Below are 57,671 nucleotides of genomic sequence, written 5' to 3' on the forward strand. Positions count from 1 at the left end.
CCCGACGAGGAGGCGAAGGTGAAGCGGCGGTTGAGCAGGTAGGCCGTCGTGGTGCCGAGGATGAACGACACCGCCTTGGCCAGCGGCGCCCACACCCCGAGCGCGAGGAGACCCGCGTAGACGCCGAGGTCGACGCCCGCCGCGACGGCGCCGATGGCCACGAAGCGCACGATCTGCGCCTTGAGGCCCAGGGGCGCGGGTCGCTCGCCGGTGTCGGGGCCGGTCACGGTCATCCGTCGAGGGTACGAGGCGACGGGGGCCGACCACGTCGGGGCCCGCCGTCGGCCCGTCGATATCGTCGCCACCCATGGCCGTGGTGGCAGCGCAGGAGGACCGGGCCGACCCGGCCCCGGGCGCGGGCCCCCGCGACGAGACGGACACGCCGCGGCGGGGCCGCTCGCGGGCCGCCGGGTGGTGGCTCGCGGCGCTGGCCGCGCTCACCGTGATCCTCGGCCTGGCGATCCCGCTGGCCCCGGTGGTCGCCGACGACCCGGTGGTCACCTGGCCCCGGGCGGGCGCGCCGGCGACGTCGACGAGCCTGCCGCTCACCCCGTACCGCCCCCTGTCGCTGACCGCCGACGTGCCGTGCGCGGCCCTGCGCCCCGGCGGCGACGCGCTGCGCACCCAGCCCGACTCCGCCGGGACCCCCGGTCGCGGCCTGGCCGTGGTCAACAGCGGCGGGCGGGTCGTCGTCACGAGCTCCGGCGACACGCTGCTCGACGAGCTGCTGCCCCTCGGCGACTGCACCTACCGCATCGTCGCCGACCAGGCCGGCACGCGGGTGGAGCGCGACGGGGAGGTGCTCGTCGACCGTCCCGGCGCGCTCGTGCCCCAGGTCGCCCAGCTCGCGACGGACGCGCCGGGCACGCCGGGTCTCCGCGCGACCGTGCACGCCGACGACCGCTACTCCTCGGTGCCGAGCACGCTCAAGCTCATGCTTCTCGTGCTCCACGCGCTCGCCCTGGCCGCGACCCTCGTGCTCGCGACCCGGCGCTGGCGCGGCCGGGGCCCGGCCGTCGAGCGGCCCCGGTTCCATCCCGCGGACGCCGTGGTGCTGCTCGTGTCCGCGGCCTGGGTCGTGCTCGGGCCGCTGCAGAACGACGACTCCTGGTACCTGCTGATGGCGCGCGGCGCGACGCCGACGGGCTACATCGGCAACCAGATCTACATGTTCAACACGACGGAGAACCCGTTCGTGTTCTCGCAGTACCTCATGGCGCTGTGGGGTCACCTCGGCGAGGCCCTCGGCCTGCCCGGCTGGGGTCTGCTGTGGATGCGCCTGCTGCCCCTCGTCCTCGGGCTCGTCACGTGGTGGCTGCTGCGGACCCTGCTCGTGACCGTGCTCGGACGGGCCGGACGCCTGCCCGCGGTGGCGTGGGCGCTGCTGCTCGCCCACCTCGCGTGGTGGCTGCCGTACGGGATGGCGCTGCGCCCCGAGGTGGTCATCGTCCCACTGTCGGCCGCGGTGCTCGTGCTCGCCGAGGTCGCGCGGCGGCGGGAGGCGGTCGGCCCGCTGATCCCGGCGACGGCCCTCGCCGCGCTGGCGGTCAGCGTGTCCCCGTCGGGGCTGGTGGCCGCCGCGCCCGTCGTCGTGGCCCTGCCCTGGCTGTGGCGCTGGCTCGTCGCGCACGGGTGGCGCTCGCGGCTCGGGGCGGCCGGCGCGGTCGTCGCCGCCGGCACCATCGCGATCCCGATCGGCTTCGGCGACGCCACGCTCGGCGACGTCGTCGAGGCCACCGCCGTGCACAGCTACTACTACCTGACCTTCCCCTGGTACGAGGAGTGGGCCCACTACCGGACGCTCATCGAGACCGGCACCTGGGGACGGCGCCTGCCGGTGCTGCTCACGGTGGTCCTGCTGGTCGTGGTGTCGATCGGCAGCGGACGTCGGGGCCCGGCCGGCGGGCGGCTGCGCGACGCCACCCTGGGCGCCGCGGTGACCACCGCCGTCGCGCTCGGCCTGCTCGCCCTGACCCCCACCAAGTGGGTCAACCACTTCGGGGCCGTCGCCGCGCCGGCCACCGTGCTGCTCGCGCTCACGCTCCTGCGCTCGCCCCTGCCGCGGCGGGCGGGCGCGCTGGTGACCGGGGCGTCCGTCGCCCTGCTCACCGGGGCGACGGTGTTCGGCTTCGCCGGGCCCAACGTGTGGAAGCCCTACAGCGACCGCGGGCAGCCCTTCGGCGACCACCTCGACCCCGAGATCTCGATGCTGGATCTCGAGCGGCTCGCGCCGCACTGGGGCGAGTTCTACCTGCGCGACGTGTGGTGGTGGCTGCTCGTCGCCGCGCTCGCCGGGGGGTGGCTGGCGTGGCGCCGGCGCGCCCGGCGGCGGACGTTCGGGGTGACGCCGGAGCGGGCCGTGCTCGTCACGGCGACCGGCATGCTGGTCGGGCTCATGGTCGCGGTGATGGTGGTCGCGCCGCTGCGGCAGTCGCCGGGCTGGACCGTGGCCGGCAGCCAGCTGCAGGCCCTGACCGGGCGCGGATGCGGGCTCGGCGAGGCCGTGTCGGTGATGGCGCGGACCGAGCGCGACGTCGGCGCGCCCACGACACCCGAGGTGCGCACCGGCGACTTCGCCCTGGCCGCGGACGACCCGGCGCCGGTGCCGCCGCCGGCGTCGGGGGCGGTGTGGCACGACCAGGTCGAGCTCGTCGCCGGCGCCGACCCCAGCACGGCGCCCGGCGTGACCGGCCTCGGGACGCTGACCACCGGCTGGTACCCGCTGCCCGCCGTCGACCCCGCCGACGACCCGGAGGCGCCCACGCACCTCGTCGTCCCGGTCGCCGGCAACGACCCCGACCGCCAGCGGATCGTCGTCCAGTTCGGCTCGGGTGACCCGCGCGCCCCGGTCGAGGCCGAGTCGATCGCCGTGACGCCGGTGTCCGGTTTCACCGCACGGCAGTGGCAGGAGATCCCGGTGCAGCTGCCGGGGAGCCGGCCGAGCGCGGTGCGCCTGCAGGTCGAGGACCGGGTCGCCGGGCCCGAGAGCGCGCTCGCCGTCGCCGCGCCACAGCTCGCGCGGATGCAGCCGGTGTCGGCGCTGACGGAGCCGGCCGCCCGCGCCACGCCGGGGGTGACCGGCGGGGTGTTCGCCGACCAGCTCTCGGCGGTGCTGTGGCCGTGCGTGGACCAGGTCGCGGTGCGCCACGGCATCGCGCCCACACCGACGCTGCGCCTCATCGCCGCCGAGAACACCCCGGAGTGGATCCTCGCCAACCCGACATTCGAGTCGTGGGGCGGCACCATGGTCCAGTCGGAGCGGACGTGGGCCACCGTGCGCCCGTTCTCGGCGATCACCCCGGGCGGGGTGCCGGCGCTGCTCTGGGGCAACGTCGACCGGATCGTCTACGACCACCCCACCGACGGCTACGACCTCACCGTCGGCCAGGTCACGCGCGGCGGTCTCGACCGGTTCGCGACCCTGGCCTCGGAGGCCTACTCGGGCCGTGAGTACATCGGCTGAGCAGGCCCGGGACGCGGAGCGCAGGGGAGCCGGACCCACGAGGACGGACGCGGAGCGCGGCGCTGCCGGACCCTCGGCGGGCGGTCCCGGGCTGCTCCTCGCGTCCGCCGCGCTCACGCTGCTGTGCGCGATCGCGTTCCCGCTCGCGCCGGTGGCCCAGCCCGTCGTCACCTTCACCTGGCCGGAGGCGCCCGGGCAGACGGCGGTCGCGCTGCCGCTGATGCCGTACCAGCCGGTCGCGCTGGACGCGTCGGTGAGCTGCGCCGCGCTGGCCGCGACACCGCCCGGGGCCGCGACGCTGGCGACGACGCCGCCGGGCACCCCGCCGTCGCCGGTCGGCGGCCTCGCGGTCCGGCCGCTGCCCGGCGGCGCGCTCGTCACCAGCAACGGTGAGGCCCTCGCGGCGGTCCCGGTCCCGCGCGGCCCCTGCACGCTGCGCGTCGCGTCGGACCCCGAACGCACGCAGGTCGCGGTGGACGGCGGGGTGGTCGCGACCCGGGAGGGCGACGTGCGGCCCGTCGTCGCCGCGGTGCTGACCGGGGCGCCGAGTACCGAGGGCCTCTCGCTGGCGCTGCGCACCGACACGCGCTTCCAGACCACGCCCGGCGTGCTGAAGGTCCTGCTCGGGCTCGGGGTGCTGGTGGGGCTGGCCGGGATGGTGGGGGCGGCGGTCCGCGGCGCGTCGTGGCGCGCACCCCGGTGGCCGCGGCCGCGTCCCGTCGACGGCGTCGTCGCCCTGGGGCTCGTGGGCTGGGCCCTCGTCGGACCCGCGACGGTCGACGACGGCTACATCGCCGGCATCCTGCGCTCGCGCGGCGAGAACGGGTTCACGGGCAACGTCTACCGCTGGCTCAACGCGCCCGAGGCGCCGTTCAGCTGGTTCTACGAGGTGATGCGGGCCTGGGCGGCACTCGCGCCCGGCGAGGCCTCGGTGCTGTGGCTGCGGGTGCCGGCGACCGTGATCGGCCTGCTGCTCTGGGCGCTGCTGCGCCGCCACGCCCTGCCCCGCCTCGGCCCGGCGCTGCGCCGGCCGGGGCCGACGTGGGTGGCCGCGGCCGCGTTCGCGGCCTGGTGGGCACCGTTCGGCCTCTCGCTGCGGCCCGAGCCGTGGCTGGCGCTGGGGGTGCTGGCGGTCTGGGTGTGCGCGGAGAGGGCCGTCGCCACGCGGGCGCTGCTGCCGTTGCTCGCCGCGGCGGTGCTGGCGGGGATCACGGTCGCGCTGACGCCCGGGGCGCTGCTCGGGCTCGCGCCGCTGCTCGTCGCCCTGCCGGCGCTGGCGCGCGCGGGGCTCGGGCGCCGGGAGGGGTGGACGCGGGCGCTGGTGGTCGTCGCGGGGCTCGCGGTGGCGGTGCTGCCGATGGCCGCCGACCAGTCGCTGGCGGGGCTGCTCGAGGCGACCCGCGTCCGCCAGCTCATCGGCGGCGGGCAGCCCTGGTGGCAGGAGCTCGCGCGCTACGTCGAGCTGGTCACCCCGGGCTCCGTGCAGGGCGGGCTGGCGGCGCGGCTGCCCGTGCTGCTCACCCTGCTCGCCCTGCCCGCGGTGGCGTGGGCCCTGCTCGCGGCGCGCCTGCGCGTCGGCGTGGCGGTCGGCCCGGCGCGGCGCCTGCTCGCGGTCGCGGCGCTCGGCCCGGTCCTGCTGATCGTCAGCCCGACGAAGTGGACGCTGCACTTCGGGGAGCTCATCGGCGTCGGCACGGTGGTGCTGACCCTGTTCGTCGTGCTCTGGTCGCCGCGGGTCGTCGCCGCCGTCGCCCGCCTGCGCGGCCCGGCGCTCGTCGTCGTGCTCGGCGGGCTCGGGCTGGTGACGACGCTCGTGCTCCTCGGCCACAACCAGTGGGCCTACGCCTCGACCTGGGGCGTGTTCTGGAACGACATCCCGCCGCAGGTCGCGCGCGTGCCGCTGGCGGACGTCACGCTGCCGGTGACCATCGCCGGCACGGTCGTCCTCGCCCTCGTCGTGGGGGCGCGCGGGCGGCTGCCGCGCCGTGCCGCTCGCGTGCTGGCGCCGGGCGGGCTCGCGCTGGTGCTCGTCGTCGCCGTGGTCGCGCTCGTGGGCGGCTCGTTCGTCAAGGTCACCCTCGACCGCGCCGGGACGTACAGCTACGGCGCCGACGCCCTGGCCGCCCTGCGCGGCGACCCCTGCGGGCTCGCGCCGCACCTCGCGGTCGAGACGGATCCCCGCGCCGGCCTCCTGCCCCCGGGCCCCCGTTCGGCGGAACCGATCGATGTCAGCGGTGGGCCATCGCAGACGCCCAGTGTCCGTGGTGCCACACCGCTGACAACATCGTTCGTCCGGACGGAGCAGGCGCCCGCGGCGGTGCCGTTGCGGGTCGGGGGGCGGGAGCTCCCGGGCTGGGTGGCGCCGCCGACGCCGGCGGGGGCCGCGCCGGCCGAGCTCCGCTCGGACTGGTTCGTGCTGCCCCCGCGGGCCCTCGAGCGCGAGGCGCCGGTGGTGGTCACCGCCAGCGGCGGCCTCGCGCGCGGGTCGGTGACCCTGGAGTTCGCGGCGTCGCCGACGGACGACCCCGTCGCCGCGGAGCCGGGCGGGCCGACCGACGGCACCGCCCCGCGCGACCTGCGCGCGGTCGCGCCCGAGGGCACGACGTTGGTGCGCGTGCGGGCCACGAGCACGGCGCGGGACCCGGGGACGGCGCAGGGCGCGAGCCCGGCGGGCCAGGCCCCGGAGCTGCCGCTGGCGGTCAGCGAGCCGCGGGTGCCGCGCACCGTGCCGTTCGACGAGGTCGTGCCACCCGGCAGCACCGCGCTCGTCGACTGGCCCGTGGCCTTCGTCTTCCCGTGCCTGCGCCTGCCCGCCCTGACCGGCGGCACGGCCGAGGTACCGCCCTGGCGCGTCACCCCGCCGGGCCTGTCCGACGCGGGCGAGATCGCGGTCGCGCCCACCACCGGCGGACCGTTCCTCACCGCCCGGCTGCTCGTCGAGGAGGTCCGCCTCCCGGTCTACCTCGACGGCGAGCCGACCCGCGACGCCGTCGGACTGGCGCGCTGGGTGCCGCGCCTACCTCTCGGGTCGCTGACGCCGCAGGTGGGCGAGGAGACGGTCCCGGGCTGGGCCCGGACGGGACGCGCGAGCGTTCCCGTCCTGGACACCCCCTAGACTCGCCCGGGATGCCACGCTCCGTGAAGACGCTCGCCGGGTGGGCCCGCACGGCCCCGAGTCGGGCCACCGTGCTCACCGGCGACGACGTCGCCTCCACCGAGGCGCTGGCCGAGGCCGTCGCGGGGGCGGGCTCGCGCGGGGTCATCGCGCGGGGGCTCGGGCGCTCCTACGGCGACACCGCCCAGAACGCGGGCGGGCTCGTGCTCGACATGACGGCGCGCGACAAGATCCACAACGTGGACGCCGGGACCGGCCTGGTCGACCTCGACGCGGGTGTCTCGCTCGACCGCCTCATGCGCGTCGCCCTCCCGTTCGGGCTGTGGGTGCCGGTGCTGCCGGGGACGCGCCAGGTGACGATCGGCGGGGCGATCGCCAACGACATCCACGGCAAGAACCACCACACGGCGGGCAGCTTCGGCGACCACGTCGTGTCGATGGACCTGCTGCTGGCCTCGGGCGAGGTCCGCCGCCTCGAGCCCGACGGCCCGGAGTCCGAGCTGTTCTGGGCGACGGTCGGCGGCATCGGGCTGACCGGGGTCATCCTGCGCGCCACGATCCGCATGACGAAGACCGAGACCGCGTACTTCGTCGCCGACACCGAGCGCACGGCGAACCTCGACGAGACCATCGAGCGCTTCTCCGACGGCTCCGACGAGGCCTACGACTACTCGTCGGCGTGGTTCGACTCGATCTCGACGGGGTCGAAGCTCGGTCGGGCCGCCCTGGGTCGCGGCTCACTGGCCCGCCTCGACGAGCTGCCCGCGAGGCTGCGACGCGACCCGCTGAAGTTCGACGCCCCACAGCTGGCAACGCTCCCCGACGTCTTCCCGAACGGGCTGGCCAACAAGGCGACGTTCTCGTTGATCGGCGAGCTGTACTACCGCAAGACGAAGAACAAGCGGGGCCAGATCCAGAACCTGACCGCCTTCTACCACCCGCTGGACCTGTTCGGGGACTGGAACCGGGCCTACGGCTCGAAGGGCTTCCTGCAGTACCAGTTCATCGTCCCGCTCGCCGCCGAGGACGAGTTCCGGGCGATCGTGCGCGACATCGCCGAGTCCGGGCACGTCTCGTTCCTCAACGTCTTCAAGAAGTTCGGCGAGGGCAACCGCGCGCCGCTGTCGTTCCCGATGCCCGGCTGGAACATCTGCGTGGACTTCCCGATCGTCGAGGGGCTCGGCGCGTTCTGCCGGTCCCTCGACGAGCGCGTGCTCGCGATGGGCGGGCGCCTCTACACCGCGAAGGACTCGCGCACCGACCCCGACACCTTCGCCGCCATGTACCCCCGGCTGGACGAGTGGCGCAAGGTCCGCGACGCCGCCGACCCCGACGGCGTGTTCGCCTCGGACATGTCGCGCCGCCTCCGGCTCACCCGCTGAGGAGAACCATGATCGACGCCGTCGGCCACCCGTCGTCCCTGCTGCTGCTGGGCGGCACCTCGGAGATCGGCCTCGCGGTCGCCGAGCGCTACCTCCAGGGCGGCCCGGTCCGTGTCGTCCTCGCCGGACGCCAGTCCCCGCGTCTCGCCGACGCCGCCGCCCGGCTCACGCGCGCCGGCGCGAGCGTCGAGACCGTCGAGTTCGACGCCCGCGACGCCGCCGTGCACACCGAGGCCGTCCGCAAGGCCTTCGCCGGCGGCGACATCGACGTCGCACTCGTCGCGTTCGGGCTCCTCGGCGACCAGGAGAAGGCCTGGCAGGACATCGACGTCGCCGTCGAGCTCGCCGAGGTCAACTACGTGGCCGCGGTGTCGGTGGGCGTCGCGCTCGCCGCGGAGTTCCGCCGCCAGGGCCACGGGCACCTCGTGGCGCTCTCGTCGGTGGCGGCCGAGCGGCCCCGCCGCTCGAACTTCGTCTACGGCTCCTCGAAGGCCGGGCTCGACGCGTTCTACACCGGGCTGACCGAGGCCCTGCGCGGCGAGGGCATCGGCGTCACCGTGGTCCGCCCCGGCTTCGTTCACACGAAGATGACCGAGGGGATGTCGCCCGCGCCGCTGTCGACCACGCCGGAGGCGGTCGCCGAGGTCGTCGTGGCGGCGGTGCGGAACCGCAAGGAGCAGGTCTGGGCGCCCGCGCCGCTGCGCGCGCTGATGTCGGTGCTGCGCCACATCCCCCGCCCGATCTTCCGCCGGCTGCCCGTCTAGGGGTGCGCTGAGGCTCTCGTCAGCAGAACGGCGTGCTGGAGCACGCCGTTCTGCTCTCCTGCGCGAAGCGCACCTCACGCAACTGCCGCCGCCGGCCGGGCGGCGTGGCTGCCCCCACGCCGCCCGCTCGCCCGGTGCCCGGAGGCCGTGGTGGCCTCCGCTCCCCGGGCCTGGCGCACGTCGCGGCGCGCGCTGCCCCGGCGCCGCGACGGGTCCCGGTCCCGCATCCAGGCCTGCGCGGGCTCCTCCACGAAGCGGTACGCCAGGTGCGCGAGCACCAGGGACGCCACCACGAGGTGGGGCACGAGCAGGGTGGCCGCCGCCGTGTCCGGGGCGAGCGCGGGGATACGGGTCATGACGACGAGCGCCACCTCGATCAGCGGGAAGTGCACGAGGTAGAGCGCGTAGGAGATGCGCCCGCCGTGGCGCAGGCGGGGGGTGCCGAGCGCGCGGGCCACCGGCCCGTCGGTGAGCGCCAGGGCGCCCAGCAGCGCCGGCATCAGCGGTGCGGCGAGGAAGACGCGGGCGTCGGCGGCGAACGCGGCGGTCGGCGGCGCCGTCGCGGCCCAGTACACGACCAGCACGACCTCGGCGATGACGAGCAGCAGCACCCGGTGGGCCCACCGCGAGACCGTGGCGGTGCGCGGCACCCGCCGCACCACCAGCCAGGCCAGCACGCCGGCGGTGAAGCCGGCGGCGAGCCGCACCGCCCAGAACCCGGCGAACGAGCCGCCGAGGGAGCCCTGCACCGCCACCACCGCGGTCGGCGTCGCGGCGAGCACCGCGAGCACGGCCAGCACCGGGCGCGGCCAGCCGCGCAGCAGCCAGGCGGCGCCGGCCAGCACCGGGAAGGCCAGGTAGGCGGCCCACTCGGCGCTGATCGACCACGCCGGCAGGACGAACGAGACGCCGTCGATGCCGCCCGAGTCCCACATCTGCGTCATCGTCAGCTGCCGCAGCCAGCTCACGGGGTCCAGGCCGGGCTGGGCGCCCTGCCACGTGATCACACCGTCGCTCCCCAGGACGGCGCGCGCGGCGCACCACAGCCCGACCAGGACCACCACGACCGCGTAGAGCGGCCAGACGCGGGCCAGGCGGGCCCACACGAAGCCCAGCGCCTGCCGCGGACCGGGAGCACCCCGCCACCGGTCGAGGTAGGAGCGGGCGAGCAGGAAACCGGAGAGGGCGAAGAAGAGGTCGACGCCCAGCGTCCCGGCGGCGAGGACCGGCGCGACGGGCGCGAACCACCCCGCGTAGCCGGTGACGGGCAGGAAGCTCAGGTGGTGCAGCAGGACCCAGACCGCGGCGATCGCCCGCAGGCCGGTCAGGGCGGGGATCTCCACGGTGACGGCCCGGGACCGGGTGGACGTCGGGTGGGGCGCGGCCGCACCCCGCGGCGTCGGGATCCCGTGGTCCTGCCCCACCACCGACCGCACCGCGCCTCCCCGACGTCCACCGCTGGGCCGGCGTGTACCGACCCTCGACCCGGTCAACGGCGCCGAGTGGCCGTCTCCTGATACTCCGATCGGTGGATTGGGTCGATTGGCCGTTCGATCCGGGAGCGCGTGTGCTCCGCGCGATCGCTCTGGGTCACCGACGCCCGAACGGAGCAGTCACCGGCGGGTGGTCGTGACACCGGGTCGAGGGTCGTGCGAACGGGTACCGGCGGCGCCGGCCGGCCACCTGCCAGACCCTGCCCGTTCGGAGAACCCGGCCGTTGGCCCTGTTTCCCCGTTGCCACTGCCCTGCAATAGTGGGAGCCATGACCCTCGCCGTCGCACCGCCCGTGGTCCGCGCCGCGCGCCCGGACGACCTGCCGGCGGTCGCGGTGCACATGCGGGGCATGCTCGAGCGGGAGCTCGGGGGCTACGACCCGCGGCTGCACGCCGACGTCGACGACCTCGCGCGTGCCTACCTCGCGAGCCCGGGGACGCGGCTGTTCGTGTGCCTCGCCGAGGGGCGGGACGGCCCCGTGGTGGCCGGCACGGCGTCGGTGCGCCCGGGCGGCCCGAAGCCCGCGTACGTCCCGGAATGGCTCGCCGCGCGCTACGCGGGACGGCGGGTGGGCCAGATCTGCCGGGTCTGGGTCGACCCCGCCCACCGTCGGCTCGGCGTGGGCCGCATGCTGGCGACCGAGGCCGCGCGCTGGGCGTCCGCGGCGGGGTACGACCCGGTCTGCCTGCACACCAACGCGGCCGTGCCCGGTGCGCTGGCCTTCTGGACCGGCTTTCCGGGCGCGGTGCTGGTGCACGACGCGCGGCCCGACCCGTGGTCGACCGTGCACTTCGAGATCGACCCCGCGGTGTCGGGGGCCTGAACCGTCAGCGGTCCTGGTAGGGGATGCGCCCGCCGGCGCCGCCCGCGGTGTCGCGCCCGTCGCCGGTGGAGGAGCGGGCGGCCTGCTCGCGCAGCAGGTCACGGATCTCGGTGAGCAGCTCGACGTCGGTGGGCTCGGACGGGCCGGACTCCTCGCCGCGCCGGCGTCGCTCCTCGACGATGCGCAGCGGCACCACGACGAGGAAGTAGATGACCGCGGCGGTGATGAGGAACGTGATGATCGCGTTGATGAAGCTCGCGTAGTCGAACACGACGCCACGCACGACGAACGAACCGGCGAATTCGCCGCCACCGGAGAAGACCTGGATCAGCGGCTTGAGGAAGGCGTTCGTGAACGCGCTGACGACGGCGGTGAACGCCGCGCCGACGACGACGGCGACCGCCAGGTCGACGACGTTCCCGCGGAGCAGGAAATCCTTGAATCCCTTGAGCACGGGTGGCGGCCTCCGGGTCGGGCGAGGGATCGCGCCCGAGGGTATCGGGCACGGCCGGCGGGCCGGGGCCCGGTGCGAGGTCCTCCCCCGACGGCTGACCTCGCACCGGGGGTCCGTGGCCGACCCGGGGCCTCCCGGGGGCACAGACGGCGCGAGCACCCTGCCTCGGGCCGGTCGCCGACCGGTGGTGAGGCGGGGTGCTCGCGCAGTGGGGGGGCGGACGCCGTCGATTCGGGGTCGACGGCTCCGCGCGTCGGGGCCTAGTTGTCGGCCGCGACCTCGTTCTCGCAGCTCTTGCTGATGCCGGCGCCCTGCTCGCTGCCGTGCTCGACCGAGCTGAGGATCGGGACGTTCCCGGCGACGTCCTGCACCGGGACCTGGACCCCGAGCACGTTGACCGGCACGTTGTTGCCGCAGACGTTCACCGGGACGATCGTCTGGGTGTCGCTGACGTTGACCAGGCCGGTCTGCTCGGTACGGCCGTCGTCGTGGTGGCCGTCACCGGCGAAGGCGGCACCGGTGGTGGCGGCCAGGCCGGCACCGATGAGCGCGGTGGCGGTCAGGGAGCGACGCAGAAGGTTCACAGCAGGTACTCCTCGCTGGTGGGGTGCGACCCCGGGGTTCGGCGGGGTCGTGGGGAGCGGGTCGTGCAGAGCGGGACGGCCGGCGGCGAGGGAGCGGGTCGTCCCGCTCACACCCGCGGCCGATGCTCGGGAGCCCCGAGGCCTCCGGACGCGGCGGCCTCGTGCGGCGCCGCCGGGTCCGGGCGCTCGCGTCGTCAGCCGTTCTCGGCCGCGACGTCGTTGTCGCAGTTCTTGGCGACACCCGCAGCCTGCTCGCTGCCCTTCTCGGCCGGGCTGAGGACCGGGATGGTGCCCGCGACGTCCTGGATCGGGACCTGGACCCCGAGCACGTTGACCGGCACGTTGTTGTTGCAGGCGTTCACCGGGACGATGGTCTGGGTGTCGTCGGCGTTGAACAGGCCGGTCTGCTCGTCACCGCCGCGCTCGTGCGCCATGGCCGCTCCCGGCACCAGGGCGCTCATGCCCGCGCCCAGCATCGCGGTGGCCAGGACCGTCTTGGCGAATCGCGCCATCTCACTGCTCCATTCATCGGGTTGGCTCGCCACACGGAGTAACCGCATGGTCACGCGAGGTGAACGAGGGCTGAGGAACCTCGGTTGCGCCCGAAGATCTATGTACGCCTGAACGGGTGAAGCGACCGTCCGCACGCCGGTCATGCACGACGCCGATTGCGGCCCTGGCGGAACCGCACGGGCGCCGCGCCGCACTCGCTACCGTTCGGGCGTGTCGTCACCGACCGCCCCGACCCCGCCGACGACCTCCGTGCGGCGCCCCCTCCTCGCCTGGGCCTCCTGGGACTGGGGCGTCGCGTCCTTCCAGGCCGTGATCACGACGTTCGTCTTCACCGTCTACCTGACCGGGACGGTCGCGGTGGACGAGGCCAGCGGCTCGTCGGCGCTCGCGACCACCATCGCGCTCTCGGGCGTCCTCGTCGCGCTGGTGGCGCCCGTGTGGGGTCAGCGCAGCGACGCCGCCGGGAAGGAGTACGGGCGTCAGCGGCGCCTCGGCGTCCTGACCGCGATCACGGTGGTGGCGACGGCCCTGATGGCGCTCGTCACGCCGGTGCCGTCGTCGCTGCTGCTCGGCCTCGTGCTGCTGGCCGTCGGGACGTTCGCCTACGAGCTCGCCCAGGTCGAGTACAACGCGCTGATCTACCGCCTGGCGCCGCCCGGACGCACCGGATGGGTCTCCGGCTTCGGCTGGGCCGCGGGCTACGTGGGCGGGATCGTCCTGCTCGTCGTCTGCTTCGTGCTCTTCCTCTCCGACGCGCCGGTGTTCACGTTCGCCGAACCCGGCATGTCGGTGCGCGTGATCGCGGTGATCTGCGCGGCGTGGCTCGCGGTGTTCGGGCTCCCGGTCCTGTTCATGCGGTTCCCCTACCCGCCGCCGCCCGGCGACGAGGACGCCGCTCGGGTGAGCGTGCTCGGGTCCTACCGCCTGCTGGTCCAGCGGCTGGTGCGCCTGTACCGCGACGACCGCCACCTGCTCGGGTTCCTGGTCTCCAGCGCGATCTACCGCGACGGCCTCACCGCCGTGTTCACCTTCGGCGGGGTGCTCGCCGCGGGCACGTTCGGGCTCAGCCCCGGCGACGTGATCATCTTCGCGATCGTGGCCAACGTCGTGTCGGCGCTGGGCGCGGTGGTCGGCGGCCGGCTGGACGACCACCTCGGCCCGAAGACCGTGATCGTCGTGTGCCTCGCCGCGCTCGTGGTGACCGCGGCCTTCATGCTCTTCGCGTCCGGGACCACCGCCTTCTGGATCGGCGGCACGTTCCTGTCGCTGTTCGTCGGCCCGGCGCAGGCGTGCTCGCGCAGCTACCTCGCCCGCGTCGTGCCCCCGGGGCGCGAGGGCGAGCTCTTCGGGCTCTACGCCACCACCGGGCGCGCGGTCAGCTTCCTCGCGCCCGCCATGTTCGCGCTGTCCATCGCCGTCTTCGGCGCCCAGCGCTGGGGGATCCTGGGCATCGGGCTCGTGCTCCTGCTCGGGCTGGTGACGTTCCTGCCCGTGCGGTCCGTGGCCGGCCACGCCGCCGCGGGCGAGGCGGCCGCCCGCGTCTGACGCGCGGTCAGGACAGGCGTGCGCCCAGCCAGCGCACCAGCCGCGAGCCGAACTCGGCGACGAGCACCCAGAAGATCGCCGCGAGCCCGTAGTTCACGACGACGGCGAACGTGGGGTCGCCGAGGAGGAAGAGGTCGCGGAACGCCAGGACGGCAGTGTCGGCGACGCCGCCGATCAGCTGCGCGACGCCGTTGGCCGGGTTGACGCCGATGAACGTCAGCACGAGGAAGGCGACGAGGACCGCGGCGAGCAGGTAGGCGACGATCCGCACCACCATCGCGAGCACGTTGGCGGTCTTCCACAAGAGCTCGCCGACGTTGACCGGCGTGCGGCGCGCCCGGCCCCGTGGCCCCGCCCCGTCCTCGCCGTGGTCGTGCTGCGGCCGGCTCTCCGGCCGCTCCTGGGTCGCGGTCGCGGTCGCCGTGCCCGAGTCCGCCTGCGCCTGCGACGAACCGGTCCCCTGTGGTTCCCGCGCGCGGCTCGACCCGGAGTCCTCGGCGCCGCCCCCGGAGGAGCGCGCGTCGTCCGAGTCCTGGGTCCCGGCGTCCTGGGCCCCGGCGTCCTGGGCCCCGGCGTCCTGGGCCCCGGCGTCCTGAGCGTCCGAGTTCCGGGCGCCCGGGTTCTGGGCGCCCGAGGAACCGGACGACCCCGACCCGTCACTCAACGAGCCGGAGCCGCCCTCGTGCCCGCCCTGCTCGTTCGGCCCGGCCATCTCGTCGGCCTCGTCCTGGCTGGTCTCGGCATGCGAGTCGTCCGCGCTGCTCGCCCCGGTCTCGACCTCGCCACGCTGCCCGGTCTGCTCCGTCACGCGGGCAGTGTTGCACTACCCGGCGGTAGCGAGCAGGCCGACCGGCCGTCACATCGAGGTGGCACCGTCGATGTGCTCGCGCAGCATGTCCGCGTGCCCGGCGTGCTGGGTGGTCTCCGCGATGATGTGGATCAGGACCCGGCGCACCGACCACGTGGTGCCCGGCTCGTGCCACGGCGCCTTGGGCAGCGCGTGGCGGACGTTGAGGTCGGGGAGCGACGCCAGCGTCCGCTCGGTCCGCGCCGCCGTCTCGTGGTAGGCGGCGACGACGCCCGCGAGCGTCTCGCCCGGGAGGAGCCTGAACTCGTTCTCGCGCTCGACCAGCCAGTCCGGCTTCTCGTCGAGGCTCGCGATCCAGCCCTCGAAGTCGTCGAGGGACATGCCCTCGGGCAGCTCGAAGTCCTCCTCCGGCGAGGAGCCGTGGACCGCGAAGCGCATCCAGTTCTCCTCGACCTTGGTCACGTGCTTGATCAGGCCGCCGAGCGACAGCTGCGACACGGTCGGGCGGGACGCGGCCTGCTCGTCGGTGAGGTCGCGGGTGGGGAAGACGAGCCAGTGGCGGGCCTGGGCCAGCTCGGCGAGGAGGTCGGCCCGCTCGTCGGCGTCGGTGCTGGTGGTCGTGCTGGTCATCGGGGTCTCCTGCGCGCTGGTGACGGTCATCGGCGGCCTGCCTTCCTGTCGTCCTCGATGACCACGACGCTAGGGGGACAGGCGGACAGGTCCGGTCCTCGACTCGGAAGGAAGTCGCGCGTACGAGGATGCGGCGTTGCTGGCGTCTGACGCCAGCAACGCCGCATTGCTCGCACACCCCGTGTGCGCCGCGGCCGGGGCCCTGTGGGGCTTCAGCGGAAGCGGTCGAAGACCTGCTCGCGCCAGGCGGAGCGGCTGACGAGCTCGCCCATGTGCTCCTGGTACCGGCGGCGCATCGACGGCCAGGCGCGGGCCACCTCGGCATGCAGCGCCATCGACTCGCGCAGCATCGACCAGAACATCTCCCGATCGCGCTTGCGGAACGTCACCCCGGACCCGTCGGACGTCGTCACCGTCGCCCCGTCGAGGCGCGAGAGCAGGAACCACTGCCCGTGCTCGGCGGGGACGTCGCGCTGGGGGCGCTCGTGGGCGTGGGGGTCGACGGGACGCAGCTGGTGCGCCAGCCCCCGCGCCAGCGCGGCGACCTGCGACAGCCGGCCCGCCGGCGGCTTCGGCCACAGCTGGGCGTCTCGCGCGCCCACGTTCGGACGGGGGAGCTCGCCGGCGTCGCGGTGCACCGTGCCGTCCGGGAACTCCGCCCGCGTCGCCCGGACCGCACCCAGCGCCGTCGGCAGGGCCCCGAACAGCGCCCTCGGCCCGGACAGGAAGTCGCGCATCGCCATGTGGTGCAGCGCGATCGTCGAGTACTCGAGCAGGAACAGGTGGCGCAGGGTGCGCTTGAGCGAGTCGGCGAGCATCGCCCGCGGGTTGTCGGGCCCGTGCAGGGCCGCGGCCACGAGGCGGTTGCGGACGTGGAAGTACGCCTGCCAGTCGGAGCTGTCGTCCTTCTCGACGAAGCTCATGTGCCAGATCGCGACGCCGGGCACGGTGGCGGTGGGGAACCCGTGGCTGCCGGCGCGCAGGCCGTACTCGCAGTCGTCCCACTTGATGAACAGCGGCAGCGGCAGCCCGATCCGCTCGGCCACGACGCGCGGGATCAGGCACATCCACCAGGCGTTGTAGTCCACGTCGACGCGGCGGTGCATCCACAGCGTCTCGCGCAGCGAGTCGACCGCGAAGTCGTGGTCGTCCTCGGTGTGCGGGGCGATCTGCCAGAAGAACGTGCCGCGGTCGACGACCTCGCCCATCGCGTGCAGGTGCGAGCGGGCCTGCAGGGAGAGCATCTGCCCGCCGACGAGCATCGGCTCGCGCGCGAACCGGGAGAACGCCAGCGCCCGCAGGACCGAGTCGGGCTCGAGGACGACGTCGTCGTCCATGAACAGGATCTGCTCGCAGTCGGTGGTCTCCAGGGCCTCGTACATGATCCGCGCGTAGCCGCCGGAGCCGCCGAGGTTGGGCTGGTCGACGATCCGCAGCGTCTCGCCCAGCGCCGCGGCCGCCTCGTCGAATCCGGGCTGGTCGCGCACCTTGGACGTGCCCTGGTCGGGGATGATCACGGCGGTCAGTGCCTCGCGGACCAGCGGGTCCTCGCCGAGCGCCGCCAGCGTCGCGACGCAGTCGCCCGGCCGGTTGAACGTCGGCATCCCGACGGCGACGGCGGCGCGCCCGGGCGCCGGGCGGTCGGCGTACCAGCCGCCGGAGAGCAGCTCGAGCGACGCACTCTCGCTGGAGAGGTCGAACCAGACCCAGCCGCCGTCGCCGAACGGGGTCAGCGAGACCGGGACGTCGATCTCCCGCTCGCCCTCGTCGTCGCCCTCGACGAGCTCGCCCGCGAGGTGCACGGCGACCCCCTGGGCCGTCGAGCGGTAGACGTCGACGCGGCCACGCCCGCGCACGCGCAGCCGCAGCGAGACCTCCGGGAGCACCGACCAGCGCCGCCAGTACGCGGCCGGGAAGGCGTTGAAGTACGCGGCGAACGACACCTCGCTGCGCTCGGGCAGGCGCACCGAGGTCCGCGAGGTCACCTCGGCCACCCGCGAGCCGCTGCGCCGCACGTGCATGACGTACTCGTCGGCGCTGTCGTCGAAGGTGCCCGGGCGGTACGCGGTGGGCGCGGTCGTCGTCACCGAGGTCGCGGTGCCCTCGTCCAGGTAGAGCGCCCGCACGGAGGTCGGGTCGGCCGGGCGCGGCAGGATGACGCGCTGCAGCAACGCCGATCCCGATCCCGCAGGCTGCACCGTCGTCCCCGCCGTCCTCCTGGCGCCGCGGCGCCGTCCCTCGTCGACCGTGCTCGTCACACCCTCGACGGTAGCGGCGCCGACCCGGCGTCCGCGGGAGCACCCCGGCGGACCGTTCCGGGAGATCCCGGTGCGTGGCCCCGCTCAGCAGACCAGGCCCGTGGGGCAGTTCCGCGGGTCGAACTCGCCGCTCGGAGAGGCCGGCGTGTGGTGGGTGGTGGGGTGGGTCCCGCTGTGCGGGGCCGGGTGCCCGCCCCCGTGACCCGCACCGCCGCCGGTGGGTGCGGACCCGCTGCTGGTGTCGCAGGCCGACAGCGCGAGCACGGCGGGATCACACCTCGGCGAGGTCGGCGTCGTCGAAGGAGGTGCCCTCGGTGAACCACGGGGCGATCCGGTTGTCGAACAGGGTGAGCGCGGAGCCGATCGCCATGTGCATGTCGAGGTACTTGTACGTCCCGAGACGACCACCGAAGAGGACCCGTCGGTTCGTCGCCTCCTTGCGGGCGAGCTCGCGGTAGCGCTCGAGCTTGGCGCGGTCCTCGGCGGTGTTGATCGGGTAGTACGGCTCGTCGCCGTGGCGGGCGAACCGCGAGTACTCCCGCACGATCACCGTCTTGTCCTTCGGGTAGGACGACCGCTCGGGGTGGAAGTGCCGGAACTCGTGGATGCGGGTGTAGGGCACGTCGCGGTCGGCGTAGTTCATCACCGGCGTGCCCTGGAAGTCCCCGGTGGTGGTGAGCACCTCGGACTCGAAGTCCAGCGTGCGCCACCCGAGCTCGCCCTCGACGTAGTCGAAGTACCGGTCCAGGGGCCCGGTGTAGACCGTGGGCACGTCCTGACCCAGCTCGTCGCGGATGTCGAACCAGTCCGTGTCGAGACGGACCTCGATGTTCGGGTGGTCGGCCATGCGCTCCAGCCACGCGGTGTAGCCGTCGACCGGCAGGCCCTCGTAGGTGTCGGAGAAGTACCGGTTGTCGAAGGTGTAGCGCACCGGCAGGCGGCTCACGATCGACGCGGGCAGCTCCTTCGGGTCGGTCTGCCACTGCTTCGCCGTATAGCCGGCGAAGAACGCCTCGTAGAGCGGGCGACCGACCAGCGCGACGCCCTTCTCCTCGAAGTTCTGCGCGTCGGCGACGTCGATCTCCGCGGCGTGCTCGGCGACCCACGCGCGGGCCTCGTCGGGGCTCATCGCCCGCCCGGCGTACTCGCAGATCGTCGCCAGGTTGACCGGCATCGGGTAGACGCGGCCCTGGAAGATCGTGAAGACGCGGTGCTGGTAGCCCGTGAAGTCGGTGAACCGGTTGACGTAGTCCCAGACCCGCTTGTTCGAGGTGTGGAACAGGTGCGCGCCGTAGCGGTGCACCTCGATGCCCGTCTCGGGGTCGGGCTCGGAGTAGGCGTTGCCGCCGAGGTGCGAGCGGCGCTCGACCACGAGGACGCGCTTGTCCAGCTCGGTCGCGGCCCGCTCGGCCACGGTCAGCCCGAAGAAGCCCGAGCCGACGACGACGAGGTCCGGATCCGTGCTCACGCTCCCGACGGTAGTCCGCCGGGTGCGCTCGAACCGGGCCCGGGTGCGGTGCTCACGTGGCGGAGCCACCCGCCGGGCGGTGCCGGTCCCAGGGCATGGCGCGCTCCAGGTCGGCGGCGAGCGCCAGCAGCGTCGACTCGTCGCCATAGGGGGCCATGACCTGCACGCCGACCGGCCAGCCCTCCTCGGTCCGGCCGAGCGGCAGCGAGATCGCCGGGTTGCCGGTCACGTTCGACAGCGCGGTGAAACCGGCCGTCGAGAAGATGTGGTCGTACCACCCGCGGGCGTCGCGCGAGGGGTCGTCCTGGTCGAGGTAGCCGAGCGGGGTGTTCGGCACGTTCATCGTGGGCGTCAGGACGAGGTCGAAGCGCTGGTGGAAGGCGGCGACGGCGCGGCGGGTCGCGTTGAAGACCCGGTCGGCGGCGTAGAGGTCCGCCGCGCGCAGCGCCCGCCCGTGCTCCGCGCAGGCCAGCGTCGCGGCCTCGAGGACGTCCGGCCCCGGCTCGACCCCGAGGGCGGCGGCGAGCACGTCGACGCCGTCGGCGAGGAAGCTCGTCCACGCCACGAGGTTGGCGTCGTCGAACGCCGCCGCATCGAGCTCCGGCGCCGCCCGGGTCACCTCGTGGCCCAGGCCCTCGAGGACCCGCGCGGTCGCCTCGGTCGCCTCCGTGCACCGTGGGTCGACCGACCCGGCGCCGGAGAACGGGGTGGTGCAGACGGCCACCCGCAGCCGCCGGCTGCCCGTCCCGACCTCGTCGGCGTAGGGCCGCGGCGGATCCGGCAGCAGGTAGCGGTCGCCGGGCTCGTGGCCGTGGACCGCGTCGAGCAGCCCGGCGGCGTCGCGCACGGTGCGGGTCACGACGAACTCGACGCCCATGCCCAGCAGCGGGTCGGCGTAGTCCGGGCCGGGCGAGGTGCGGCCCTGGCTGGGCTTGAGGCCGACCAGCCCGCAGGCGGCCGCCGGGATGCGGATCGAGCCGCCGCCGTCGTTGGCGTGCGCCACCGGCAGCGCCCGCGCGGCGACCAGGGCCGCGGAGCCGCCCGAGGACCCGCCGGGGCTGCGCGACGTGTCCCAGGGGTTGCGCACCGGTCCGGTCGCGACCGGTTCGGTGGTCGCGTTGAAACCGAGCTCGGGGGTCGCGGTCCGCGCGAGGGTCGCGAGGCCCGCCCGGCGGAACCGCGTCATGAGGTGGGTGTCCGCGGGCATCGGGATCCCGTCCCCGAGCAGGCGGGTGCCGGCGCCCTGCGGCACGCCCGCCGCGTGGACGATGAGGTCCTTGATCGCGAACGGGACGCCCGCGAACGGTCCGTCCGCGGCGTGCTCGAGCGGCGCGGCGAAGCGCTCGCCGACGACCGCACCCAACCGCGGCCCCACCGCGTCCAGGGCGGTCGTCGCGGCGTCGTGGACCTCGTCGGCGGACAGCTCGCCCTTGCGCAGCAGCGCGGCCAGGGCCGTGGCGTCGAGCTCGGCGTACTCGTCGGGTGTCATGCGGGCCTCCGGGGTCGCGGTCCCGGGCAGCATGCGCAGTCCGTCCGCCCCGCACATCGGTCGGTTGACGGATCCGCGGGGCGGCCGTCCCTGGCCGCCACCGGGGTGACGCGCGTAACTTCCCGCGCATGTCCGCGGTCGCGGCGGCGCGATCTGCGGTCGTTCCTCCGACGCCACGGGAGCCGGTCGCCCGGTGCCGCACAGGCGGTGCTCGACGGTCTCGGCGACGTGGTGCCGGCCGACTGCGTCGCGCTCTCGGTGTGGGATCCGACGACGGGTGGGCACCGCACGGTCGCCTCGTCGTACGTTCCCGCGGTCACGACGCTCATCGACACGCGCATGCACACCGACCGCCTGTTCGCGACGGTACGGGCGGGCCGGCGCCCGGTCCGGGTCCGCGACCTCGAGCCCGCCCTGCGGCGGGGCGAGATCTTCGACCGCATCATCGTGCCCCAGGGCTTCCGCGACGGCGTCACCCTCTGCCTGTTCGCCCCCGACGAGCGCTACGTCGGCATGCTCAACGCCAGCACCCTCGACGCCCGCCACCCCGACGACGACACGGTCGCACTGCTCGACCTGCTCTCCTCCGACCTCGCGGCCGCGCTCGACCCGATGCCCTCGCCGGTCGCCCGCACCGGCACCCTCGGCGCGGAGGGCACGGAGGGGCTGATCGTCGAGCGCGCAGGCCGGGTCGTCCCGCTCTCGGCGCAGGCCCGGGCGGACCTGGTGCACCGGTCGTCGCCCCTCGCCGACGTCCTCGCCGCCGTTCTCGCCGGCGGGCCCCCGCCCGGCCCGGTCCTGCTCGTCACGGCGACCGGCGAGGTGGTCGGTGTGGAGGTGCACGCGACCGCCTCGGGGGTCCTCGTGCTGCACCGCGAGGTCCCCCCGCCCGACGGGCTGACCGTGCGGGAGCTCGAGGTGCTCGACGGCGTCGCCCGGGGACCAACCCCGAGATCGGCGCGCAGCTGGGCGTCCGGCCCCGGACCGTCGCCACGCACGTGGAGCACGTCCTCGCCAAGACCGGCGCGCGCAACCGGGCCGCGGCCGCCCGCTGCGCCGCGCAGTGGGGGCTGCTGGTCGGCTGATCGCGGCGCGACGCAGCGAGGGACGCCCCCGCTGCGCGAGACGCAGCCAGGGTGACCCTCGCTCCGACGCCGGCGCCGGCGCCGACGCCGTCCACCCGACGCCGCGCCGCCGACGCTAGCTCGACGCCGAGGGGCAGCTCGTCACCGGCGGGCCGGCACCGACGCGTCCTGCGATCCAGGGCAGCGAGTCGGAGAACGCCTGGGCGAAGACCGCGAAGGTGTGGCCGCCGCCGGGGACCACGACCCCACAGGTGGTGATGCCCGCGCGCCGGGCCGCGGGCTCCAGCGCCTGGTAGGCGGCGTAGGGCTCGGGATCGGCGTCGCCCACCTCGAACCAGCCGCCCAGCTCGGGGAACGGGCGCTGCGCCATCAGGTCGGCGGGCTCGTGGGCGGCGAAGGCCTGGGCCGACCCGCCGAACAGCTGGGTGATCGCCGAGGCGGTGTCGGCGTTGGTGTCGCCCGCGCGCGGCCCGGCGAGCCCGGCGTAGTCGCCGAACGTCGCGAAGGTCCCGGGGTGGCGCAGGGCCAGCATCAGCGAGCACGAACCACCCTCGGAGAGCCCCGCCACCGCCCATGCCCGCCCGGGCGCGGCGGTGTGGAAGACCTGCTGGACGAAGGCGGGCACGTCGACGGTGAGGTAGGTCTCCACGCGGCCGGCCGGCCCGTCGACGCACTCGCTGTCCGCGTCGAGGATGCCGTTGACGTCGGGCATGACGAGGACCGGCGCGGTCCCGCCGTGCGCGGCGGCGTAGGCGTCGGCGGTCGCGGCGGCCTGGCCCCCGTCCAGCCAGTCCTGGGGCGTGCCCGGAGTGCCGTGCAGCAGCACCACCACCGGCAGCTCGGGGCGCGGACGGGCGAACCACGCGGGCGGCACGTAGACCGTCGCCGGGCGCGCCTCGAACCCCGACCGCCTGCCCGGCAGGTCGGTGGTGGTCACGACGCCCTGCGCGGGCCGGTCGGTGCGCTCGAGCAGGGCGGCCAGCTCGACCTCGTCCGACGGCGGCAGGCCCATCACGTCGCCGAGGGTGCGGAAGTAATCGAAGTGCGCGTTGATCCCGGCCCCGGCACCGACCAGCACGAGCACCGTCGTCACGAGCACCACGAGGGCGCGGCCGAGGCGCGTGAACCGCCCCAGCCGCGTGCGCAGGACGAGCACGAGCACGAGCACGACGACCAGGGCCAGGAGGGCGAGGGCGCCGAGGAAGGAGTCCGTCGTGATGTCGATCTCCGCGACGCCCCGGACGGTCATCGCACGCTCACGCCGACGCCAGCGCGGGCTCGTCCCCGCTCCCGCGCCGGCCGCGGCGCCGCGCCAGCGCGGCGAAGACGAACGACGGGGACGACAGCACGACCACGGCGGCCGCGAGCAGGGCCACGTAGGTGACGGTGTTGCCGGTGGCGAGCTGGCCGGGTGGCACGAAGCCGAGCACGAACGCGAACAGGCACCCGGCGAGCCCGATGGCGCCCACCGCCCACACCCCGGGCAGGCCGCCGGGGATGCGGTAGGGCCGCGGGGTGTCGGGCTGGGTGTGCCGCAGGCGCACGACGGCGGCGAACATCAGCCCGTACATGATGATGACGATCTGCGCGGTGACCGCCGAGAGCATCCAGTACGACGTGCTCACGCTGGGCACGAGCAGGAACAGCAGCGTGAAGACGGTGCCCGCGGCCCCTTGCAGGAGCAGCAGGGTCACCGGCACGCCGTGCGCGTTGAGGCGCCCCAGCCGCGCGGGCACCGAGCCCTGCGCGGCGACGGCGGCGACGCCGTTGGCCGGGCCGAGGATCCACGGCGCGAGGTGGGCGATCCCACCGAACGCGACGACGAGCGCGAGCGGGGCCACCACCCAGGCGAGCCCGAGGCGGTCGAGCACCCGGGAGAAGAGCTCCATCGTCCCGCTGACCAGGCTGATCTCGCCGGCGGGCACGACCATCGCGAGGAAGAGCGAGCCCACGACCGAGAACACCACGACCACGCCGACGCACAGGGCGATGGCGCGGGGCACCGTGCGCCCCGGGTCGCGGGTGTCGCGGGCGTGGAAGCCCGCCATCTCCATCCCGGTGAACAGCAGGATGATCCCGCCGAGGAACGCGAGGTTGTTGAGCGCGACGTCGGGCACCAGCGCACCCGCCGAGAACGGGATCTGCGAGGGGTTGCCGTGCGCGAGGTAGGCCGCGGCGAGGACGACCACGCCGACCGCGGGGACGATCGAGCCGGCCACCGTGCCCACCGACCCGATCCACGACGAGGTGCCGACCCCGCGCAGGCTGACGATCGTCGTGGCCCAGAAGAACGCGAGCATGACCACGACGAGGAAGAGCTTGTCGGTGGCCAGCGACGGGTCGATCGCGTAGGCGAGGCTCGCGGCCATGAACGAGAGCACGGTGGGGAACCAGGCGACGTTCTCGGCGTAGTCGCACCACACGGCCAGGAAGCCGGCGCGCTCGCCGAACGCCTCCTTGACCCAGGCGTAGACCCCGCCGTCGCGCGGCCAACCGGTGCCGAGCTCAGCGGCGACCATGGCGATGGGGACGAGGAACACCACGATCGACAGCGCGAACAGCGCCAGCATCGACCAGCCGTACTCGGCCATCACCGGCAGGTTGCGGACGCTGACGATCGCCGCGATGTTGATCATCGCGAGGGCGAGGACGCCCAGCTTGGCGTTCATCGGGCGCCATGCGCCAGCAGCGCCGCCTCCAGCCGCTCGGCGGCGGCATCGTCCCCGCCGCCGCGCGTGACCACGACGAGGTCGCCGTAGGTCCGCACGGTCGCCGCACCCCGCGGACGTACCTGGCCTTCGAGGCTGCGCGCGGCCGCGTCACGGTCGGCGTCGTCGGCGAACGCGTCGGCCTGCACGAGCGCGGTGTCCCCTCCCCCGCACGCACCCGGGCCGGTCGCGACGACGAGCGTCCGGGCGGCGACGGCGTCGGTGGCCCGCGGGTCGGGCACGTCGGACCGCGAGCACACGGTCAGACCGGCCGCGGTGACGTCGGCCTCGAGCGCGTCGAGCGCGCCCGCACCGCGCGGGCCCTGCTGCGAACGCCCGCCCCCGCTCGCGATGACCACCACGGTGAGCACGATCGCGAGGGCCATGAGGACCAGCACCACGACCAGGACGACGTCGCCGAGCCCGTTGCCCCGCGTGCGTCGCGGGTGCTCCTCGATGACGCTCACGCGGCGCGTGCCGTGTCCGTGGCCGAGCCCGTCGCGGCGCTGCCCGAGGGTGATGGCGCGCCGCCCACGGCGGCCGGCACGAACAGCGGCCCGAGACCCGGTACGGCGAGGAAGCCCTCGGCGCCGGCGTAGAGCAGGCCGACCCGCGGCAGGTCCGCCGGGCTGCGGTACGCGAGCACCCGCGGCAGCCACTGCGGGCCGAACTTCGCGTTGAAGTCGTGCAGCGAGCGGACCTGGAAGAACGGGTTGAGCACGCCCACCGCGCGCCGCGCCAGCTTCTGGGTCGCGGTGAACGGCACGTCCTCGGCGAACAGACGGCCCCACATCGCGAAGTTCATCGACAGGCGCGTCACGCCCCGCTCGCCCAGCGCGGTGGCGCTCCTGGCGATGAGGAACTCGGTCATCCCGTTCGGCGCGCCCGGGTCGTGGCGCATGAGGTCGAGCGTGTAGCCGAAGGTCGTGCCGGTGGCCGGCCCGCCGTGGGCGGGCACGAGGCGCAGGAAGCCGCCGGGGACGCCGTCGGCGTCGAGGGCGACGCAGAGCAGGAAGTCACTGTTGGCCGCGGAACCGGTGATGTCCTGCGACAGCGACATCGTGAACCCGCGCTCGGGGTTCTTGCCGCGCCACTTCTCCGAGATCGCGTTGAGGGCCTCCACCAGCTTCGGCGACGCCGCCGATTCGGCGATCATCTGGAAATGGTGGGTGCGCTCGACGCGGCGCACGGCGGCCCGCACGCTCTTGCGCTCCCGGCCCTCGAGCGTGAACGACGGGCAGTCGATGATCGCCTCGTCGCCCAGGTAGAACGAGCGGAAGCCACGCGAGGCCAGCAGGCCGCCCTCGCGGGTGTCCTCCTCGCGGGCGGCCAGGAACGCCGGGGTCCAGGCCCGCCGGCTGCACATGGCGAGGAACTCGTCCACCACCCGGGGCAGCGACGCCTCGTCGCCGATCGGGTCGCCCGCGGCCAGCGCGTACCCGCCGAGGTAGGTGTAGGCGATCATCGCCCGGCCGTCGGAGGAGAAGAAGAAGCTCTTGTCGTCGCGCAGCGCGAAGGCCGCGAGGGTGTCCCAGCCGTAGGTGTGCACCAGCGCCTGCGCCCGCGTCCAGTCGTCGCGGGTGTGTGGGTCGCGGGCGGTCAGCGGCCGGAACAGCAGTATCAGGAAGACGACCAGCCCGACGATCCCCAGCGCGAGCAGCGCCGCGGGGAACGTCGCGGCGAAGCCACGGCGCTCGAACGTGTAGGGCCCGTCGATCCCGACGAGGCCGCCGAAGATCGTCTCGAGCCCGCCGAGGAACGTCAGCTCGGGGGTCATCCGCCCGCTCTGCAGCCCGAGCGACACGAAGCCGAAGGCGAGCACGCACGCCAGGTAGATCGGGACGAACCGCACGAGCCGCAGCAGGGACGGCGGGTCGGCGGGCGCTCGGAAGTGCCCTCGCGCCACGAGGAGCAGCGCGAGGATGAGCACGCTGATGCCGAGCCCGACCTGGTGCGGCCCCTTGAGCACGTGCGCGACCACGGCCAGCGCGGAGAGCACCACGGCGACGCGCCAGGCCGCCTGCTTGCGCTTGTTCAGCTGGTCGGCGAGCAGGATCAGCAGCAACCCGATCGCGGCGGAGAGCACGTGCCCGGTGACCGCGAACCACGGGGGCACGAGGTCCAGGCTCACCCGGTCGCCGAGGCGCTCGTGGACGATCGGGACGTGCACCAGCAGGTGCAGCAGGCCCGCGAGGGCGGTTAGCCCGGCGACGAGCGTGACGATCCCGGGCCGGCGGGCGGGGCCCTCGTCGTCGGTGGTGACCACCGCCGGGGTCACCGCGGACGCGCTCGCCCCGGCCGGGACCGCGACCGGCGCCTGCGGGGTCGCGGCCGCGAGCGCCGCGGCGGGCAGCCCCGTGGGCGGCAGGACGGGGCGGTGCGCGCCGCCGGGTCCGCCGCCGGGCGGCGGGGCGAACTCGGGGCGCAGCGTCGGGAACAGGATCACCTCGCGGATCGAGTCGACGCTGGCCAGCAGCATGACCAGGCGGTCGATACCGATGCCCAGCCCGCCGGTCGGCGGCATCCCGTACTCGAGGGCGCGCACGTAGTCGAGGTCGATGTCGCCGGCCTCGGGGTCGCCGTTGCGCTTGGCCTGCGCCTCGTCCTCGAACGCCGCCATCTGCTCGACCGGGTCGTTCTGCTCCGAGTAGGCGTTGCACAGCTCGAATCCGGCGACGATCAGCTCGAAGCGCTCGCTGTAGGCCGGGTCCTCGCGGTGGGCGCGGGCGAGCGGGGAGACCTCGCGCGGGTAGTCGATGCAGAAGACGGGGCCGACGACGTCGTGCTGGACGCGCTCGTCGTAGACCTCCTTCATCAGCCGGCCGGCACCCCAGCCCTGCTCCCAGGCGATGCCGAGCCCGTCGAGGATCCGGCGGGCCTCGTCGATCGGCATGTCGGGGTGCATCACCGCGCCGGTCCTGTCGGCGATCATGTCGGCGAACCGCTGCCGCGGCCACGGCGGCCGGAGGTCGATCTCCTGGCCCTGGTAGTGCACGGTGATGTCGCTGTCCTCGGAGCCGAGCGCGGCGCGCGCGGCGGCCACGACCATGCCCTCGGTCAGGTCCATCATGTCGTGGTAGTCGGCGAAGGCCTGGTAGGCCTCGAGCATCGTGAACTCGGGGTTGTGCCGGGTGTCGACGCCCTCGTTGCGGAACACGCGCCCGAGCTCGAACACCCGCTCCATGCCGCCGACGATGAGCCGCTTGAGGTGCAGCTCGAGGGCGATCCGCAGGTACATGTCGAGGTCGAGCGCGTTGTGGTGGGTCACGAACGGCCGCGCCGACGCCCCGCCCTGGATGCTCTGCAGCACCGGGCCCTCGACCTCGGTGAAGCCCACGCCCGCGAGGTGCTCGCGGATGGCGCGGACCGCGGCGTGGCGGATGCGGAAGATCTCGCGGGTGCGCTCGTTGACCTCGAGGTCGGCGTAGCGCTGACGGTAGCGCGTCTCGACGTCGGCCAAGCCGTGATGGCCGCCGGCCGGCGGGCGCAGGGCCTTCGCCAGCAGCGCGCACTCGTCGACGCGGATCGAGAGCTCGCCCCGGCGGGTGGTCATCACCGTGCCCCGGACGCCGACCCAGTCCCCGCGGTCGAGGTCGTCGATCGCGGCGTGGGCGTCGTGCCCGACGACGGCGGTGTCGACGAAGAGCTGGATGGTGCCGGTGCGGTCGCGCAGCGTGCCGAAGCTCAGGCCGCCCTGGCGGCGCAGGCCCATGAGGCGCCCGGCGACGCACACCTGCTCCTGCGTCACCGTGTCCGGCGCGAGCTCGCCGTGGGCGGCGCGGATGTCGGCCAGGGCCGTGTTCCTCCCGCCGTCGACCGGCCAGCGGTACGGCTCGGTCTCCCCGGCCGCGCGGCGGGCCGCGAGCTTGGCCGCGCGGATGTCCTGTTGCCCGAGGTGCACACCGTGGGCCTGCGACGGGTCGCTGTCGGGATGGCCGTCCGTGGGCGCGTCGGGGTCGGCGTCCGTGTGGGCGTCCATGGTCAGCGTGCTCCCTCCTGCTCGCGCTCCGGGGTCGGGGTCTCGGCGGTGCCGCCGGTGCTGTCCGGGGCGTTCGGCGCGTTCGGGGCGTTCGGCCGGCCCGCGACGGCGTCGACGACCGCGTCCCAGCGCCGCCGCTCCCGCTCGGGGAAGCGACGCAGGCTGCGCAGCGCCTTGCTCGAGCCCTCGCGGTAGCGCCGCCGCGCCCACGGCGAGGTCGGCCGGGCCAGCCGCACGGCACCGACGAGGGCCAGCAGCGGCACGAGCACGCCGAGCAGCCCGAGCAGGAAGCGGCCCTTGAGCAGGGCGACGACCGCCAACAGGCCGTTGACGACGATCGTGACGGCGACGATGACGACGCCGTCGGCGGTGTCCGGGTCGAAGGGGTTGGCCCCGAGGACGAGCAGGGCCATCAGCGCGGCGACGACGAACACCGCGTCGACCGACAGGCGCCCCTCGCGCTCCCAGTAGACGTCGGAGAGGTGCAGCCAGAGCGCGAACTCGTCGAGGGCCAGGGCGGCGCCCGCCCCGAACAGCGCCGCGAGCACGTACTGCCAGGGCGGGTCGGGCCGGTAGGTGAACTCGCCGACGCCCGCGATCAGCATGGCGAAGATGCCCCACACCAGGTGGTGCAGGTGCACCCCGCCCACCGACTGGTTCCGGAACGGGCCCTTGCCGGCCCGGATGAGCCGCACGACCACCCGGGTCGCGAGGAAGACGACCACGAACGAGCCGAGCATCCACGCGGCGGCGACGCGGTCCTCGAGGTCCAGGGTGAAGGTCAGTTCCACGCCGACTCCACGGGCTCGCGCAGCGGGGTGGCGGTCGCCGCCGACGACCGGGAGAGCGCGGCGGTGGCGGCCACCATGAGGACGACGAGCACGCCGATCAGGCCCCACTCGAGGCCGTCGGCGCGCACCTGCTCGCCGAGCACGACGACGCCGAGCACGGCCGCGACCACCGGCTCGCCCACCGTCACCGCCGGCAGCGAGGCGGCGAGCGGGCCGGCGCCGAACGCGGCCTGCTGCAGCAGCGTGCCGCCGACGGCCGCGCCGACGAGCGCCCACGTCTCCCACGAGGTGAGCAGCACGACCGGGCCCTCGCCCAGCAGGTCCACCACCGACTTGGTGAGGGCGGCCGTGAGGCCGTAGAGCAGGCCCGTGCCCACGGCGAGCAGCGCCGCGCGCCGGGGGCCGCGTCGGCGACCGGCGAGCACGATGCACGCCACGAGCACGAGGGCGAGGCCGACGAGGGCGGGGAGCCAGGTCGCGAACGGCGCCTGGTCGACCCCGGCGGTCGGCTCGCCCACGATCACGAACAGGGCCAGGGCGGCGACCAGGACGACGGCCCAGCGCACCTCGGCGCGCCCGATCCGGCGGCCGTTCAGGCGCGCCTCGAGGGGCAACGCGAAGAGCACCGTGGTGACGAGCAGGGGCTGCACGAGCAGCAGGGCCCCGACGCCGAGGGCCGCGGCCTGGACGAGGAAGCCACCGGTGTCGCCCGCGGTGCCCGCCCACCAGCGCGGCGAGCGCACCAGCCGGGCCAGGAGGCGCCCGCCGCGGGCCTCGTCGTCGGGCACGTCGGCGGCCGCGCCGCGCTGGACCACCGAGGCGATGGCGAAGAGCAGGGCGGCCAGGATCGCCAGCGCGCCCGCCAGCACGGTCACGTCGGCGCCCGGTCGACCGTCATCACCCGGTCAGTGCAGCACCCACCGGGCACGCTGCGCGACAAGATCTCCATGAGGTCACCCGATCGGTCGAGGAGAGGTCGGAGTCCGCAGGTGGGGACTGTCGGGAAGGTGACACCGGGTCGTCTCGCGGCCCTCGCCATCGTCCTCCGCCGGTCCGTCGCGGCGGGCCTCCGCCCACCGCGGCCAGACGGGACCGCACCTACGATCCCCAGGTCGCGGCGGAACGCCGGAGGCATCGGACGGGAGGCCAGTGCGCCCATGACATCGGTCGGTCCCGTCGATCCCGTGAAGGACCGCTCCTCCGCGACGACGCCCCGGGTCGGCCGTGAGGCGCGGAGCTCGCGCTTCCGGCCCGAGATCGAGGGGCTGCGCGGCCTCGCCGCCGTCCTCGTCGTGATCTACCACGTCTGGGTGGGCCGGGTCTCGGGCGGCGTCGACGTCTTCTTCCTGCTGTCCGGGTTCCTCGTCGTCGGGATGCTCGTCCGCAGCGTGGAGCGCGGCCGGCTGCGGGTCGCGGCCACCTGGTTGCGGCTGTTCTGGCGCCTGCTCCCGACCGCGGGCCTCGTGCTGCTGGTCAGCGCCGTGGCCGCGATCGCGCTGATCTCGCCGCTGCGCTGGCCCCAGAACATCGCCGAGCTCCTCGCCTCGGCGTTCTTCCTGGAGAACTGGCGGCTGGCCGCCGACGCCGTCGACTACTACGCCGACAACAACACGGCCAGCGTCGCCCAGCACTTCTGGTCCCTCTCGGTGCAGGGGCAGTTCTACGTGGTGGCACCGCTGCTCGTCCTGCTCGTCGCGGTCGTCGCCCGGCGCCTGCGCGCGGACGTCCGGCGGGTCCTGCTCGTGGTCCTCGCCGGTGTCGTCGCGGCCTCGCTGACGTACTCGGTGATCACCACCGCCGTCGACCAGCCCTTCGCGTACTTCGACTCCCTCGCCCGCGCGTGGGAGTTCGCGATCGGCGGCATCCTGGGCCTGACCATCGATCGCATCCGGCTCTCCCGCGGCGTCCGGGTGCTGCTGGGCTGGGTCGGTGTGCTCGCGCTGGTGGCGTGCGGGGCCGCCCTCGACGTCGGGGCGGGCTTCCCCGGATACCTCGCGCTGTGGCCGGTCGCGGCCGCGGCGGCGGTCGTGGTCGCCGGGAGCACGGGGTCCGGCGCCGGCGCCGACCGGCTGCTGGTCTCGCGGACCGGCCAGTACCTCGGCGAGATCAGCTACCCCCTCTACCTGTGGCACTGGCCGGTTCTCATCCTCTACCTGTCCTACCGCGAGCGCGCCGAGGTCGGCCTCGTCGGCGGCCTGGGCGTGGTCGGGCTGTCGGTGGTGCTGGCCGTCGTCAGCCACCACCTGCTCGAGCGGCCCGCGCGGGACGTCAAGCCGGGCGGCCCTCCGTGGTGGCGACCCGCGGTGCTCGTGGCCGCGGCGCTCGCCCCGGTCCTGCTCGTGTGCCTCGCCTGGCACGCGGCGAGCAGCCAGCGCGCGGGCGCGTACGTCGATCTCGGGGACCCCAGCCACCCCGGCGCGGTCGCCCGCCTGCCCGGCTTCGTCTACGACGGCGAGCCCGACGCGCCGCTGCGCCCCTCGACCGTGGCGGTGGTCGACGACTGGGTGGAGTACGAACGCGACTGCGTCCGGCCCCCCGCGTGGCCGAACCTCGAGCTGTGCACCTACCTGCCCGCCGAGGAGCCCGACCGCGTCATCACGGTCGTCGGCGACTCCCACGTGCAGCAGTTCCTGCCGGCACTCGAGTCGCTGGCCCTCGAGCGCAACTGGGAGGTCCGGACGCTGATCCGTCCCGGCTGCCCGTTCTCGACCAGCTCCGACGCCAACATCGGCGAGGTCCCGTGCCTGGAGTGGAACGCCGCGGCCATCGAGTACCTCGTCGCCGAGCCGCCCGACGCCGTGGTCGCCTCGTCCACGCGCAACGTGCGCGCCGGGCTCACCGAGGAGACGCCGCCGGGCTTCGTCGAGGCGTGGCAGAGGCTCGACGCCGCGGGCATCCCGGTCGTCGCCCTGCGCGACAACCCCCGCTTCGACTGGTGGCCGGCGGAGTGCGTGGAGACCCACGGCCGCGGCGCCCCCGAGTGCGAGCTGCCGCGCGACCAGCTCTACGCCCCCGAGCCTCCGTACGCGGCGATGGACGTGCCCCCCAACGTCGGCTTCCTCGACCTCACCGACCACCTGTGCACCGAGACCGTCTGCCCGCCCGAGATCGGCAACGTCATGGTCTACCTCGACGACAACCACCTCTCGGCGTCCTACGCGCGCAGCCTGGCCCCCGTGGTGTCGCTGCTGTTCCCCGCCGCGCTGGAGCGGTGAGCGCGCGCGCACGGCGACTTGCGAGGATGGTCCGGATGCGTCTCCCCGCGGCCGTCGCCGCCACCGCCCTCCCGGCCGTGGCCCTGGCCGTCCTCGGCACCTCCCACCCCACCGTGCTGACCCCCGAGTCGGCACCCTGGTGGCGCGACCTGCACGTCATCGGGCTGGTGCTCTTCCCGCTGCTCGCGCTCGGGCCCTGGGCCGTGGTGCGCGTCGCGCGGCCCGGCGGTCCCCTCGGCGGTGTGCTCGAGGGCCTCGCGATCGTGCTGGGCGTCGTCTACACGGGCTTCTACACCGCGCTCGACGCCCTGGCCGGCATCGGTGGCGGCCACGAGACGATGCGCCTCGGCCCCGGACCGTGGGTCTCGTCGCTGTTCGAGATCGCCGACCAGGTCGTCCTGCCGGGGGTCTACGCCTACCTCGCGGCGACGGTGCTCGCGGCCGTGCTGGCGCTGGTGCGGGCCCCGGGCGCATGGCGCCTGCTCGCCGCGGTCGGCGCGCTGTTCGCCGTCGTCGGCGCCTGGTCGTTCCTGACCAGCCACATCTACTGGCCCTACGGCGTCGCGACGATGGTGATGCTGGGCCTCGGGCACACGCTGCTGGCGGTGGCGGCGGTGCGCCGGCCGACGGCGCCGCGGGGCGTCCCCCTCGCCGCCCACCCGGCCGTCGCGGCCTGACGACCCGCCCGCCGGTCACCGCCGACCGGTCCGCGACCGGACCTCGACGCGCCTGTCGGCGTCCGTTTCGATGGCGGTCGTGCCCCGCTTCTCCCGTCTGCGCCACGCCCTGCACGTCCGCCTGCTCGACGCGGTCGAGCGGGGGACGGCGGCGGCGCTGGACGCGCGGGTCGCGCCCCGGCTCGATGCCCTCGAGCGACGGGCGCGGGAGCACGCCGACGCGCTCGCGGCCGCCCGCGCCGAGGTCGCCGGGCTGCGCGACGAGCTGCACGCCCGGGAGGTGCGCGAGCGCCGGGACATGCTCGCGGCGGGCGAGCGGGACGCCGTGGCGTCGAGCGCCCGCTTCGTCCGCGACGCGATGCCCGGGGCCCGCACGTTCCCGCACCCGGGGGCGACGCTGACGCACGCCCTCGGACTCGCGCCGCGCGGCGGGATGGCGCTGGAGTTCGGCGTCTACACCGGCACCACGCTGCGCGCGATCGCCGAGGCCCGGGGCGACGGCCGCGTGTACGGGTTCGACTCGTTCCAGGGCCTGCCGGAGGACTGGCGGGCCGGCTTCGGCGCCGGCACCTTCGACGACGCCGAGCCCCCGGAGGTGCCGGGCGCCGAGCTCGTCGTCGGGTGGTTCGCCGACACGTTGCCGGCGTTCCTGGCGGCCCACCCGGGTCCGGTGGACCTCCTGCACCTCGACGCCGACCTCTACTCGTCGACGGTCACGGTGCTCGAGCACGTGGGGCCGCGCCTGCGTCCCGGGTCGGTCGTCGTGTTCGACGAGTACCTCAACCACCCCGGGTGGGAGGAGGGCGAGCACCGGGCCTGGCGCGAGTACGTCGCGCGGACGGGGCTGGCGTTCTCCTACGAGGCCTTCACCCACGACAACGAGCAGGTGGTCGTCGTCGTCGCCTCGCCACCGATCCCCGCTGCCCCGACCCAGCGATCTGCGTCAACTGGCGTCTCCCCCTGAGCTGAGACGCGGTGTGCCCGCGAGGAACGGCTCGGCGGCCTCCCGGCGCGGACCATCACACCTCGTCGAGGCCGAAGAGACGCCGCCAGCTTGCGGCCCCTGTCAGCGAATCCTGAGCGGCACGCCACCGCTCGGCGGCCTCCGAGCCATCGCAGGTGAAACGCCACAGCACCCGGGCGCCCTCGCGGGCGAGAGCCATGAGGTGGTCGGGGTCGCGGCGACGAACCCGGACGCCGTGCTCCCCGGCGTCGACGACGGCCACCCGGTCGAACAGGGAGACGTGCCACCAGTGGGCCTCACCCGAGCCGACGAGCCCGCCGTGGTGCGGTACTCGGCCGGTGGCCTGCTGCACCGCGCGCTTCAGCTTCACGAGCCGGGGCCGCGAAGGCTTGTGGCCGGCGCGGACGATCGGCATGTCCACGCTCGCCATGCCCGGGACGTCGTGCACGTCATGCACCGTCGTCTCGGCGTACCGGCGGCGCTCCTCCTGGACTGTGAAGGCCGCGCTCACTCCACCGTCGGCAAGGACCCCCGGCCCGACCAAGAAGTCGTCCACCGCCTTGATCAGTGCGGCGGCGAGTCCGTAGTTCATCTGCAGGAGGTACGCGACGAGTTGCTCACGCAGCGCGCGGCCGATCCGGCGGACCTGGAACTCCGAGTGCAAAGCCGACGTGATCATGGCATTGCGATGGTTGAAGTACCGGCGCCAGTCGTCCCAGTCCTTCCACATGAAGTCCGCGTGCCACAGACCCGCGCTGGGAAGGGTGACCGTCGGGAAGCCTCGGCTTCGTGCGCGATAGCTGTACTCCACATCGTCCCACTGGAAGAAGAAGGGGAGTGGATAACCGATCGCGCGTGTGACCTCACTGGGGATCAGGCACGCCCACCACCCAGCGTATCCAGCGTCGACGCGGCGATCCTGGACGTTCTTGCTGCCGTCGGGGAGGTAGCCAGTGACGTCCGACTCGCCGACGGCGCCCTCCGGGATGCGACCGTTGGCGAGCTCGACCAGGTCGGCGTACTCCGCACCTGCGATCACCTGGGTGGGGTGAAGAAGGTTGAGCATCTGCGCCCCGACAATGGTCGGGACCGCCGTGTGGCGAGCGAACGCGGCAAGGCGGACGACCACCTCCGGCTCGCAGCGGACGTCGTCGTCCATGAGCAGGACGTCGGTCCGCGGATCGGTGCCGCGCTCGACCAGCTCGTACAGGCCACGGGTGAAGCCGCCGGCCCCTCCCAGGTTGCTCTGGGTGAGATAGGTCAACCGCGGCCCCAGCTCCGCGGCCACGGCGGCGAAATCGGGCTGGTCCTTCACTCGGTCGGAGCCCTGGTCGACGACGAGGATCCGGTCGAGGACCGCGAGCGCGTCCTCGTCGTCGAGGACCGTGCGCAGGGTGGTCAGGCAGTCGCCGGGACGGTTGTGGGTGCAGACCACCATCGACGTGCGTCGGTTGTCCGTCGGGGCCTGCACGGTCCAGCGTGCCTCGGACAGCTCGAGCTCGTCGTCGTCGGTGGTGATCTCGATCCACAGGCCTCCGCCGTCGAGGAACCGATCGAGCGTCGCGGTGAGCGCGAGCTCCGTGCCCGGGGTGTCGTGGACGGAGAGGGTGCGCGGCACCCCGTTGGTGTCCGAGGCCCGCAGCATCACCCGCCCCTGTCCGCTGACCCGTCCCTCGAACCGCACCTCTCGTGCCGTGGCCCAGCGCTGCCAGTAGCTCGCGGAGAAGCGTCCGAAGTAGGTGTTGGTGCTGACGTGGCTGAACGCTCCCACGCGCAGCCGATGACGTCGTCGTTCCGCCCGGCCGCGGACGATCTCCACATACATCTCATCGGGGATCTCGGCGGTCGGCCCGGCGTACAGCCCGCGCGCGACCGCGACGCGCTCCGGGCGCGTGGTCGGGTCGGCCGTGCGGACGGTGTGGACGTCGGTCATCAGTGTGCGTGCTCCCCGCGGTGGGTGGTCGGGCGATCTCACCGTGTGCGATCCCCAGGGTAGGAGACGCGCACCACCGTCCCCGGCACGCCAGGCCGCCCCGGACGGTGCAGGGAACGACGTCATCCGCTCGATCGTCAACGAACGGCGGCCTGTCCCACTGTCGTAGGGAACGTCCTGGTGTGCCTGGACCCATCACCTCAGTGCGACGTTCGCCGATGCCGCCGCACCGGTCGTCGCTGCGGCCGTCCTCGAGGCCATAAGGCGGAACACGCGGGGGTAGTCACCGAACACCCGCCCACCACCCCGGCTCTCCTCGGCGTGGCCGTGGTCGTAACGTCGGGGGAGAGGATCGACACGCTGGGAGCGCGATGGCTGCGAGCGAGACCTCGACGGTGTCGGCGTCTTCCACCGCGGGACGTCGCCCGACCGAGGCAGCCCCGGCTCCGCGTGGCTTCCGCCCCGAACTCCAGGGCCTGCGTGCGCTCGCGGTGGCGCTGGTCGTCGTCTACCACGTGTGGGTTGGTCGGGTATCGGGTGGCGTCGACGTCTTCTTCGTCATCTCCGGCTTCCTTCTCGCCGGTCAGATGACCCGTGCCGTCGGGCGCGGCCGAATCGACGTCCTCGCGTACTGGGGGAAGACCGCCAAGCGCCTCCTCGCGCCGACGTGCATCGTGCTCTGCGGGGTCGTTCTGGCCTCCCTCGCGATCCTCCCTCACTCCCGGTGGCCGCAGACCCTCCGCGAGGTCGTCGCGTCGGCTCTGTTCTTGCAGAACTGGCAGCTCGCGGCGGACTCCGTGGACTACTACGCCGCCAACAACACCGCGAGCGTCGTGCAGCACATGTGGTCGCTATCGATCCAGGGCCAGTTCTATCTGCTGTTCCCCCTCATGATCGTGCTCGTGGCGCTCGTCGCTCGCCGGGTCGGCGCCGAGGTTCGCGAGGCTGTCACCGTCGGGCTGATCGCGCTCACCGCAGCCTCCCTGGCCTATTCGGTGGTGCTGACGACGACCGACCAGCAGCTCGCGTACTTCCATTCCGCCACGCGTCTCTGGGAGTTCACGCTCGGGGGTCTGCTCGCGGTGGTGGGAGCGAAAATGACGCTGCCGCGGTGGTGGGCGATCGCCACTGGCTGGATCGGTGTCCTCGGCCTCGTGCTCTGCGGCGTCGTGCTGGACGTCCAGGGAGGCTTCCCCGGCTATCTCGCCCTGTGGCCGGTGCTCTGTGCCCTCGCGGTCCTCGTGGCCGGCGATACCCGGCACCGCCTCGGTGCCGACCGCGTTCTGTCCTCGTCGGTGATGCAGTACCTCGGCAACATCAGCTTCCCGCTGTACCTGTGGCACTGGCCCGTCCTGCTGTTCGCATTGGCGGTGACCCGCCAGCCCGAACTCGGGCTCGAGGGCGGGCTGGTCGTCATCGTCCTGTCCGTCCTCCTCGCAGTGCTGACGCGACACCTCGTCGAGGTGCCGCTGAGCGCCGTCTCTTTCGGGCGCTCGCCCCGCTGGGGGAGCCACCGTGTCGCGGTCGTGCTCCTGGTTCCGGTCCTCGCCCTCGCGTTGGGCTGGCAGGGCCTCATCGGTCTCGACCAGCGGGCTGCGACGGACGTAGGCCAGCCCCAGCACCGTGGCGCGATGTCCTTGGCCGACGGTCAGCCCGGGGATGACACCACACCGATCCCGTCCTTCACCGCTCTCAGCGCGGACTGGGAGCCGGCCCCGCCGCACTGCCGACTCTCGGTGTACGAGCCGACCATGCAGGTGTGCGCGTCCTCGGTCGACGGCGAACCCGTAAGGCGCCTCCTCCTCGTTGGTGACTCCCACATCCAGCAGTTCACCGCCGCCCTCCTGCCCTACGCGGAGAGCGAGGGCTGGCAGGTGATGACAATCCTCAAGGGTGCGTGCCCGTTCGCCCTCGGCCACTCGGAGGGCGAGGCGACCGGCTGCCAGGAGTGGAACGAGCAGGCGCTGCAGGAGGTCCGTGACCTGCAGCCCGACGCCGTGGTCACCATCGCGTCCCGCGAGGTGAGCCCCGGACTGATCGAGAACACGCCGGCCTCGTACGTCGAGGGGTGGCGAGCACTCGATGCGCTCGGTATCCCGGTCCTGGGCGTGCGCGACAACCCGCGCTTCGACTACTCGCCGGCGGCCTGCGTCGAGGGCCAACTGCCGCCCGATTTCCCGTGCACACCGCCAAGGGCGACCTTGTACCCGGACGTGCCATCCTACGAGCGCGCCGGGGCGATCCCTGGCAACGTCTCGTTCCTTGACCTCAGCGATTTCGTCTGCACCGCGGACGTCTGCCCGCCCGTGATCGGCGGGGTGTTCGTCTACCTCGACAACAACCACCTGACCGCCACATACGCACGATCCATGTCACCGTTAGTCGGTCCGGAGATCGCCCGCCTCATGGGGTGGTAGGCCGGGCGCGCCCGCGTTCTCATAGGCTGCCCGGGGCCCGGAGCGCGAGGAGGAACGATGACGTTTCCCCTGGTGACGTGGGGAGACGTGGGTATCATCCTCCTCTACGTCGTCGTCCTTTGGCTCCCCGGCTTGGGGGCGCTGCTGGCGTCCGGCAGCCGCGGCTGGACGGCGCTCGCCGTCGCTCCTCTCGCCACCTACGGCATCGCCGGGGTCGCCGGACCGGTCAGCTCAGGGCTCGGGCTGCCGTGGAGCCCGCTGAGCCTCCTGGGGGCCGCGGTCCTCACGGCGCTGCTCGGGTTCTCTGTCCGGCGACTGACCCGCCGCTGGGCCGACCCCGACGACGTCGTGTGCTCCCCGTGGTCACGCGTCACGACGGTCGGCGTCGGCCTGGCCGTCGCTGTCGCCGCCCTCATCGGTGCGGGCGCGGTCCTCGGCGGTATCCGCCGGTTGACGACCATCCCCCAGGATTGGGACGCCGCGTTCCACGCCAATGGCATCGCGTGGATCGCCCGCACCGGCGACGGCGGGCTGACGGGAATGAGCCAGATCAACTGGTACGGCAGCGTCCCCTCGCCGTACTACCCGAACGCCTACCACCTGATTGGCGCGTCGATCAGCGACCTGACGGGTCGGGACATCCCGTCGATCCTCAACGCCCACACCCTGCTGATCCCCGGCATCCTGGCGCTGGGCATCGCTGCACTCTGCCACCGGCTCGGGACCCGGGGCCTGCTCGCCGCAGCGTCGGCGGTGGTCGCAGTCGGAATCTCGTCGTTCTACGACATGCTCTGGCGGGGCCCGCTCCTGCCCTTCGCGGCGGGCGTCGCGCTCATCCCCGCGCTGCTCGTCGTGCTGATCGACTACCTCGCCGCGCCCCGCGTGCCCCGGCGACTGCCGACGCTGGTCCCGCTCGCCCTCGGGGCGTGCGGCCTCTACGCGCTGCACCCCGGCGCCTTCATCGCGGCCGCCCCGTTCGCCGCAGCGATGATCGCGTCCTCGTGGCTGCGCTCGCCGCGACGCATCCCAGGCGATCTCGCCTCGCTCGGGATCGCCGCAGTCGTCGCCGTCGCGGCGCTGCTGCCGCACCTTCTGAGCTCGCTCGCCAGCGTTGGCGAGGGCTCCACCGACTGGCCCGAAGCCGGGTCGGCGGCCACCGGGGTGGGCGAGGCGCTGCTCTTCAGCCACGCCGCCGACAGCGTTCAGGTGTGGTTCGTGCTGCTGCTTCTGCTCGGCGCACTGTGCTGGCTGCGCCTCGACGCCCTGCGCTGGATCGTCCTGCCGGGGCTGCTGTTCGTCGGCCTGTTCGTGGCCGCCTTCGCCAGCGACGCACCCATTGTCGAGGCCGTCACGCGTCCCTGGTGGAACGACAGGTTCCGGCTCATCGGCGTCGCCACCATCCCACTCTGCGTGCTAGTGGGGCACGGGCTGCAGCAGGTCCACGACGCGGGAATCGGCCTCGCGTACCGGATGGTCCCTGGGCTGCGGGCACGCCGGTACGACGTCGTCGTCGGCGCGTCGACGGCGGGGCTGCTCCTCGTCGCGCTCGTCGGGGCCACCGGCGGGGACTACCTCGCGCGGAACCAGGCCCTCATGACCAAGAACACCGGCGAGGGCCCGGCGGTCTCCTCGGCTGAGGTCGAGGGCTTCCGGGTGCTCGGCAGCCTCGTCCGGCCCGGCGAGCGCGTGATGAATGACACGGGCGACGGCTCGGTGTGGATGTACGCGCTCGGTGGAGCGCTCCCAGTGGCCGGCCACTACAACCAGTCGCAGGTCGACCCCGACGTCACGCTCCTGAGCCAACGGTTCGACGAGTACGCCACCGCTCCCGCGGTGCGCGCCGCGGCGGAGCGCCTGGACGTACGCTGGGTCGTGCTGGGCCAGGGATTCCTGCGTGAGGGCGCCACCAGGCAACCCGGGCTCGATGACCTCGGTCGAGTCCCATCTCTGCAGCTCGTTTACCAGAACCCTGACTTCGTGATCTATCGGCTAACCGGTCCCTGACGCGACACGGCTTCGGCGACGACCGCGTGCAGGGCCACGTTCATGGCCTCTGCAGAGCGCCGCCAACTCATTATGGCCACGGATCCTCGACCCGCCGCGGCCCCGTCACGGTCCCAGTCCTCGGCCGCCATCTCCGTGAGGTACAGCGCGAACCTCGACCCGTCGTCGGCGACCCGCACGACGTCACGGACGGCGTCCGGGAGGCCCCGAACGCCGACGGAGGTGGTCAGCAGGGGTCGACCGGCTGCCAGCGGCTCGACCACCTTGTTGTTGACCCCTGCGCCCCGGGTCACCGGCGCGATTACGGCTCGAGCGCCACGGTAGACGTCAGCAAGGTCGTCGACGAAGCCCGCGCGCTCGACGAGCGCGGCCACGCGACGTGTCGGTTCGTCCGCGATCGCCCGGGGCCAGGGATCGCCGTGGCCGAACAGGCGAACCAGCCGGAGGAGAGCGTCCGGCAGGTGAGGGCCCACCTCGTGGACGAACCACTGCAGCGACTCCCGGTTGGGCGGGTAGTCCCAGTCGGCGAGCCAGGCGATGTATCCGTCGTCGGGCGGTGCGAGCGGCTCCTCGTTCATCAACCCGGTGTCGACGCCGTTGGGCACGATGCTCGTCGCGGGCATCCGTCGGACCCGACCGGCGTCGACCCGAACGTCTTCGTCCGAGATGTAGGTGACGCGGTCCGCCATCGGTAGCAGCACCTGCATGACCGGTACGAGCTGAGCCTCCTGCGCGAAGGCGGAGATACGGTCGCGCCAGGAGACGCGTGGCGCGGATCCGACGAGCCGGTAGGGGCTGTCGACGAGATCGACCAGTACCGGTACGCCGAGCCGGCGGAGGACCGGCATCGTCGGCAGGCAGAACACGTCCGCCAGCACGACGACGTCTGCGGAGCGTGCACGTCGCCGGAACCCGCTCGTCGCCGCGAGTCGCGCCGCACCGACCGCGGATCGGGGACCAGGGCGCGCCGATACGGTCACCCGCTCGACGACGTGACCGCTCTCGCGGAGACCCAGCACCACGTTCTCCCGCCGGAGCCGCCCACCGGTGAGCGCGGTGTGATCGCCATAGCTGGTGACCACGAGGACGCGCAATCCGCTCACCTGGTTCCCCCGGGGGCTCAACGCCGAGAAGGGCGCGACGGTACCAAGACGCACCGGCGCTCTCGGGCGCCCACGGGATAGGCCCCGCAGGTTGTTCGTGAAGGGCTCGCGGGAGGATGCCACGGTGACGACGGGGCACGGTGGGACGAGGTCCGGGAACAGTGTCGACCAGGTCGAGTGGACGGACATCAGCGATCTCCGACCCGAGGTACCCCTGCGGGACATGCCGTTGCCACAACGGATCAGAAGGGTGGCCCGCTGGGGGTTGGGGCGCGCCGCCAGCACTGCTGGACGGCGCGCGATCCGGCGACGTCTGGCCTTCATTTTGGCTCGATCTGTCACCCCGATCGTCGCGGTGCAGATCGCCGGCGAGCGGTACCTGGTCAGCACGCACGATCGCGCGATCGGCGCCACGGCGTTCAGCGAGGGCGAGTTCGACCTTGACGTCATGGAGTTTGCGCTGGGCCTCATCGAGGAGCGGACCGGGCACGGACTCCGGGGCCGCACGTTCGTCGACGTCGGGGCCAACGTCGGGACAGCGACGATCCCCGCCCTGGCTCGGTTCGGAGCCGCACGCGCGGTCGCCGTCGAGCCGGCGCCGGAGAATGTCAAGCTCCTCCGATGCAACCTGATCTCCAACGGACTCGAGGACCGTGTCATCACGGTCAACGCTGCGCTCTCCGACACAGTAGGCACAGGGACGCTCGAGTACGGCAGGACGAACTGGGGCGACCACCGTTTGCGGTCGGCCACCTCCGGCACGCCTGCCCGCTACGATGAGTCTTCCCGAGAGGTCAGCCAGGTCGACGTCGTCACCCTCGACTCCCTCGTCGAGGCGGGGACTATCGACCTTGCCTCCGTCGGCGTGGTCTGGGTGGACACCCAGGGTCACGAGGGACAAGTGCTGGCAGGTGCGCGGTCAGTCGTAGCTGCCAACGTCCCGGTCGTGATCGAGTACTGGCCGTACGGACTCCGGCGCGCGAACGGGCTGGAGCTCCTGCACGACGTCGTCCGGGACCACTACCGCATGGTCGTGGACCTCCGGGCGTCGTTGGGGCGCGAAGAGATCGTGCGGGTGCCGGCCGACGCCGTCGGACGTCTCGAGGGCGTCTACACCGGGACCTCATACACCGATCTGCTCCTAGTCACGTAACCGTCCGTACTGCATCGGCGAGCTGTCACGGCGTGCGAAGGGCTCCGGACGCAGGGTGATACGTTCCCTCGCGTGGTGAGCGTCGGCGTGGTACGGGTCGAGGCCTCGCGGGTCGTCAAGCGCGCCCGCCGCATGCTCGACGAGGACGGCGCAGCTCACACGACCCGCTTCTTCGCAGGTCAAGCGTGGGAGCACGCCACCCTCCCGCTCCTGAGGCGTCGCCGTGCCGATGCGCGTTTCCCGTACGACGGCGACGAGCTCCCCTACGAGTACTCCCTTTACGGCCAGACGTGGCGCAACGAGCGGACCATCGAGGTTGCCATCGCGCGCCACTTCCTCGCCGCGGGCGAACTCGGACGAATGCTCGAGGTGGGCAACGTCCTCGGCCACTACGGCATCCACGGCCACCAGGTCCTGGACCGCTACGAGCAGAACGTGCGCGGCGTCCTCAACGACGACGTCATCACCTTCCGCCCGGACACCCAGTACGACACCATCGTCTCGATCTCCACCCTCGAGCACGTCCGCTGCGATGAGCCGGAGAAGGACCCGAAGGGCTCCACCAAAGCGCTCGACAACCTGAAGCGCCTGCTGGCCCCGGGCGGTCGTATGCTGGTGACGATCCCGATCGACTGGAACCCGGGGCTCGACGCCGACATCGCCTCGGGCCGGTTCGCCCTCGACCGCAGCACCTACTACGTGCGTACGTCACGCTTCGACTGGGTTGAGTGCGATGCCGAGCGCGCTCTGGCCGCCCGGTACGGCCACCCCTACGAAGCCGCCAACGCGGTATTCGTCGCGACCACGCCTTGACGTCGCGGACGATCAGGTCCTCGCCGATCCGTCGGCCTCCACGGTGGTGCCCGCCGCCGTGGAGCGGGCCAGACCGATCAACGCGAGACCGGCGACCGCGACGGTGATGGCGGGTCCGGCAAGCTGCGCGACAAGAGCCGCCGTAATTGGCGCCCAGGGCGCGAACAGGAGGCCGACGAACACCACCGCACCCGCTACCCACGCGACGGCGACCTGCCGTTGGCGTCCGGCCGCCACCAGAGCGGGCTGCAGCATCTGACAGACCATCAGCAGGCTTGTCGCGACGGCGAGGAGGACAAGGACCAGCGGCCCGGGCGGCGTCGGGACACCGAGGAGCGTACCCACGGCCCACGGCCCGACGGTACCGCCGAGCACCGCGCCGAGCAGGCCGAACGCGCCGATGACGAGGAGCGTCTGCAGGACCCGTTTGCGGAAGGCACTCCGGTCGCCGGTCGCCACCGAGCGCGTCAGGGCGGGCAGCAACATGGCCTGTACCGGAGCGAACAGGAAGAGCGGGACCCGCGCGATAACGAAGGTCGCGGCGAACGCGCCCGCGGCGAGGGCGTCGGACGGCATCCGGTAGGTCACGACCACGGGTCCGAGATTCGCGATCAGCTGCATCAACAGGGTGGAGCCGACGAGGAACATGAGCGAGCGGCCCATGCGGTCGGTGGAGTCGGACGCCTGGCGTGGCCCGAGGCGCAGCGTGGTCACCATCGCCAGTCCCGCGATGCCTGCCCCCGCGGCGAACACGAAGGCGTATGCCTCGGGCACCTGGGTCGCGAGGCCGAGCAACACGACCAGTCCCAGGAGGCGCGAACTGCCCTCGATGTGGAGCGTCCCGGCGTACGCCACGAACCGCTGCTGCCCGGAGAGCACGCCGCGGGTCCAGTAGACGACGCCAGAGCCAACGACGGCGAGGGCCAGAGCGGCGAGCAGGCTCAGTCGATGGTTGAGCACCGACCCAAGAGCAGGCCGCCAGAGAGCGACGAGCACCACCACCGCCGGTGCGGCCATTGCGACGCCGAGTACCGCGCCTCGGAGCGCAGCCGGGCGGATCGAGCGGCCCGTCGCCGAACGGTGCGAAACTGATCGGCTGATCTCCTGCTCGAGCGCCACGAAGAGGCCGGGGCCGATGATGTTCGTCAGGAGGTAGATCGACGTGAGGGCAGTCAGGTCGTTCGGGTCCGCTCCCGCACCGAAGACCCGCCCGACGATGGCCACGAAGGCGTAGCCCGCCAGCCCGACGAGGCCCAGCCCCAGCGCCATGGAGAGCCCAGTGCTGAACCACACCGGCCGGAGCCGCAGTGGGGCGGCGGGGCCGCTCCCGGCGTCGACGCCGGTCACGGCGAACTCCGGCTGATCGCCGTGGGCGGTACCGGTGGACCGTCTCGCGGCGCCGAGGTCGCCTGCCGGGGCAGCGACTGCAGGGTCGGGTCGCCGGTCATGAGACGTGCCCGGTCCACAGGGTCGATCCGCGACGCTCGAGGGACATCGTTAGCCGCGCTCCGCGTCGCCTCGGCCCGGGCCCACGGCGGTCGAGGCGCACACGTCGTCGTCCGGGAAACGCTCCCGGTTGATTGCCTCGGCCTCGCGCAACGCCATGGCGCGGGCGAGCGCGGTGAACCGCTGGTCCACAGCCTTGAACCGCACGTAGAAGTTCAGCATCCCCATGAGGAAGGCGATGACCAGCGCGTAGAGGACGAGGTCGGCGCCACGGCCGACGCCGATCAGATTTGCAACGGCGCTGACGTCCCCGGGGCGCACGATGGCGTAGATGTTGACGGCGGCGAAGAGGATGACCGCCACCCGCTTGCCGGCCTGGATCCGTACACCCGGCTTGCTTCGGAGGAACGCGACGAAAAGGCCGAGGACCGCCGCGATCAGGATGAGTTTGACGAGCACCTCAGGCTCCACGCTGTCGAATCGAGAGGTCGAACAGGATGTTCACCCCGTTGATCAGGGACTGACCCTTGCTGCGCGAGTAGTCCGTGTACCGGATGCTCACGGGGACCTCGACGACCTTCCACCGGCGCCGCGCGAGATAAGAGACGATCTCGGACGCGTGCGCCATCCCGTTCATGGTGATCCGGATGTCCTGGGCGGGTGCGCGGGTGAACACCCGCAGGCCGTTGTGCGCGTCGGTCAGGCGGAGCCGGCGGCCGGCGACGCTCAGGGCCATGACTGTCCGGAGCACGAGGCGCTTGAGGGCCGGGATATCGCGGGCGTGGTTCAAGAACCGCGACCCCAGCACCACGTCCGCGTCCCCGTCCCCGTCGCGCGCCACGTCGACCATGGCGCGTGCGTCTTCGACACGGTGCTGGCCGTCCGAGTCGAAGGTGACGAAGAATTGCGCGCCGGGGCGGCGCAGTGCATAAGCGAGCCCGGTCTGCAGCGCTGCGCCCTGGCCGAGGTTGGTGGGGTGTCGGACTAGGTGCGCGTCGGTCTTGAGAATCTCCGATACTGAGTGGTCGCTGCTGCCGTCGTCCACGCACACCACGTGCGGGAAGGTCTGCAGGACCTCCTCGACGACACCCGCGACGACACTTGCCTCGTTGAAGACCGGAATGATCACCCAGGCGTCCTCCGTACCCGGATACGGAGAGGTCATGTCGTGCCCCCAGTGGACGGTTGGCCTCCGAGGCTAGTGCACCCAGACGTCCGGGCTGCGTCCCCGGCCCGGCGTGGCCCATGCATCTGCGTCAAGAAGTAGTCCAGTCGCCTCGAACTGCGGAAGTGATCGGTCGACACGCGACGATCGGGGCTCGCTGAGCGGTGCGACGTTGACGGGTCAGGTCGCGGCGCCGGTGTACCTGGTGTGAACCCGCAGCGCCTGCTCGTATCGTGATGGCTCAGCAGGCGGTCGCCGTCACGTACAGCCGGCTCCGCCACCGAGGTCCGGCGCTCGTGTCGGGATCGGCGGTCAGGACTCGAGCCCCGAGCCCCTCCACCAGGTCCCGGACGTCGGCCTCCGGCGTCCCGTGCATCTCCATGCCCCGGCGTAGCCGGATGGCAACCGGACCGGGCAAGAGTCGCAACGCGAAACCGGCGGGCGTGAGGGCCGGGCCCGTGGGCAGCTGGAAGACGACGACCCCGCCGGAACGCACCACGCGGTGGAACTCGCGGATGTACGCCTGGGCCAGCGGGGGCGGCATGTGCTGCAGGACCCGGCACGAGTACGCAAGGTCCACGGAGTCCGTCTCCACCCCGGCGAGATCCGCGCCGGTGACCTGCTCGAACCGACAGGCGGGCGCGTCGACGGTCCGTCGGGCGCTCGCGAGCATCGTCGGTGAGATGTCGAGGCCGAGCACCTCCTCGAACCCGGCTCGGGCGAGACCGTGGCTCAACCGGCCCGCGCCACACCCGAAGTCGAGCGCACGATCCCGGGACGGTGAGACCCCGAGCTCGTGGAGACGCGCGAGCACGGCCTCGATCTCGACGACACCGGTGGAGAGGAAGTCCTCGACCTGCCACCGACCGCCGGACTTCTCGGCGTCGGTGAGGACAGCCCACATCGGGTCCTCCTCGCCGAGGCGGGTCCAGGTCCTCGAGACGTCGTCGAAGCCCATCGCGCGCTCCTCGCGGGGGTGCGTGCCACTCATCGGTCGGCGGCCTTGATGAAGACGGCTTCGTACGCGTCCAGCACGGTGTCGACGCCGAAGTGCTCCACGGCCGCGGCGCGGCCGGCCTCGGCGTCGGGCGGGTCGTCGCGCAACCGTGCGAGAGCGGCGGTCAGACCGGCGGCGTCCCCGGGCGGCACGATCTCGCCGAACCCGGTGGTCCCGACCACCGTGCGCACGCCGGGAAGGTCGCTGGCGAGAGCCGGGACCCCGGCCCGCATGGCGACGACCTGGACGATGCCGAAGGCCTCGAACGCGTTCACCGACGGCAGGGCGATGACGTCGAGGGATGCGTAGAAGTCGTCCAGGCGGTCATCGGGCACGAAACCCAGCAGTGAGATTCGTGGGTCGTCCCCGGCGTGCCGGCGGATGCGGTCCACGACGCTCCCACCCGCGACTCCGAGGTAGTCCCCGCCGATGAGCAGGCGGGCGTCGGGATCGTCGAGGGCGCGGAACGCGTCTACGAGGTGCTCGACGCCCTTCTCCTCCACCAGCCGCCCCAAGAAGCCGACGTGGAAGCCGGGACCGTCCCGGAAGGCGGGTCGTCCCTCGCCGCAGGGGATGCAGGGCGGCGGGATCGCAGTCAGGGCCGGCCGGATCACCGACCACAAACGGCTGTTCCGTGCGTAGTCCTCGCTGCTCACCACCGTGGCCGCGGAGCGACGGAGGGCGCCCGTGCTCGCCCGGTCGATCGCGCGCCGCTGCAGGTCGTTGATCAGCCCGGGCGGCAACGTGACGTCGCAGTGGTAGGTGGACACCACCGGGATCGGCGAAAGCCGGCTCAGCACGCCCGCTTCGATCAACGGCAGGTGGAGATTGGCCACCCGTGAGCGGCGCATCTCGTAGAGGGCCATCCGGGTGAGGTTGATGCCGATGGTGCCCTTGCCCACCCGCGCGAGCACCGGGGCCCGCACGATCCGCACCCCGTTCAGCTCGTCGTGGGTGGGCAGCGCGGGGTCGTGCTTGCTGGTGACGACGCAGACCCGCCACCCCCGTGCCGCGAGACCCTCGGCGACATCGCGAGCGACGTTGGTCAGGCCCGAGACGTAGGGCGCGTAGTAGGTCAGGACGACGACGAGGTCGTTCTCGACGGGCGACGGGCGCTCCGGCACTGTTCGACCTCCGACCGTCGTCCGTCCGTTCCGTCCCGTTCGCTGACGTCGAGGATACGAGGCCGTCGTACAGCGCCCGTACAGCGGGCGGTTAGCGTGGGATCACTCGGCGCGATCAGGTGGGAGACGGTTGAGCACGGACGCCCGGCCTCGGGAGCAGGCTTCGGCCGCCGGCGGCGTCCCCCCGCATTCCGGATCCCGCCTCCTCAAGGTCACTCGCGGGCTCGCGGTGGTCACCGGTCTGATCGCGATTGTCGGTGCGCTGCTCCTGCCGTTCATGCCCGTCAGCGTGAGCACCCCCGAGGTTCGCTGGCCGCCCGACCCTCGCGCTCCCGCCCCGACGATGCTGTTGCTGACGGCCTACCGGCCCGCCGACATCGAGGTCCGGTTCAGCTGCCGCGCCGCGCGGGCCGCAGCGACGGCGCCCGACGGCGTCGTGGTCTCGACCATGGGCCCGGCATCGCCGGACGCAGCGAGGGAGGCGTTGATCGTCCGGTCGCGCGAGGGCGAGGTGAGTATCCGCAGTGGCGGTGAGAACCTGTTCGCCGGTCCGCTTCCGACCGACGATTGCGATTTTGTGATCCGCGGTGACGGCGCGGCGATGCAGGTCCTCCTCGACGGTTCCGTGGTCTCGACGGCCCCGACCCGCGAACCGCTACCGGCCTCGGACGAGCCGTCCGAGTCGGACGCAGGCGAGCTACCCGACTTGGAGCCGATCCCGGAACCGCTCAGCGCCTTGCCCGAGGTCGACGCGCTGCGCACCTCGGTGCCGGGGTCGCCGGACGCGACCACCGACGACCTGTCGGTGCGCATGACGCTCGATGACGTGTTCGACCACACGCCGGCGCCGGCCAAGTCCGCCCTGATCGTGGTGACGGTGCTGGCGTTGGCGGTCGGAGCGGTCGCCATGTCCCTCCTCGCCGTGCACACCGGGCACCCGAGCCAGGCCGAGCGCGACCGGGGTCCACCCGGGGAACGCGTCGCTGCATGGGTGTCGCGGCGGGTCACATCGCTCGGGGGGATCCGGCGTCTGCTCCCGCGCGTGGTGGACCTGGTGGTGCCGGCGGTGCTGCTCGTCTGGCTATTCGTCGCCTCGATGACCGACGACGACGGCTACTACAGCGCCATGGCGGCCAACGTGCCCTTCTCCGGGTACGTCCCGAACTACTACCAGCTCTACAACCAGGGCTTCACACCCTTCTCCTGGCCTTACTACGTGCTGTCCTGGTGGCAGACCACCTTCGGGGTCGCCCCGGTGGTGCTCCGGCTCCCCGCCCTCGTCCTCGGGTTGGGGACCTGGTTCCTGGCTCGGGCGTTCGTGGCCCGCACGCCACTCCGCGGCCCGGAGCGAGAGCCAGGGCGCTGGACTCCCGCCCTCGCGCGCGCCGCCCTGGCCGCGGCCTTTCTCGCCTGGTGGCTGCCCTACGGCATGGGCGTGCGCCCGGAACCCGTGGTCGCGTTCTTCACGCTCGCCGCGCTGGTCGCCGTCGCCGAGGGGCTCGAGCGGCGCCGCCTCGTGCTGCTCGGGCTGGCGGTCGGACTCGCCACGGTCGGACTGATGGCCGCGCCGACCGGCTTCATCGCGCTCGCGCCGCTGATCGCTGCGACGCCCGCGGTATGGCGGCTCATCCGGGAGGGCTCGGGGACCTGGTGGTCGGCGGCCGGCCGGTGGGTGGTGGTGCTCGCACCGGGTGCTGTCGGGAGCCTGCTCGGCTTCGCCGACGGAGCCTACCGCGACTTCGTCCGCGCCCAGGACATCTTCGCGCCCATCCAGCGGGCCCAGACCTGGTACCAGGAGCTCGGCCGGTACGCGGGCCTCCTCGATCCCGCCTCCCACTTCGGGTCCTACGCCCGCCGCGCTGCCGTGCTGATTTGCCTCCTGGCACTCGTGTGGTTCCTCGCGCTCGTCGTCGCGTCACGCGTGCGCGACCTCGTCGTCCCGCGGCGTCTCCCCCTGGTCGGGTGGGCCACACTCCTGGCGTTCGTCCTGCTCTTGCCCACCCCCAGCAAGCCGTCCCACCACTTCGGCGCCTTCGCCGGGATCGGCGCGGTCTTCCTGGCCCTGCTCCTGGTCGTCGGGCCGCGCCTGCTCGCCGACCTCGACCGGGAGCGCCGGGTTCCCCCCGCGGCGCTCCTCGCCACCGCGGTCTCGGCGGTGCTCGTCTTCGCCCTGGCCGGGCACGGTCGGGACCTGTGGCCCTTCGCCTGGGGGCTGGGCATGCCGGCGTACGGCGACTACCCCTCGTTCCGAGGCCTGGAGTTCGATCAGCCGCTCTGGTGGGCGCTCGGGCTCGTCGGGGTCACCGGCATCGTCGCGCTCGTCGCCCACCTCCGCGCTCCACGGTGGCGCCGTCTCGCGCTCGGGGTGGCGGTCCCCTTGATGGTCGGTGTCTTCCTCGTGGTGTTCGCCGGCTGGACGCTCGGCGACCACATCCGCGCCGCGTACCGGACCTCGGACACGTGGTCGCCCCAGATCGACGCGTTGCGCGACCCGACCGGCACGCGCTGCGGGCTGGCCGGACAGATCGATGTCCTCGACCGTGGCGACGTCCGGGCGCTGCCACGGGCCGCACCACCCGGCACAGCCCCGCCACCACCGCTGGTGCCTCTGGACGCTCCGGACGCTCCCCCACCCGAGTCGCGCACCGAGCCGTTCGTGCCCGGGGCCGTGCTGCCCACCAGCCCGCCGCCACCGAGCCTGCCGTCCGAGGTGCCGGTGTGGGGCAGCTTCCTCGTTCCCCGGGAGGGCGCGAACGCCGACGCGCGGACCGGTAGATTCACGACCGACTGGTTCCGACTTCCGCAGCCGTCACCGGACCTCGGGCTCAGCGTTCTGATGTCCGGGCGCATCGGCGACGACGTCTCCCTGAGCGCGGAGTACGGGCGCGAGACCCGCGAGGGGTTCACGCCGACCGGAACGCGGTCGATCGCGGCCGAGGAGAACTCCGTTGCTTGGCGGTCCGTGGCGCTGCTCGACGAGACCGCCCCGCCAGCCGACGCCGACGTCGTCCGTCTGATCGCCGTCGACGAGAGCACCACCACGGGTGGTTGGTTGGCCTTCACCGCACCATTGGAGGGTCGCTGGGTGCCGCTCACGCAGTTCCTGCCCTCCGACGGCCCGGTCGGCGTCGCGTGGCAGATGAAGGCCCTGTTTCCCTGCCAACGCCAGCCGCGCCAGCAGCACGGGATCACCGAACCCGCCGTCGCAGCGATCGGCTTCGGGCCAACACCCGAGGCCGCCTTCAGCGACTGGACCTTCGATCCGAATCGAGGCGGCCTGCTGGGGCACGCGCAGCGCGAGGCGGACGTCACGCTGCTCGTCACGCGCATTCGGGACGTCGGCGACGAGATCGACGACATTCAGGTCTTCGACTTCCGCCAGCCCTACCCGGCAGGCGGCTACGAGCTGAGCCTCGACCGTCGCGTCGTGCCGGGTGCTCCCTGATTCGGAGCGATGTGGCCGGGTCAGACCCGCCGGACGACGAACAGCGAGGACTCGCCGCTTCCCGGGCGCAGCAGCATCCGTCCGGACAGGAACTGGACGAACGCGGGTACGGCGTGCACGGCGGCGTCGAGCAGCTTCGGCCACCGGCTGTAGGGCACGTCCCACAGCCCGTCGCTGCCCTCCCGTTCGACCACGAATCCCTGGTGGGTGAGGAACGACCGCCATTCGGCGTGTGACTTGAGATTGATGTGCGTCGGGTCCGCGAAGCCCATCCACGCCTGCCCGGCCAACCGACGCCCTCGTCCTGCGGGGTCGGGCATGACGACCAGGGCCTGTCCGCCGGGGCGGAGCACTCGCCGCCAGGTGGCGAGGGTCTCAAAGGCGATCTCGTCGGTCAGGTGCTCGAGCACGTGGATGGCGGTGAGTGCCCCGAATCCGGCCGATGGCAGGTCGGCTGCGTCCGTGTGGATGGCACAGCCGGGGGCATTGCGCCGGGCCTGGCCCGCGGAGTACTCGGACACCTCGAACCCGGCGGCCGGGCCGAGCGCCGACAGGCGCCGGACGAGGTGCCCGGTGCCGCAACCGAAGTCGAGGTAGGGACCACTCTCGGTGTACCGCTCCACGAGCCGCGTGTACAGCCTCAGCGCGGGCCGGTCCTCGGCCTGCCCGTTGAACCGGTAGTAGTCCTCGTCGTACGTATCGTCGTCGTGTTTCAGGGGATGCTCCTCTCAGGACGGCGCATCACGGTCAGCACCACACTGCTGACCAAGGCACCCGTCACCGAGCCGACGAGGAACGCCACCTCGGCGGCGAGGACGGGTTCGGGGACCAACGCGAAGACGAGCCCCGCGGTGGCAAGGGCCGCTGTCCAGCTCAGCGCCACAATCCCGTGGGTGGCGCGGGCGACGTGCACCTGGGTGACCACGACGAGGCCGACGTGGGCAAGCACACCGGCCGCCATGAGGGCGAGGTCCGTCCCGCCCACCGCGTAATCCTCGCCGAAGATCAGCGTGATCATCGAGGGGCCCAGCCAGGTCATCGCGGGCACTGCCACGGCGATCAGGCCGACCAGCACTGCTCCGCCCCTGATCAGCAGCGCGAGCACCTCTTGGCGCCTGCCGTCGGCGATGAGGCGTGTGAGGGTGGGGACGACAGCCGACTGGAGCGGGATCACCATGGCCAACGGCGCCTTGATCAAGGTAAACGCCGCGACGAAGGCACCGGCCGCTGCTTCCGCGTCTTCCGAGGTCTGCGCGACCACCAGCACCGGCGGTCCGTTGAGCAGCAGCTGCGCGCACACCGAGCCGAGCAGCAGGGGCAGGCACGCCGCGGTGACCCGGCGGGTGGTGACCTCGCTCTGTGCTCGCGCGGCCGGCGCATCGACGACTGCCCGCCGCCAGATCGCGGGGAGCTGGGGCAGGTGTGCGAGGGCGATCGCCGCCACGAGGGCCCAGCAGAAGGCGGCGGCGTCAGCCCCGCCGAGGAGGAAGACCACGATCGCCAGGCCGAGGCGCAGCAGAGCATCCAGCACCATGACCGCCGCGTGGCGGACGAGGCGGTCGGTGCCGATGAGTGTCCCGCGCACGAGGAACTGGCCCGCCGACACGACGCACAACACGACGAGCGCGAGGAACAGCGAGACGTTCCCGTCAAGAGACCGTCGTACCAACGGCGTCGCGAACAGGAGGGCCGCCAGGGAGAGGCCGGCGAGTACACCCGCTGCTCCGGCGGCCGCCCTGAGGAGAGCACGACGGTCCACGGACCGCGACAGCCGCCGGGCAAGCTCCTGCTCGAGCGGGAGGAAAGCTCCGAAGGCCACCACGAGAGCCAGGGCCCAGAACGCTCCGAACGTCGCGTACTCCGTCGGAGGCAGGATGCGCGCCACGACCGCCAGGTAGACGTTGACGATCAGCCCAGAGAGCAGCACCCCGGCGCTCGCCGTGCCCACGAGGCGCCGAGCGCCCGGACGGGGTCGATGACGACGGACGGGCGGCTCCTCATTGGCGGTCGCGATACGTGCAGCGTATCGAGGTGCCGCGCCCCGACCTCGATGCGGCCCGGCAGCGGCCGCACCGAGCCCGAGGTCAGCCCTTCTGCTCCGCCAGCTGCCGGATGAGCCCGCCGTCGAGGACCATCCGGACCTGACGGTCCGAGAGGCTGTGGCGCAGCGTGATGTCCTGACCGTCGACCTGCGCGGTGACCTCGGTGCCGTTCTGCAGCTGCTCGTGCAGGCCGGAGAACGACAGCGTCGCCCCCTGGGAGATCTTCTCCCGGTCGCCCGCGTCGGTGAACTCGAGCGCGAGGATCCCGAAGTTGGCCAGGTTCTGCCAGTGGATGCGGGCGAACGACTCGGCGATGACGACCCGCAGGCCCAGGTAGCGCGGGCAGATCGCGGCGTGCTCGCGGGACGATCCCTGGCCGTAGTTGGCGCCGCCGACGATGGCGTGGCCGGTCGAGTCCTTGATCTCCTCGGCGTTCTGCGGGTAGTCCGGGTCGATCCGGGTGAACGCGAACCGCGCGAGCGCCGGGATGTTCGAGCGGTAGGGCAGCGCCTCGGCCCCGGCCGGCGAGATGTCGTCGGTGGAGATGTCGTCGCCGACCGCGAGCAGCACCGGCACTTCGAAGGAGTCGGGGAACGGGTCGAACTCCGGCAGCCCCGAGATGTTCGGGCCCTTCACCAGCTCCTCGTGGCGGGCCTCCTCGGCCGGCGGCGGCTCCTCGAGCATGCCGGGGATCACCGTCGGCTCGGGCAGCCCCAGGTCGCCCCACTTGAGGTCGAGCTCCTCGGCGAGCACGCGCGGGTCGGTGATCTCGCCGCGCAGCGCGCTCGCCGCCGCAGTCTCCGGCGAGCAGAGCCACACCTGGTCGTCGGGCCCGCCGCCGGAGCGCCCGGGGAAGTTGCGCGGGAAGGTCCGCAGCGAGTTGGTGCCCGGCGCGGGGGCCTGGCCCATGCCGATGCAGCCCATGCAGCCGGACTGGTGGATGCGGGCGCCGGCGGCGATGAGCGAGGTCGTACCGCCCCAGCGGGTGAGGTCGGCGAGGATCGGGCGCGAGGTCGGGTTGACGTCGAAGCTCACGCCGTGGTGGGTCTGCCGCCCGTCGACGATGTGCGCGGCGATGGCGAAGTCCCGCAGGCCGGGGTTGGCGGACGACCCGATGACCACCTGGCCGACCGGGGTCCCGACGACCTCGCTGACCGGGACGACGTTGGCCGGCGACGACGGCTTCGCGATCAACGGCTCGATCTGCGACAGGTCGATCGCCTCGGTGACGTCGTACTCGGTGCCCTCCTCGGCGACGAGCTCCGTGTAGTCCTCCTCGCGGCCCTCACCGGCGAGGAACCGGCGGACCTCCTCGTCGGCGGGGAACACCGTGGTCGTCGCGCCGAGCTCGGCGCCCATGTTCGCGATGACGTGGCGGTCCATGGCGGTCAGCGTCGCGAGCCCGGGCCCGTGGTACTCGATGATCCGGTTGGTGCCGCCCTTGGTGCCGTGGCGGCGCAGCATCTCGAGGATCACGTCCTTGGCCGAGCACCAGGGCGGCAGCTCGCCGGTGAGCTCGACACCCCAGATCTCGGGCATCTTGATCGACAGCGGCTCGCCGGTGATCGCCAGCGCCACCTCGAGGCCGCCGACGCCGATCGCGAGCATGCCCAGCGAGCCGCAGGCCGGGGTGTGCGAGTCCGACCCGATCATCGTCTTGCCCGGCTTGCCGAACCGCTGCATGTGCGTCGGGTGTGAGACGCCGTTGCCCGCCTTGGAGTACCAGAGCCCGAAGCGCCGGCACGCCGAGCGGAGGTAGGCGTGGTCCTCGGCGTTCTTCTCGTCGGCCTGCAGCAGGTTGTGGTCGACGTACTGCACCGACACCTCGGTCCTGGCCCGGTCGAGGTCGAGCGACTCGAGCTCCTGCATCACCAGCGTGCCCGTCGCGTCCTGCGTCAACGTCTGGTCGATGCGCAGGGAGATCTCCTGGCCGGGCGTCATCTCCCCGTCGACCAGGTGGGACGCGATGAGCTGGTGGGCGACGCCGTGCGCCATGGAGGCCTCCCGGGGTGTCGGGACGAGCGGTGGTGGCGCGTCGGGTACCCCGTTCACTCCATGATGTTGCACGCCGCCCGCGGTCAGCCCGGCTTCGCCGCCGCCTGCGTCACGTACGCCTCCACGACCTGACGCGCCTCGTAGATCGTGCGGGCGGAGCCCCACGCGTTCGGGTCGAGGCGGTTGTGCACCCAACCGCCGGGCAGCTGGCGGGTCCCGAGGCTCAGGTGGCCGACCTCGCGCTGCCAGAGGATCTCGGACTGGAACCCGCGCGGGTCGTCCCAGTGCCAGGAGTAGCCGTAGTCCTCCTGCTCCTCGAAGACCTCGACACCGTCGATCTCCATGGCACCCTCCCCGTCGAGGACACCCGGTGTGTGTCCCGATCTAGGATCGGTAACCGCCGTGGTCCCGATGCGCGGCACTCGGAGCAATTTCGATGTGGCGCCCGGCGTATTCACCATTCTGCCGGTCGGATCACGTGGAGGAGAATCGTGACGGTCTACGTCTCGTTGCCGCAGATCCCGCTGACCCTGAAGTTCGAGGAGGACCTCGAATCCGTCGTCACGCGGTTCCAGCAGCTCATCACCGACGGCGAGGTGCAGCGCTACGCGTTCACCGACACCCAGGCCGTGGTCGTGAACTACGGCGTCATCGCGTCCGCGACGTTCTCCGAGGGTCCGCGCACGTTGGAGGTGTCCGAGCTCAATCGCGGTCTCTCGGCGCGCCTCGACGACGCCTGAGCGCGACTGCGCCGTCCGGCGCATCGGCGTCTCCTGTTGCGCGGAATCTGCCTCCGCAAGACCCGGTCCGACGTGACGGACACGATCACGACGGTTACGGTGCGGAGCATGCAACGTGTGGTAGGGCTTCTCGTCCTGGCCCTCGTGCTGTTCTGGATCATCAGCTCGCCCGAGACGGCGGCGGCCACGGTCACCGCCATCCTCGCGATCCTGGTGGGCTTCGCCGCCGCGATCGTCGACTTCTTCCAGGCCCTCGTCTGACGGGTCGGTCGATCGCGACGTGTGAACGGCGCCGGAGCGCGGGCACCCGGGCGGCCAGGACACGACGCGAGAGGAGAACGATGCAGGAGCACGAGTTCGTCTCGGCGGTCAAGGAGAGCCTCGGGCTGCCGGACAACCGGAGCGCCGAGCGGGCCATCAAGGCCACCCTGACCGTCCTCGGCCAGCGGCTCGAGGGTGGCGAGGCCAAGGATCTGGCCTCGCAACTGCCCGGGAGCCTCGCCGACGCGCTGCCGAACGAGGGTGGCGGCGAGCGGTTCGGCGTCGACACCTTCTACGAGCGCATCGCCGAGCAGGAGGGCGAGGGCGTCACGGTGGCCCAGGCGCGCCAGCACGCCCGGTCCATCGCCAAGGGTCTCGAGACGGCCCTGACCGACGGTGAATGGCAGAACTTCACCAGCCAGCTCCCCCAGGACTACCAGGACTTCCTCGGCACCGAGCCCGTGGAGAAGCACTAGCCCCCGCCGGCTCCGGCCCGGCGGGCTCGTCGGGCGATGTCCATGACGTACTCGCCGTAGCCGGAGCTGGCCTGGCGCTCGCCGAGCACGTGGGCCTGGTCCGGGGTGATCCAGCCCTGGCGCAGGGCGATCTCCTCGAGGCAGGCGAAGCGCACGCCCTGGCGGTGCTCGAGGACCTGGACGTACTGGCTGGCCTCGATGAGCGATTCGTGCGTACCCGTGTCGAGCCAGGCGAACCCCCGGCCGAGGTCGATCAGGCGCGCGTCGCCGCGGGCGACGTAGGCCTGGTTGACGTCGGTGATCTCCAGCTCGCCGCGTGAAGACGGGGTCAGGGCGCGGGCGATGTCG

General features: G+C 73.1%; 46 protein-coding genes (2 of these 46 only partly in view). 18 read left to right on the forward strand and 28 right to left on the reverse strand.

The features are described from left to right. Nucleotides 1-233 carry the 5' portion of a GtrA family protein gene (locus tag C8D89_RS13815; RefSeq protein WP_116708698.1) on the reverse strand. The gene continues 208 nt to the left of window position 1, outside the view, so 233 of the gene's 441 nt are visible here — the first part of the coding sequence; the start codon lies at nt 231-233; its stop codon lies beyond the left edge, outside the window. A 74-nt stretch (nt 234-307) separates the two neighbouring features. On the opposite strand from C8D89_RS13815, the gene C8D89_RS13820 reads away from it, so the two are divergent. Genes C8D89_RS13820 through dprE2 form a run of 4 tightly spaced genes read left to right on the forward strand, consistent with a single transcriptional unit; the run spans nt 308 to nt 8,724 of the window. Further along, entirely contained in the window at nt 308-3,463 is a 3,156-nt protein-coding gene (locus C8D89_RS13820; protein ID WP_116708699.1) for an arabinosyltransferase domain-containing protein, read from the forward strand. Continuing rightward, nucleotides 3,447-6,578 (forward strand): arabinosyltransferase domain-containing protein, encoded by a 3,132-nt coding sequence (locus tag C8D89_RS13825; RefSeq protein ID WP_116708700.1) that lies wholly within the window; start codon nt 3,447-3,449, stop codon nt 6,576-6,578. The genes C8D89_RS13820 and C8D89_RS13825 overlap by 17 nt, the downstream gene beginning before the upstream one ends. 11 nt (nt 6,579-6,589) lie before the next feature. After that, entirely contained in the window at nt 6,590-7,960 is a 1,371-nt protein-coding gene (dprE1, locus tag C8D89_RS13830) for a decaprenylphosphoryl-beta-D-ribose oxidase (protein WP_116708701.1), read from the forward strand. Nucleotides 7,961-7,968: 8 nt separating this feature from the next. Then, nucleotides 7,969-8,724, forward strand: a complete 756-nt coding sequence (gene dprE2 / locus C8D89_RS13835) for a decaprenylphospho-beta-D-erythro-pentofuranosid-2-ulose 2-reductase (RefSeq protein ID WP_116708702.1) — start codon at nt 7,969-7,971, stop codon at nt 8,722-8,724. A gap of 74 nt (nt 8,725-8,798) precedes the next feature. Here dprE2 and C8D89_RS13840 read toward each other — a convergent pair whose 3' ends face one another. Then, the gene (locus tag C8D89_RS13840) at nt 8,799-10,160 is read right to left on the reverse strand and encodes an acyltransferase family protein (RefSeq protein WP_165825694.1); all 1,362 of its coding nucleotides are present in this window, start codon (nt 10,158-10,160) and stop codon (nt 8,799-8,801) included. Nucleotides 10,161-10,486: 326 nt separating this feature from the next. Here C8D89_RS13840 and C8D89_RS13845 point away from each other — a divergent pair, with 326 nt between their 5' ends. Beyond that, nucleotides 10,487-11,041: a GNAT family N-acetyltransferase gene (locus tag C8D89_RS13845; protein ID WP_116708704.1), complete on the forward strand. Its 555-nt coding sequence runs from the start codon at nt 10,487-10,489 to the stop codon at nt 11,039-11,041. A gap of 4 nt (nt 11,042-11,045) precedes the next feature. On the opposite strand, the gene mscL is transcribed toward C8D89_RS13845, so the two are convergent. From mscL to C8D89_RS13860, 3 genes are all read right to left on the reverse strand, one after another. Then, the gene (mscL, locus tag C8D89_RS13850) at nt 11,046-11,495 is read right to left on the reverse strand and encodes a large conductance mechanosensitive channel protein MscL (RefSeq protein WP_116708705.1); all 450 of its coding nucleotides are present in this window, start codon (nt 11,493-11,495) and stop codon (nt 11,046-11,048) included. A 260-nt stretch (nt 11,496-11,755) separates the two neighbouring features. Further along, a complete protein-coding gene (locus C8D89_RS13855; protein ID WP_116708706.1) occupies nt 11,756-12,079 on the reverse strand; it encodes a hypothetical protein in 324 nt (107 codons plus the stop codon). A 194-nt stretch (nt 12,080-12,273) separates the two neighbouring features. After that, nucleotides 12,274-12,591, reverse strand: coding sequence for a hypothetical protein (locus C8D89_RS13860; RefSeq protein ID WP_116708707.1), 318 nt, complete (start codon nt 12,589-12,591; stop codon nt 12,274-12,276). Nucleotides 12,592-12,802: 211 nt separating this feature from the next. Between C8D89_RS13860 and C8D89_RS13865 the strand changes: the two genes are divergently transcribed. Further along, nucleotides 12,803-14,137 carry an MFS transporter gene (locus C8D89_RS13865; protein WP_243418082.1) on the forward strand — a complete coding sequence of 445 codons (1,335 nt, stop codon included), beginning with the start codon at nt 12,803-12,805 and terminating at the stop codon, nt 14,135-14,137. A gap of 7 nt (nt 14,138-14,144) precedes the next feature. Here the strand turns inward: C8D89_RS13865 and C8D89_RS13870 are convergent, their stop codons facing one another. From C8D89_RS13870 to C8D89_RS13895, 5 genes are all read right to left on the reverse strand, one after another. After that, nucleotides 14,145-14,945 (reverse strand): hypothetical protein, encoded by an 801-nt coding sequence (locus C8D89_RS13870; protein ID WP_116708709.1) that lies wholly within the window; start codon nt 14,943-14,945, stop codon nt 14,145-14,147. Nucleotides 14,946-14,993: 48 nt separating this feature from the next. Next, nucleotides 14,994-15,575 (reverse strand): DinB family protein, encoded by a 582-nt coding sequence (locus tag C8D89_RS13875; RefSeq protein WP_116708836.1) that lies wholly within the window; start codon nt 15,573-15,575, stop codon nt 14,994-14,996. A 212-nt stretch (nt 15,576-15,787) separates the two neighbouring features. Next, the gene (locus C8D89_RS13880; RefSeq protein ID WP_243418083.1) at nt 15,788-17,833 is read right to left on the reverse strand and encodes a glycosyltransferase; all 2,046 of its coding nucleotides are present in this window, start codon (nt 17,831-17,833) and stop codon (nt 15,788-15,790) included. Between the two features lie 271 nt (nt 17,834-18,104). Beyond that, nucleotides 18,105-19,301 (reverse strand): UDP-galactopyranose mutase, encoded by a 1,197-nt coding sequence (gene glf, locus C8D89_RS13890; RefSeq protein WP_116708711.1) that lies wholly within the window; start codon nt 19,299-19,301, stop codon nt 18,105-18,107. Between the two features lie 52 nt (nt 19,302-19,353). Continuing rightward, nucleotides 19,354-20,823, reverse strand: a complete 1,470-nt coding sequence (locus C8D89_RS13895) for an amidase (RefSeq protein WP_243418084.1) — start codon at nt 20,821-20,823, stop codon at nt 19,354-19,356. Between the two features lie 95 nt (nt 20,824-20,918). Between C8D89_RS13895 and C8D89_RS13900 the strand changes: the two genes are divergently transcribed. Then, nucleotides 20,919-21,875, forward strand: a complete 957-nt coding sequence (locus C8D89_RS13900) for a LuxR C-terminal-related transcriptional regulator (protein WP_116708839.1) — start codon at nt 20,919-20,921, stop codon at nt 21,873-21,875. A gap of 115 nt (nt 21,876-21,990) precedes the next feature. Here the strand turns inward: C8D89_RS13900 and C8D89_RS13905 are convergent, their stop codons facing one another. From C8D89_RS13905 to C8D89_RS13930, 6 genes are read right to left on the reverse strand one after another with little or no spacing between them, the layout of a single operon-like run. Further along, nucleotides 21,991-23,124 carry an alpha/beta hydrolase gene (locus tag C8D89_RS13905; protein ID WP_116708712.1) on the reverse strand — a complete coding sequence of 378 codons (1,134 nt, stop codon included), beginning with the start codon at nt 23,122-23,124 and terminating at the stop codon, nt 21,991-21,993. A 7-nt stretch (nt 23,125-23,131) separates the two neighbouring features. Then, nucleotides 23,132-24,544, reverse strand: a complete 1,413-nt coding sequence (locus tag C8D89_RS13910; protein ID WP_116708713.1) for an APC family permease — start codon at nt 24,542-24,544, stop codon at nt 23,132-23,134. Further along, on the reverse strand, nt 24,541-25,050 hold the full coding sequence (locus C8D89_RS13915) for a hypothetical protein (protein WP_116708714.1): 510 nt from the start codon (nt 25,048-25,050) through the stop codon (nt 24,541-24,543). Before C8D89_RS13915 ends, C8D89_RS13910 begins: the two co-directional genes overlap by 4 nt. After that, nucleotides 25,047-28,562: a lysine--tRNA ligase gene (gene lysS, locus C8D89_RS13920; RefSeq protein WP_116708715.1), complete on the reverse strand. Its 3,516-nt coding sequence runs from the start codon at nt 28,560-28,562 to the stop codon at nt 25,047-25,049. Before lysS ends, C8D89_RS13915 begins: the two co-directional genes overlap by 4 nt. A 2-nt stretch (nt 28,563-28,564) precedes the next feature. Then, nucleotides 28,565-29,353, reverse strand: coding sequence for a hypothetical protein (locus C8D89_RS13925; protein WP_243418085.1), 789 nt, complete (start codon nt 29,351-29,353; stop codon nt 28,565-28,567). After that, nucleotides 29,344-30,228, reverse strand: a complete 885-nt coding sequence (locus C8D89_RS13930) for a DMT family transporter (protein ID WP_116708716.1) — start codon at nt 30,226-30,228, stop codon at nt 29,344-29,346. The genes C8D89_RS13925 and C8D89_RS13930 overlap by 10 nt, the downstream gene beginning before the upstream one ends. 309 nt (nt 30,229-30,537) lie before the next feature. Here C8D89_RS13930 and C8D89_RS13935 point away from each other — a divergent pair, with 309 nt between their 5' ends. From C8D89_RS13935 to C8D89_RS13945, 3 genes are all read left to right on the forward strand, one after another. Then, nucleotides 30,538-32,568, forward strand: a complete 2,031-nt coding sequence (locus C8D89_RS13935) for an acyltransferase family protein (protein WP_243418086.1) — start codon at nt 30,538-30,540, stop codon at nt 32,566-32,568. A gap of 35 nt (nt 32,569-32,603) precedes the next feature. Beyond that, nucleotides 32,604-33,245 (forward strand): hypothetical protein, encoded by a 642-nt coding sequence (locus C8D89_RS13940; RefSeq protein WP_116708718.1) that lies wholly within the window; start codon nt 32,604-32,606, stop codon nt 33,243-33,245. A 70-nt stretch (nt 33,246-33,315) separates the two neighbouring features. After that, nucleotides 33,316-34,209: a class I SAM-dependent methyltransferase gene (locus C8D89_RS13945; RefSeq protein ID WP_116708719.1), complete on the forward strand. Its 894-nt coding sequence runs from the start codon at nt 33,316-33,318 to the stop codon at nt 34,207-34,209. A gap of 55 nt (nt 34,210-34,264) precedes the next feature. Here the strand turns inward: C8D89_RS13945 and C8D89_RS13950 are convergent, their stop codons facing one another. Beyond that, nucleotides 34,265-36,142 carry a glycosyltransferase gene (locus tag C8D89_RS13950; RefSeq protein ID WP_116708720.1) on the reverse strand — a complete coding sequence of 626 codons (1,878 nt, stop codon included), beginning with the start codon at nt 36,140-36,142 and terminating at the stop codon, nt 34,265-34,267. Between the two features lie 371 nt (nt 36,143-36,513). Between C8D89_RS13950 and C8D89_RS13955 the strand changes: the two genes are divergently transcribed. Next, the gene (locus C8D89_RS13955) at nt 36,514-38,559 is read left to right on the forward strand and encodes an acyltransferase family protein (RefSeq protein WP_116708721.1); all 2,046 of its coding nucleotides are present in this window, start codon (nt 36,514-36,516) and stop codon (nt 38,557-38,559) included. A 57-nt stretch (nt 38,560-38,616) separates the two neighbouring features. Further along, nucleotides 38,617-40,563 (forward strand): DUF6541 family protein, encoded by a 1,947-nt coding sequence (locus tag C8D89_RS13960; RefSeq protein ID WP_133251909.1) that lies wholly within the window; start codon nt 38,617-38,619, stop codon nt 40,561-40,563. Here C8D89_RS13960 and C8D89_RS28740 read toward each other — a convergent pair. Then, nucleotides 40,542-41,666, reverse strand: a complete 1,125-nt coding sequence (locus tag C8D89_RS28740; protein ID WP_133251910.1) for a glycosyltransferase — start codon at nt 41,664-41,666, stop codon at nt 40,542-40,544. The genes C8D89_RS13960 and C8D89_RS28740 overlap by 22 nt on opposite strands. A gap of 124 nt (nt 41,667-41,790) precedes the next feature. Between C8D89_RS28740 and C8D89_RS13975 the strand changes: the two genes are divergently transcribed. Next, nucleotides 41,791-42,819: an FkbM family methyltransferase gene (locus C8D89_RS13975; protein WP_116708725.1), complete on the forward strand. Its 1,029-nt coding sequence runs from the start codon at nt 41,791-41,793 to the stop codon at nt 42,817-42,819. A gap of 72 nt (nt 42,820-42,891) precedes the next feature. Then, nucleotides 42,892-43,632, forward strand: a complete 741-nt coding sequence (locus C8D89_RS13980) for an SAM-dependent methyltransferase (protein WP_116708726.1) — start codon at nt 42,892-42,894, stop codon at nt 43,630-43,632. A gap of 12 nt (nt 43,633-43,644) precedes the next feature. Here the strand turns inward: C8D89_RS13980 and C8D89_RS13985 are convergent, their stop codons facing one another. The 5 genes from C8D89_RS13985 to C8D89_RS14005 form a co-directional block, all read right to left on the reverse strand. Then, complete coding sequence (locus C8D89_RS13985; RefSeq protein ID WP_116708727.1) at nt 43,645-44,979, reverse strand: lipopolysaccharide biosynthesis protein; 1,335 nt, start codon at nt 44,977-44,979, stop codon at nt 43,645-43,647. 150 nt (nt 44,980-45,129) lie between these two features. Further along, a complete protein-coding gene (locus C8D89_RS13990; protein ID WP_207787213.1) occupies nt 45,130-45,537 on the reverse strand; it encodes a DUF2304 domain-containing protein in 408 nt (135 codons plus the stop codon). A gap of 1 nt (nt 45,538) precedes the next feature. After that, nucleotides 45,539-46,207, reverse strand: coding sequence for a glycosyltransferase family 2 protein (locus tag C8D89_RS13995; protein WP_243418087.1), 669 nt, complete (start codon nt 46,205-46,207; stop codon nt 45,539-45,541). Nucleotides 46,208-46,484: 277 nt separating this feature from the next. Continuing rightward, nucleotides 46,485-47,234, reverse strand: a complete 750-nt coding sequence (locus C8D89_RS14000; RefSeq protein ID WP_116708730.1) for a class I SAM-dependent methyltransferase — start codon at nt 47,232-47,234, stop codon at nt 46,485-46,487. Continuing rightward, complete coding sequence (locus tag C8D89_RS14005) at nt 47,231-48,364, reverse strand: glycosyltransferase family 4 protein (protein ID WP_116708731.1); 1,134 nt, start codon at nt 48,362-48,364, stop codon at nt 47,231-47,233. The genes C8D89_RS14000 and C8D89_RS14005 overlap by 4 nt, the downstream gene beginning before the upstream one ends. Nucleotides 48,365-48,653: 289 nt before the next feature. Here C8D89_RS14005 and C8D89_RS14010 point away from each other — a divergent pair, with 289 nt between their 5' ends. Then, complete coding sequence (locus C8D89_RS14010) at nt 48,654-51,809, forward strand: arabinosyltransferase domain-containing protein (RefSeq protein WP_165825696.1); 3,156 nt, start codon at nt 48,654-48,656, stop codon at nt 51,807-51,809. Nucleotides 51,810-51,829: 20 nt separating this feature from the next. On the opposite strand, the gene C8D89_RS14015 is transcribed toward C8D89_RS14010, so the two are convergent. From C8D89_RS14015 to C8D89_RS14030, 4 genes are all read right to left on the reverse strand, one after another. Continuing rightward, nucleotides 51,830-52,525 carry a methyltransferase domain-containing protein gene (locus tag C8D89_RS14015; RefSeq protein WP_116708733.1) on the reverse strand — a complete coding sequence of 232 codons (696 nt, stop codon included), beginning with the start codon at nt 52,523-52,525 and terminating at the stop codon, nt 51,830-51,832. Further along, on the reverse strand, nt 52,522-53,736 hold the full coding sequence (locus C8D89_RS14020) for a lipopolysaccharide biosynthesis protein (RefSeq protein ID WP_133251911.1): 1,215 nt from the start codon (nt 53,734-53,736) through the stop codon (nt 52,522-52,524). Before C8D89_RS14020 ends, C8D89_RS14015 begins: the two co-directional genes overlap by 4 nt. Nucleotides 53,737-53,893: 157 nt before the next feature. Continuing rightward, on the reverse strand, nt 53,894-55,846 hold the full coding sequence (locus C8D89_RS14025; protein WP_116708735.1) for an aconitate hydratase: 1,953 nt from the start codon (nt 55,844-55,846) through the stop codon (nt 53,894-53,896). 83 nt (nt 55,847-55,929) lie between these two features. After that, on the reverse strand, nt 55,930-56,190 hold the full coding sequence (locus C8D89_RS14030; RefSeq protein ID WP_116708736.1) for a hypothetical protein: 261 nt from the start codon (nt 56,188-56,190) through the stop codon (nt 55,930-55,932). 147 nt (nt 56,191-56,337) lie between these two features. On the opposite strand from C8D89_RS14030, the gene C8D89_RS14035 reads away from it, so the two are divergent. From C8D89_RS14035 to C8D89_RS14040, 3 genes are all read left to right on the forward strand, one after another. Continuing rightward, nucleotides 56,338-56,586, forward strand: a complete 249-nt coding sequence (locus C8D89_RS14035; protein WP_116708737.1) for a hypothetical protein — start codon at nt 56,338-56,340, stop codon at nt 56,584-56,586. Nucleotides 56,587-56,694: 108 nt separating this feature from the next. Continuing rightward, nucleotides 56,695-56,847, forward strand: coding sequence for a hypothetical protein (locus C8D89_RS29225; RefSeq protein ID WP_165825698.1), 153 nt, complete (start codon nt 56,695-56,697; stop codon nt 56,845-56,847). Between the two features lie 80 nt (nt 56,848-56,927). Further along, nucleotides 56,928-57,323, forward strand: coding sequence for a DUF2267 domain-containing protein (locus tag C8D89_RS14040; protein ID WP_116708738.1), 396 nt, complete (start codon nt 56,928-56,930; stop codon nt 57,321-57,323). Here the strand turns inward: C8D89_RS14040 and rfbA are convergent. Continuing rightward, on the reverse strand, nt 57,320-57,671 hold the 3' end of the coding sequence (gene rfbA / locus C8D89_RS14045) for a glucose-1-phosphate thymidylyltransferase RfbA (protein WP_116708840.1). 551 nt of this gene lie beyond the right edge of the window; the window shows 352 of its 903 coding nt (coding positions 552-903); its start codon lies beyond the right edge, outside the window — the gene reads right to left on this strand; it ends in the stop codon at nt 57,320-57,322. The two genes, C8D89_RS14040 and rfbA, sit on opposite strands and share 4 nt — an antisense overlap.

This window comes from Actinomycetospora cinnamomea, assembly GCF_003096675.1.
GTDB lineage: Bacteria > Actinomycetota > Actinomycetes > Mycobacteriales > Pseudonocardiaceae > Actinomycetospora > Actinomycetospora cinnamomea.

Excerpts from the sequence above, each read along its gene's own strand:
- C8D89_RS13820 (WP_116708699.1), top strand. The coding sequence starts at position 308 with ATGGCCGTGGTGGCAGCGCAGGAGGACCGGGCCGACCCGGCCCCGGGC.
- dprE1 (WP_116708701.1), top strand. The coding sequence starts at position 6,590 with ATGCCACGCTCCGTGAAGACGCTCGCCGGGTGGGCCCGCACGGCCCCG.
- dprE2 (WP_116708702.1), top strand. The coding sequence starts at position 7,969 with ATGATCGACGCCGTCGGCCACCCGTCGTCCCTGCTGCTGCTGGGCGGC.
- C8D89_RS13845 (WP_116708704.1), top strand. The coding sequence starts at position 10,487 with ATGACCCTCGCCGTCGCACCGCCCGTGGTCCGCGCCGCGCGCCCGGAC.
- C8D89_RS13860 (WP_116708707.1), bottom strand. The coding sequence starts at position 12,591 with ATGGCGCGATTCGCCAAGACGGTCCTGGCCACCGCGATGCTGGGCGCG.
- C8D89_RS13875 (WP_116708836.1), bottom strand. The coding sequence starts at position 15,575 with ATGACCAGCACGACCACCAGCACCGACGCCGACGAGCGGGCCGACCTC.
- C8D89_RS13895 (WP_243418084.1), bottom strand. The coding sequence starts at position 20,823 with ATGCTGCCCGGGACCGCGACCCCGGAGGCCCGCATGACACCCGACGAG.
- C8D89_RS13900 (WP_116708839.1), top strand. The coding sequence starts at position 20,919 with ATGTCCGCGGTCGCGGCGGCGCGATCTGCGGTCGTTCCTCCGACGCCA.
- C8D89_RS13905 (WP_116708712.1), bottom strand. The coding sequence starts at position 23,124 with ATGACCGTCCGGGGCGTCGCGGAGATCGACATCACGACGGACTCCTTC.
- C8D89_RS13910 (WP_116708713.1), bottom strand. The coding sequence starts at position 24,544 with ATGAACGCCAAGCTGGGCGTCCTCGCCCTCGCGATGATCAACATCGCG.
- lysS (WP_116708715.1), bottom strand. The coding sequence starts at position 28,562 with ATGGACGCCCACACGGACGCCGACCCCGACGCGCCCACGGACGGCCAT.
- C8D89_RS13940 (WP_116708718.1), top strand. The coding sequence starts at position 32,604 with ATGCGTCTCCCCGCGGCCGTCGCCGCCACCGCCCTCCCGGCCGTGGCC.
- C8D89_RS13945 (WP_116708719.1), top strand. The coding sequence starts at position 33,316 with ATGGCGGTCGTGCCCCGCTTCTCCCGTCTGCGCCACGCCCTGCACGTC.
- C8D89_RS13950 (WP_116708720.1), bottom strand. The coding sequence starts at position 36,142 with ATGACCGACGTCCACACCGTCCGCACGGCCGACCCGACCACGCGCCCG.
- C8D89_RS13955 (WP_116708721.1), top strand. The coding sequence starts at position 36,514 with ATGGCTGCGAGCGAGACCTCGACGGTGTCGGCGTCTTCCACCGCGGGA.
- C8D89_RS13960 (WP_133251909.1), top strand. The coding sequence starts at position 38,617 with ATGACGTTTCCCCTGGTGACGTGGGGAGACGTGGGTATCATCCTCCTC.
- C8D89_RS14000 (WP_116708730.1), bottom strand. The coding sequence starts at position 47,234 with ATGAGTGGCACGCACCCCCGCGAGGAGCGCGCGATGGGCTTCGACGAC.
- C8D89_RS14025 (WP_116708735.1), bottom strand. The coding sequence starts at position 55,846 with ATGGCGCACGGCGTCGCCCACCAGCTCATCGCGTCCCACCTGGTCGAC.
- C8D89_RS14030 (WP_116708736.1), bottom strand. The coding sequence starts at position 56,190 with ATGGAGATCGACGGTGTCGAGGTCTTCGAGGAGCAGGAGGACTACGGC.
- C8D89_RS29225 (WP_165825698.1), top strand. The coding sequence starts at position 56,695 with ATGCAACGTGTGGTAGGGCTTCTCGTCCTGGCCCTCGTGCTGTTCTGG.
- C8D89_RS14040 (WP_116708738.1), top strand. The coding sequence starts at position 56,928 with ATGCAGGAGCACGAGTTCGTCTCGGCGGTCAAGGAGAGCCTCGGGCTG.